Below are 56,093 nucleotides of genomic sequence, written 5' to 3'. Positions count from 1 at the left end.
TTATTCACGCGTTCCCACCTTCGGACCATAGGTCCCGCGATCGTCGCGCCGTGGACGATTCCCTGGGCCAACAGTTGTCTCGTCAAGGCAGCCTCGCCGCTTATCAGGCCCGCGTGGCAGGGACCGTCACCCGGTCCCGCGACCTTACCCTGCGGGAGGTCTACGCCCATCATTTCGGCCTGTCCGTCCGGTCGATCCTGCAGGCCGATCGGGACTTGCTCGATTCGCAGCTCGTCGATCCGTTGAAGGCCCCGGCAGAGGCTTGGCTGGCGCGCAAGCTGGGACCGCAGGTATGCCTGCGCGCCCGGATCCTGCCGTGGCGAAGGATCGGGGGCGTCACGATCGTCCTTGCCCCCGACGCCGCGACCTTCGAACGACATCGCGCGGCACTTGCGCAGACCTTCGGCCCGGTCCGGCTTGCGCTTTCGGCCACCGACCAGATCACGGGGGCCCTGGCGCGGGATCACGGTCCCGCATTGGCCCGTGCCGCCGAATGCCGCCTGCCCGCAGCCGACAGCAGCCGGGACTGGTCGGCCGCCACGGCGACCCGCTTGGGGCTTGCCCTGCTGGCGCTGATGGGGGGCCTGTTCACCCTCTTTCCGGCGGCCACCTTCACCGTCCTTTGCATGGCGGCCGTCCTGATTCTGGTCCTGAACGCCGCCCTCAAGGCCGCCGCCGTGATCGCCATGGCCGCCCGCGGCCGGACGGCACCGCCCGACCCGGTCGATCTGCCCGACCGGCTGCCCGTCATCACCCTGCTCGTGCCGCTCTACCGCGAACGGGAGATCGCCACGGAGCTTCTGTCCCGGCTGGAGCGATTGAACTATCCCCGCGCCTGCCTGGATGTCTGCCTCGTTCTCGAAGACAACGATTCCACCACGCGGGAGGCGCTGACCCGCACGCGGCTGATGTCCTGGATCCGGGCGATCACGGTGCCCGAGGGGACCTTGCGGACCAAGCCCCGCGCGCTGAACTACGCGCTCGATTTCGCGCGCGGCAGCATCGTGGGGGTCTACGACGCGGAGGACGCGCCCGATCCGGATCAATTGCGGGTGGTGGCCGCCCGGTTCGCCCGCGCCGCACCGGAGGTGGCCTGCCTGCAAGGTATTCTCGATTACTACAACAGCACCGCGAACTGGCTGACCCGCTGCTTCACCATCGAATACGCCGGCTGGTTCCGCGTGATCCTGCCCGGTATCGCCCGCCTGGGCTTTGTGGTGCCGCTGGGCGGGACGACGCTGTTTCTGCGCCGCGACGTGCTCGAGAAGATCGGCGCCTGGGACGCGCATAACGTGACCGAGGACGCGGACCTGGGCATCCGTCTCGCCCGGCGCGGCTACCGGACCGAATTCATTCCCACCGTCACCCTCGAAGAAGCGAACGGCAGCTACCTGCCCTGGATCAAGCAACGCTCGCGCTGGCTGAAAGGCTACGCGATCACATACGCCGTCCACATGCGCAGGCCGCTTCGGTTGTGGCGCGACCTCGGACCGTTGCGATTCGCAGGCGTTCAGCTGGTCTTCCTCGGCACGCTCGCGCAATTCACGCTCGCGCCGCTGCTGTGGTCGTTCTGGCTGATCCTGCTGGGGCTGCCGCATCCGATGGCCGGGATCCTGACACCCGCCCTGACGCTGACGCTCACAACCTTTTTCGTGGCCAGCGAGGGGATCAACTTTCTCGTGGCCGCCCTGGGCTTGCGCCGCGCCGGCAAGCTGCGGCTCTTGCCCTGGGCCGTGACGTTGCAGGCCTATTTTCCGCTCGGCTCCTTCGCGGTCTACAAGGGCCTGCTGGAACTGGGGTGGAAACCCTTCTGGTGGGACAAGACCGCGCACGGCATCCTGCGCCCCACGCGCCCGGCTACTCCACCCGGGCGGCGTCCAGCGTCAGGCGGGTGACGTAGGCCCGGCTGAGATGCGCGCGCAGGGCCGCATCCGCAGCACCGCCGTCGCCGCCCGCGATGGCGGCCACGATGGCCTCGTGTTCGTCGAGCGTATCCGGACCCCGGCCCTGCGCCTCGATCGAACTCCGCGCGAGAAGCGCCATCGAGCGGTAGACGAGGTCCAGCTGCCGCACCAGGAACCGGTTGTGAGAGGCCAGGTGGATCTGCTTGTGAAACCGCCGGTTCGCCCGGGCAAGAGCGTGGGCATCGTCGACCAGGGCGCGATCCTCCACCAGCATCCGCTGCAACACCTGAACCTCTTCGGGGGTCGCGTGACGCGCAGCCAGCCGCGCGGCCAGGCCTTCAAGCTCGGCCCGCACCGTGTAAAGCTCCGCCACCTCGTTGTGGTCGAGCGAGGCCACGATCAGCGACCGCCCGTCCCGGGTCAGCAGGCTCTGCGTCTCGAGCCGCTGAAGCGCCTCGCGCACGGGGGTGCGGCTGACGCCGAAGCGCTCGGCCAGTTCGGATTCCACCAACCGGTCGCCGGGGCGATAGACATGCCCGTCGATCGCGTCGAGGATCAGCGCATAGGCATCCTTTGGCGTCTCGGCACGGTCGGTCATGGCAGGCTCCTTCGCGCCGGACCCTAACCGCGCGCCCCGCGCCGGTCCATCGTGTCGCAGTACCTTTTCCCCGTGCCACTGGCACCCTATGTCTGCCCCATGACGCAGACCGATATCCTCATTTCCGGCGGGGGGGCCGCGGGACTGACCGCCGCCGCCGCCTTCGGCACGCTGGGGTTCGACGTGACCCTCGTGGACCCCGCGCCGCCAGTCACGGACGCGAAGGCCCCCGGCGCCGATCTGCGCACCACCGCCTTCCTCGCCCCTTCCGTCGAGGTCCTGCGCCGCGCCGGCGCCTGGGAGGCGCTGGCGCCGCATGCCACGCTCCTGTCCGTCATGCGGATCGTCGACGCGGGCCGGACGCCCCCCGTCAGCCGCGATTTTGCCAGCGCCGATATCACCGATGGCCCGTTCGGATACAATCTGCCCAACTGGCTCCTGCGCCGCGAACTCGTCGCCCGGCTCGAGGCCCTGCCAAACGTTTCGTTCCGCCCCGGCACGGGCTTTGCGTCCATGGTGGCCCGCTTGGATGCCGCCCTCGTGCGCTTGACCGACGGCAGCAACATCAAGGCCCGGCTTGTCGTCGGCGCCGACGGGCGCGCCTCTCCCGTGCGCGCCGCTGCGGGCATCGACACGACCACCACCCGTTACGGCCAGCGCGCCGTGGTCTTCGCCGTCACCCACGAGGCCCCGCACAACGGCGTCTCCACCGAGGTGCATCGCACCGGCGGACCCTTCACGCTCGTGCCTCTGCCAGATCACGACGGCAGGCCCTGTTCCTCGGTGGTATGGATGGACGACGGGCCCGCCATCGCGCGGCTGGACCAGCTCGACGATGCCGCCTTCGAGGCTGCCGCCAACGATCGCTCCACCGGGGTCATGGGACCCCTCACGGTGGTCGGTCCCCGCGCCACCTGGCCCATCGTCAGCCAGCGCGCCCTTGCGCTGACCGCACGCCGCACCGCCCTGATTGCCGAGGCTGTCCACGTCATGCCGCCCATCGGCGCGCAGGGGCTGAACACGTCGCTGAAGGATCTTTCGACCCTGCTGGACCTGGCCGAAACGCACCGGGACCGGCTTGGCGAGGACCCGATGCTCGACGCCTACGCAAGCGCCCGCCACGGCGACCTGGCCTTGCGGACGAAGGGCATCGACCTTCTCAATCGCAGCTCCATCGCCGCGACCCCGCTGCTGCAGGATCTGCGCGGCCTGGGGCTGCGCGCGATCCACGACATCACGCCGCTGCGCCGCCGGTTGATGCACCTCGGCTCTGGGATCTAGCCCAGCACGCGGTCCAGCACCGGGGCGAGGCGCGTCATCGTCGCATCCACGTCGTAAAGCTTGTCCAGACCGAACAAGCCCAGCCGGAATGTCATGAAGCCATCCGGCTCACCGACCTGCAGCGGCACGCCCGCCGCGATCTGCATGCCTTCGGCCGCGAAGGCCTTGCCCGATTTCACGTCCTGCTCTGCGGTGTAGCTCACGACGACACCGGGGGCCTGGAACCCGTCCGCCGCGACGGAGCGCACGCCCAATCCGTCCAGATGTGCGCGCACGCGGCCGCCAAGGTCCCACTGCGCCTCGCGCGCGCGGGCAAGCCCGAAATCGCGCGTCTCGACCATCGCGTCGCGGAACTCGACCAGCCCGTCGGTGGGCATCGTGGCGTGATAGGCATGGCCCCCCTCCTCGTAGGCCACCATGATCTGCCGCCATTTCCTAAGGTCGTTGGCGAAGCTGTTCGAGGTCGTGGCCTCCAGCCGGTCGGAGGCACGCTGCGACAGCATCACGAGCCCCGCGCAGGGCGTCGAGGACCACCCCTTCTGCGGGGCGGAGATCAGCACGTCCACGCCGGTCGCCTCCATGTCGACCCAGATGCAGCCCGAGGCGATGCAATCCAGCACGAAGATCGCACCTGCGTCATGCGCCGCCGCCGCGACCGCGCGCAGGTAGTCATCCGGCAGGATCATCCCCGCGCTTGTCTCCACGTGCGGGGCGAAGACCACATCGGGGCGGGCCTCGCGGATCGCGGCGCAGACCTCGTCCACCGGGACCGGCGCGAAGGGGGCCGGTCCTTCGTTGCCGGTCTGCTGCGCCATCTTCACCGTCGTCTGGCCCGCGAAACCGCCGGCCTCGAAGATCTGGCTCCACCGGTAGGAGAACCACCCGTTGCGGATGATGAAGCAATGCGCATCGCGCCCGAACTGCCGTGCGACGGCCTCCATCGCGTAGGTCCCGCCCCCGGGCACCAGTGCGACTGCATGGGCCGCGTAGGTGTCACGCAGCATGGCCGAGATGTCGCGCATGACCCCCTGGAATTTCTCGCTCATCGAGTTGAGGGACCGTTCGGTGAACACCACCGAGAATTCCATCAGCCCGTCGGGATCGACCGGGGATTTCGTCGTGTCGTCTGCCATCGCACTCTCCTGGGTTTGCGCCACGCTAAGCCCCGCCCGCGGTCTGCGCAATCAGATCGGCCCGGGCCTGCGCTCTTCGCTGAGCAGGACGTTCGCCTCCACGTCCCCGACCCCGGGCAGCGCCATGATCCGCCGCCGCAGCACGCGCTCGAAATCGGCCAAATCCCGTGCGACGACCCGCAGCCTGTAGTCGTAAAGCCCCAGCACATGCGCGACCGTCTGCACCTCCGGAATGGCGCTGACGGCGCGCTCGAAGTCTTCCAGGCTGACCCGGCCCTTGGTCGCCAGCTTGATGCCGAGGAACACCGTCACGCCGAACCCCACCGCATCCGCGTCCAGTTCCAGCCGCCGCCCCGCCAGGACCCCGGCTTCGCGCAGCCGCTTGATCCGCCGCCAGGTGGCGGGCTGGCTCAGGCCCAACTCCCGCCCCAGCGCCGCGGCAGGCCGCGCCGCGTCGGCCACCAGCGCGCGCAGGAGGGCGCGGTCCAGATCGTCCAGCGCGATCACAGCGGCAGCCCCCGTTCGTCGCGGACCGAGGCCACGTCCATCAGCGCCTCGATATCCGCGATATGCGGCAAGGACAGGATCCGCGCGCGGTAGACCTGCTGGTAATGCGCAAGATCGCGCGCCACGAGGCTCAGCCGCACGTCGACGCGGCCCAGGAACGTCTGGATTTCCAGCACCTCCGGCACCTCGCGCGCGGCGGCAAGGAAGGCGTCGAACCCGCCAGAAACCGTCTTGTCCAGCGTGATCCGCAAAGAGACTGCCAGCGGAAAGCCCAGCGCGGCCCAGTCGATCACCGCCGATTGACCCTTGATGACGCCATCCCGCGTCAAACGTTCGATCCGGCGCGCCACCTGCGCGCCCGACAGGCCCGTCATCTCGGCCAGTTCCGCCCCCGACAGGGACGGATCGGCCTGCAGGCGCCGCAGAATGGCCCTGTCGTGATCCTCAAGCATGAAATCCTCGCAAATATATTATTTCGCGCATGATCCCACGATCATCTGGCAAAATAAACTCGATCCTGCACTCGCGCGTCGCGCCAACTTCCCTATGGTGCACGCCATCAGACATCCCGAAAGGACAGACCCATGCGCGTTTACTACGACCGCGACTGCGACGTGAACCTCATCAAGGACAAGAAGGTCGCCATCCTCGGCTACGGCAGCCAGGGCCACGCCCACGCACTGAACCTGCGCGATTCCGGTGCCAAGAACCTCGTCGTCGCCCTGCGCGAAGGCTCGCCCAGCCGCGCCAAGGCCGAAGGCGAAGGCCTTCAGGTCATGGGGATCGAGGAAGCCGCCGCCTGGTGCGACCTGATCATGTTCACCATGCCCGACGAGCTGCAGGCCCAGGTCTACCGCGACCACGTGCACGACCACCTCAAGGACGGTGCCGCGATCGCCTTCGCGCACGGGCTGAACGTGCACTTCGGCCTGATCGAACCCAAGCCCGGCGTCGACGTCATCATGATGGCGCCCAAGGGCCCCGGCCACACGGTGCGCGGCGAATACACCAAGGGCGGCGGCGTGCCCTGCCTCGTGGCCGTCCACCAGGACGCCTCCGGCAAGGCGATGGAGATCGGGCTCAGCTATTGCTCGGCCATCGGCGGCGGGCGCTCCGGCATCATCGAGACGAACTTCCGCCAGGAATGCGAGACCGACCTCTTCGGCGAGCAGGCGGTGCTTTGCGGCGGCCTTGTGGAGCTCATCCGCATGGGCTTCGAGACGCTGGTCGAGGCCGGCTACGAGCCCGAAATGGCCTATTTCGAGTGCCTGCACGAGGTGAAGCTGATCGTGGACCTGATCTACGAGGGCGGCATCGCCAACATGAACTATTCGATCTCGAACACCGCCGAATACGGCGAATACGTCTCGGGCCCGCGGATCCTGCCCTACGACGAGACCAAGAAGCGCATGAAGGAGGTCCTCACGGACATCCAGTCCGGCCGGTTCGTTCGCGATTTCATGCAGGAGAACGCCGTCGGCCAGCCGATGTTCAAGGCGACCCGCCGCCTCACTGACGAGCACCAGATCGAACAGGTCGGCGAAAAGCTGCGCGGCATGATGCCCTGGATCAGCGAAGGCCGAATGGTCGACAAGTCCAAGAACTAAGTCGCGACGGGCCGGCGCGCGCAGCCGGCCCTTCGCTCGGTCCGGACCGTCAGGCGGATCCGGACCATGCGACCTCATCGCACGGGGCCGGAGCCGACCTTGGCCCCGGCCCCTTTTCAGTTGATCGACGCGGTCCATTGCCTTCCCGACCGGTTTCTGGCTGATGGACCCGAACCCGGTCCAGACAGCCGTGCACGCGTGAAGGCCGGGTCATTCACGATGTTGACCCGTTCCAGTGACGACCGAAGGTCCTGACACCCGATGCAGCCGATGGACAGACGCACCGCCCCCTCCGCACCGACCGCGACGAACTGGGCCAGCATCGGCTTGCTCGGCGTGATCTGGGGCGGCACCTTCATGGTCGTCGCGGTGGCGCTCCGGGGCTACGGGCCGCTCACCGTCTCGGCTGCACGGGTGACGCTGGGGGCCGCGGCCCTGCTGGGTCTCGCGGTGCTGCTGCGCCGTCCTTTCCCGGTGATGACGCGCCGTATGGCGAAGTACCTCGTCATCATCGGCGTCCTGAACACCGCCCTGCCCTTCACGCTGCTGTCCTGGGGGCAGCAATACGTGCCATCCGCCTTCGCGGGCATCTCGATGGCGGCCCTGCCGCTCTTCGTCCTGCCGCTGGCGCATGTCTTCTCGGACGAGCCGCTGTCGCTGCGCCGTCTCCTGGGCGTCACCTTGGGCTTTGCCGGGGCGGTCGTCCTGGTCGGCCCCGGCATCCTGGCGATCGGCGAGGGGATGGAGCCTCTGGGCCAGATCGCCTGCGTCGCCGCCGCGATCTCCTACGCCGTCGCCTCGATCATGACCCGCCGGGCGCCGCCCATCGATTCCATCGTCTTCGCGGCCCTGACGCTGGTGGTCGGCACGGCGTTCCTGCTGCCCGGCATGTTGATCGTCGAAGGGGTGCCGCGCTTCACGGCCACTCTTCCGGGTTTTGCGATCATAGGGCTCGGGCTGCTCCCCACCGCCCTGGCCGCGCTTCTGCGGGTCATGGTGATCCGCAGCGCGGGGTCGGTCTTCATGACGCTGGTGAACTACCAGGTCCCGCTCTGGGCGATGCTTCTCGGCGCGGTGCTGCTGGACGAGGATCTGCCGCTCCGCTTCTTCGTGGCCCTTGCGATGATCCTCGCGGGGCTCGCGGTCAGCCAGTGGAACAGCCTGAAGCGCCTGCTCTTGCGCTAGGGGCGAACCCAAGGGCGGCCCGACACCGTCACCCGGTCAGACGGGCCGCCGCATCACGCGGTGGCTTCGACCTCCGCCACGATGCCGTCGACGACGCGCGCCAGCAGGTCGGGATCCTCGGTTTCGGCCATCACCCGCACCAGCGGCTCGGTGCCGGACTTGCGGATCAGCAGGCGGCCCTTGCCCGACAGGTCCGCCTCGGCCGCGGCGATGGCCGATTTGACCGCCGGTTCCGAGAGCGGATCGGTTCCGGCCGCATAGCGCACGTTCTTGAGCATCTGCGGCACGGTCTCGAAACTGCGGGTGAGCGTGCTGGCCGATTGCCCCGTCTCGACCATCGTCGCAAGGAACTGCAAGCCCGCCAGAAGCCCGTCGCCGGTGGTGGCGTAATCGGTCATCACGATATGGCCCGATTGCTCGCCGCCCAGGTTGTGACCGCCCGCACGCATCGCCTCGACCACGTGGCGGTCGCCGACGGCGGTCCGCTCCAGCCTCAGGCCCTTGCCTTCCAGGAACCGCTCCAGCCCGAGGTTGCTCATCACCGTGGCGACCAGCGTGTTGTTGGCCAGCCGACCGGCCCTGGCCCAGCGCGCGGCGAAAAGCGCCATGATCTGGTCGCCATCCGCGACCGTTCCCGTCTCGTCCAGGATCATCACCCGGTCCGCGTCGCCGTCGAGGCAGATGCCCACGTCCGCGCCATGTTTGAGCACCGTCCGCGCCGCAAGATCCGTGGCGGTGGACCCGCAGCCGTCGTTGATGTTGGTGCCGTCCGGGGCAGTGCCGATCGGGATCACCTCGGCGCCCAGTTCCCACAGGACCTCGGGCGCGACGCGGTGGGCGGCCCCGTGAGCGCAATCGATCACGACCTTCAACCCATCCAGCCGCATGCCTTGCGGAAAGGTCGCCTTCAGACGCTCGGCGTAGCGGAAGCGGCCTTCGTCGACACGCTTGGCGCGCCCGATATTGGCAGCCTTCGCGGGTTCCACCCCGGCGTGCACGAGAGCCGTGATCTCTGCTTCGGCGGCGTCCGACAGCTTGAAGCCGTCGGGGCCGAAGAACTTGATCCCGTTGTCGTGGTGCGGGTTGTGGCTGGCCGAGATCATGATCCCCAGATCGGCCCGCATCGAAGTCGTAAGCAACCCGACCGCGGGCGTCGGCACCGGGCCGAGGAGCAGGACGTTCATGCCCGTGCTGGTCAGACCTGCGGTCAGCGCATTCTCGAACATGTAGCCCGACAGGCGCGTGTCCTTGCCGATCACCACCCGGTGGCCGTTGTTGCCGTCGTTACGGAAATAGCGACCGGCCGCGGCGCCGATGCGCAGCGCCATGTCGGCGGTCATCGGCCACAGGTTCGCCGTGCCGCGCACGCCGTCGGTGCCGAACAGGGGTTTGTCGCTCATGCCGTCTCTCCTTCGATGGCGCACCACATGGCCAGCGCCTCCTTCGTTTCGCGCACATCATGGACCCGCAGGATCCGCGCGCCAAGGCGGGCGCCGTGCAGCGCCACCGCAAGCGACCCCGCCAGCCGGTCCGCCGCGACCTCGACCCCCGTGATCGTGCCGATGAACCGCTTGCGCGAGGCCCCCAGCAGGATCGGCAGGCCCAAATCGCCAAAGCGGGCAAGCTCGCGCAGCAGTGCCAAATTGTGCTCTTGCGTCTTGCCGAAGCCGATGCCGGGATCGACCACGATCCGATCGCGCGCGATCCCCGCCGCCTCGGCCCGCGCGATCGCCGCGCGCAGATGCGCCAGCACTTCGGTCGTCACGTCGGCGTAGGCCGGCGCGTTCTGCATCGTCTCGGGGTCGCCCTTGGAATGCATCAGGCAAACCGGGCAACCAGCCTCGGCCACCACGGCGGCCATGTCGGCGTCGAACCGCAGCGCCGTCACGTCGTTGACCATGTCGGCCCCCGCCTCCAGCGCCGCCCGCGCCACGGCCGCCTTGCGCGTGTCGATCGAGATGGGCGCCGTCACCCCTGCCGCGCGCAACGCGCGGATGACCGGTGCCGTGCGCGAAATTTCCTCGTCCACCGGCACCAGGACCGCCCCGGGGCGCGTACTCTCGCCGCCGATGTCCAGGATGTCGGCCCCTTCGGCCACCATGGCCTGCCCGCGCGCCATCGCCGCGGCCACCCCGTCCAGCCGGCCCCCGTCCGAGAAGCTGTCCGGCGTCACGTTGAGGATCCCCATGATCCGCGGTCGGTCGAGGGTCAGCCCGCAGAGCGTCACGCCGGCACCTCGCGCACGGCGATCTTCGTCGCCGGGGCCGGCGCGCCCACCACGACCAGTTCCACCGCCTGCATCTGGGCCGCGAACCAGGCGGCCAGCGCCACCGCGTCGCGCGGGTCCGGGCCGGGCGCCTCCGCCGCGTCCAGCACGAGCTTCATCGGGGCCCAGACGCAGGTCTGCCCGTTGCGCATCGACCAGTCGAGTTCGGTCCGGCTGCCGATCACCGTCACCCGCTTCTCGCGCGCGGACAGCGCCCAGGCGTTCTGTTCGATCCCCAACAGGTCGATCCGGCGCTGCGCCTGTGGGTCCGCGGCCTGCGGGACGCCGCCCTCTGGCAGGCCTACGCACAGCAGCACCGGCGCGCCGCGCGCAAGCTCCGCATCCAGAAGCGGGGCCACGCCCTCCAGCGCGGCGTTGCCCAGGAAGATCACCCGCGGGCGTGGCGCATCCGATTGGGCCGCAGAGGGCGCGGTGTCGCGGGAGCGGACGATCTCGACGCCCAGCGCGAAGGGCCCCCGGTCCAGCTTCTCGATCCGCACGAAGACCCGGGCGGCCTGCGGCTCGCCCAGGATCCGGTCCGCCACGCGGGCAGCCAGCGTTTCGAGAAGGTTGATGCGGTCGGTCCCGATCTCGGCCTGGATCGCCTCGGTCACGCGGTCGTAGGACAGAATGCTGTCCACGTCGTCGTCCGACACCTGCCCGCCGGTCGGGTGGACTTCCACCACCACGTTGAACCGCAGCCGCTGCAGGTGGCCGCGTTCCTGGTGGAAGGCGCCGATCTCGACCTCGACGATGTAATCGCGCAGGGATATCCGGTCGAAGGGGCGATCGCTGCTGGCCGAGGCCCGTTCGGAGGGATGCGCGAAGGCCAACCTGATCTCGTCGCTCATGGATGGCCCTCCCCGCGTTCGCTCATGCCCCCGATACCCAGACCGAGGCGCGCGGGCAAGCGGTCGTCAGTTCGACGCGCTGCGGGTCGACTGCTTGTAGAAGTGATGCGACCCGATGGTGGCCATGCGCGGGAAACGCTGCGCCCAGGACGGGCTGACGGCCTTGGTGTGATAATGGGTCGAGCCTTGCGTCAGCGTGCGGGGCGACCCTTCGACCAGAAGCTGCGCCACCTTGCCGACCCGCGCATAGGCCGCACGGTTGCCGATCGCGTCCGAATGGCCGTCGCAGGTCCAGGTGAACTGGCAGGCATACTTACGCCCGGTTCCCTGATGGACGACACCGCAGACGCTGTTGGGGTAGCTGCCCGAATCGACGCGGTTCATGATGACCTCGCCCACGGCGAAGATGCCCTGCAGGGCCTCGCCGCGCGCCTCGTGATAGAGCGCCTGCGCCAGGCATTCCCACTCGGACCCGCCGCGCGGCGCGGACATCGTGGAAATGAAGGCCTCGGTCATCATGTCGTCGCCCTCGCCCACCGAAACGGGGTTGGTGCGGGCCGAGGCAGGAAGGGCCGTCAACGTCGACAGACGCGAGTCGGGAACAATATCGAGCGCCTGACGTTCCTGTCCCAGAAGCGCGCCCAGGCGGGCGGCCAATACACCGTCGGCAGAAGCCGGAAGGGCGAAGGTCGCTGCGGCTGCGAAGGCGGTCACGAGGCTAAGAAGTCGACGCGTCATTGATCTCTCCTGCAAGGGGCGCGAAGGCGCTGGACGAGCGGGTGCCTACGACACGCTTACCTGCCCGTAAACCAACGCCGACATCACAGGTCGCATTTCGGCATATTTTTGCTTCGAGGAAAAAATTCCGTATCGGATCAGCGACTTATGACCGGCGCCTTTGGTCGCGGTTCACCGCGGGCCCGGTCGTCGAGCGTCAGTTGCGCCGCCGTCAGACGCGCCACGGGCACCCGGAACGGCGAGCAGGAGACGTAATCGATTCCCTGCGCGCGACAGAACGCGATGGCGGCACGCGTGCCGCCGTGCTCTCCGCAGATCGACAGCGTGATGTCGGGCTGCGTCGCACGACCCCGGGCCGCACCGATGGACAAAAGCTCTCCCACCCCGTCGAGGTCGAGGGTATGGAACGGATCCTCCGGGTAGACGCCCTGCTGGACGTAGGACGACATGAAGCGCCCGGCATCGTCACGGCTGAGCCCGTAGGTCATCTGCGTCAGATCGTTCGTCCCGAAGGACAGGAAATCCGCCACCTCGGCGATGTCCCCGGCCCGCAGCGCGGCGCGCGGGGTCTCGACCATGACACCAAGCTCGAAGTCGAAGTCGCAGCCCGTCCGCGTGCGCACCTCCGAGGCGATGCGCTCCACGCCGATGCGGATCAGTTCGACCTCGCGCTTGGCGCTGATCAGCGGGATCATGATCTCCGGCCGGATCTTCCGTCCCTCCTGCGCGCATTGCGCCACCGCCTCGAAGATCGCGCGGATCTGCATCTCGTAGATCTCGGGCACCGCGATCCCCTGCCGCACGCCGCGCATCCCCAGCATCGGATTGTATTCGCTCAAGGATTGCATCCGGTCGATGACGGTCGACAAGGGCAGCGCCAGCTGCTCGGCCAGGTCGCGCTGGCCGGGCCGGTCGAAGGGCAGGAATTCGTGCAACGGCATGTCGAACAGCCGGATCATCACGGGGCGCCCCGCCATGATCGCGAACAGCGCCGCGAAATCGGCCCGTTGGATGGGCAGCAGGCGATCCAGCACGGCGCGCCGGTCGTCCGCCGTCTCGGCGAAGATCATCTCGCGCATGACGCCGATCCGGTCGTCGTCGAAGAACATGTGCTCCGTCCGGCACAGACCGATGCCTTCCGCCTCGAAGTTGCGCGCGGTCTGCGCGTCGTTCGGCGTATCGGCATTGGCCCGCACGCCGATGTCGCGCGCGTCGTCCGCCCAGGCCAGCAGCGTGCGGAACGAATCGTCCAGCGCCGCCTCCAGCATCGGGGGTGCACCGGCCAGCACCGTGCCGGTGGTACCGTCGACCGTGATCGTGTCACCCACCTGGAACCTGCGCCCGCCCGGGGCCGTGATCGTGCCCGTCTTGCGGTCGATCGCAAGATCGGAGGCGCCCACCACGCAAGGCACGCCAAGGCCCCGCCCGATGACCGCGGCATGGCTGGTGACCCCCCCGCGCATGGTCAGAACCGCCTGTGCCGCATGCATGCCGCGGATATCCTCGGGCGAGGTTTCGCGGCGCACCAGCACGCAAGGCTCGCCCCGCGCGGCGCTGGCCTGCGCTTCGCCGGCGGTCAGCACGATCCGTCCCGTCGCCGCCCCCGGAGAGGCGGGTATCCCGCGCACGATCAGATCGCGCGGGGCCGCCGGGTCGATCTGGCGGTGCAGCAGTTCCGACAGGCTGGAGGGCGGCACCCGCATCACCGCCTCGTCGTGCGGGATGATCCCGTCGTTCGCAAGATCCACCGCCACCCGCACCAGCGCCCGGCTGGACCGCGGCACCCGCACCGCGTCGAGGATATGCAGCTGGCTGTCCTCCACGGTGAACTCGATCTGCATCTCCTCGCGCAGACGCCTGCGGCTGATCTCTCCGAAGGCTTGCAACCGCGAGAAGACCTCCGGTGCGAGGTCTTCCAGCGCGCGCCCCCGTGCATCCTGGGTCAGGTAGATCGCCCCTTCCTGCGTCAGCGCCTCCCGGCCCTGGCTTTGCGCGCTGTAGCGCCCCGTGACCTGCGCAAGACCGGTGGCGGGGTCGATGAACTGGATGACGCCGCTGCCGCTGATCCCGGGCCCCACGCCCAGCGCCAGCTCCTGCACCACGAGGCCCAGACCCGCATCCGCAGGCGCCCCCTTGGCCTCGCGCAGCAGCCGCGCCGTGGTGCCGTCCCAGGCCCGCGCCATGGAGCGCAGGACCTCGGCCAGTTGCACGCGCACGTCTTGCGGAAAGGGTTCCTCGGCCTCCGTCTCGTAGGTCCGCAGCGCCGCGGCCAGCGCGTCGGTGCGGCTGAGGTTGGGGAAATCGAACACCTCGGGGTCCAGTCGCGCGACATGGACCGCGTATCTTTGCACGAACCGAAGGTAGAGGTAGGTCGCCGCCTCCTCCCCCACCCGGGCGCAGAGCTTGGGAAAGCAGGCGTCGTTCATGCCGATGTTCAGGATCGCCCCCGGGCCGCCCCAGTCCGGATCCTGGCTGGAGGGGCGCACCGACAACAGCGGGCAATCGCCGAAGGGTGCGAGGATCGCGTCGAGGTCCGGCAACTTGCCCTTGGCGCAGTCCAGCACCGCGTCGAAGGAGAGCGCCACGGTCGTCGGCACCGGCATGTCCAGCCGGATCAGCCGCTGCAGGCACTTCGCCCGGCCGCCGTAGACCTCCGCCGTCATCGCGGCGGTCGGCGTGATCAGCGTCACCGGGTCGAACTGGGTCATTTGCTGCACTGCGGCATCCTCCGTCCCCGCACCATATGGGGTCGGTGGATCGCCTGTAAACCTTGCCGTCGGGTTGACCTAACCGTCGAGCCGCGTCAGATCCGCCACCGACAGGCAGATCGTGCGGATCCGGCTCAGCAGGTTCAGCCGGTTGCGCCGCACCACGGTGCTCTCGGCATTGACCTGGACGTCCGTGAAGAACCGGTCGATCGGCCCGCGCAATTCGGCCATGGCGGTCATCGCGGTGCCGAAGTCCTGCTCTGCCATCGCCGGGTCGATCTCCGCCTGCGCCGCGTCCAGCGCGTCGAACAGCGCCACCTCGGCCCCCTCTTCCGCGAACTTGCGATCCGCCCCGAAGGAATACTCGACCCCGTCCTTCTCCTCGGCCTGCGTGAGAATGTTATTCGCCCGCTTGAACCCCTGGATGAGGTTCTCACCATCGTCCGTCTCCAACGTCGCTTGCAAGGCCTTCGCCCGCCGTACGAGAAGCGCCAGATCGTCGTTCCCCGGCATGGCGATGCACGCGTCGATCACGTCGTGCCGGATGCCCTGATCCCGGAGATAGACCTTGAGGCGGTCGTGGAAGAACGTCAGCAGACTTTCGGCTCGGACTGAGAAAACTTGTTTCTCGACGTCTCCGCTAGTGAGTTCGGTAACTTTCGGCTCTTCCTCGAACCAATTTCCACGACCCTCATTTAGCAGCCACCAAAATGAAGAATGAAAATATTCATTCAATGAGAGCTTCAGATCATTCTCCAGCACCAACCGAATGACCCCCAACGCCGCACGCCGCAGCGCGAAGGGGTCCTTCGACCCGGTCGGCTTCTCGTCGATCGCCCAGAACCCGGTCAGCGTGTCCAGCTTGTCCGCCAGCGCCACGGTCACCGAGACCGGCGAGGTGGGCACCGCATCCGACGGCCCGAGCGGCTGGTAATGCTCTTGCGCTGCGGCGGCGACGGCATCTGACTTGCCCGCCTCGGCGGCGTAATAGCGCCCCATAAGCCCCTGCAATTCGGGGAATTCATAGACCATTTCCGAGGACAGATCCGCCTTCGCCAACCGCGCGGCCTCTTCCGCCTCAATCGCATCGGCCCCCGTGACCGGGGCCAGCTCGCGCGCCAGCGCCGCGATCCGCTCGATGCGATCCCGCTGCGACCCCAGCTTGTTGTGGAACGTCACCTCCGAAAGGCTCTCCAGCCACGGCCCCATCCCTTCGCGGGCCACGCGCAGGTCGTTGTCCCAGAAGAACTTCGCATCCGCCAAGCGCGCCGACAGCACCTTCTGGTTGCCCCCCAGGATCGTCGCCCCGTCGTCCGCCGTCTCGATATTGGCGACCGTGACGAACCGCTCGATCCGCCCGGTCTTGGGATTGCGGACCGAGAAGAACTTCTGGTGCTCCTTCATGGAGGTCTGCAGCACCTCCGGCGGCAGGTCGAGGAACTGGTTGTCGATCCGGCCCAGCAGCACGACGGGCCATTCCACCAGACCCGCGACCTCGGCCAGAAGCCCCCGGTCCTCGACCACCTCGAGGCCCAGCGCGAAGGCCTGGTTGGTGGCCTCGTTCCAGATCATGTCGGCCCGCTCCTCGGCGCGCAGCATCACCTTCGCGCGCTTCAGCTTCGCCTCGTAATCCTCGAAGGAGTTTACCGAAAAAGCGTCCGGCGCCATGAAGCGATGGCCGCGCGTCTCGCGGCCCGCCGCGATCCCGTCGACCTCCAGCGGCACGGTGCGCGCGCCTTCCTCGTCGGTCAGCAGGCAAAGGATCGAATGCAGCGGCCGCACCCAGCGCAAGGACCCCGCGCCCCAGCGCATCGACTTGGGCCAGGGGAAGTTGCGGATGGTCGCCTCCAGCACCTCGGCCACGATCTCTTCCGCGGTGCGCCCGGGGCGCTCGATCACCGCGAAATAGACCTGGCCCTTCTTGTCGTCGCGCACCTCCAATGCCGAGACCTCGACCCCCGCGCCCCGCGCGAAGCCTTCGACCGCCTTGTCGGGCGCGCCCACCTTCGGGCCTTTGCGTTCCTCGCGCACGGCGCGGCTTTCGGCGGTCAGATCCTCCACCGACAGCGCCAGCCGTCGCGGCGTCGAGAAGGCTGCGGCGGAGGCATAGGTCAGCCCTGCCTCCACCAGCCCGTCGGTCACGCGCTTCTTGAGGTCCGCACAGGCCTGCGCCTGCATCCGGGCCGGAATCTCTTCCGAGAACAGTTCGATCAGCAAATCGGGCATCAGCGCAGGCTTTCGGGTGGGGGCGGGCAGGTGTCAGGGGCGGGATTGCCGTCGAAGACGACCTCTCCGCAGTCGTTGATCTGGTGCCAGGCGTAGGCGCGTCCGTCGTCGTAGACCGCGACGATCCGGTCGATGCCGTATTCGACGTTCTTCTGGCCGAGGAACCCGATCGCCGTCCCGTTTTCGAGGTCCGCGCCGATCCGGGCCGCGTCGAAGCAGTCGAACCAGCCCGGTCCCACACGCGGCTCCGCCTCGTCGGCGATCTCATAGGTTTCGGTCATCATCGCCAGGCTCACCGGCATCTCGTAGCAGGCGCGGTAGCGCAGCGGGCTGCTGTCCGCGTCGATGCCCATGAAGTTCTCGAAGGCCAGCGGCTCCGCCTCTCCGGACACGACCGAGACGAATTGCACATCCGCAAGCTCCGCCGGGACCTCTTCGTAGTAGGCGTAGGTCTGCAGGTAGTAGAGGCCGATGCCTGCGATCAATGCGAGTAGCAAGGTGGCTCCTATCAGGATGCGGATCATCATGCGGGGCTGTGGCCCCCGGCGGCGGTGCGCAAAAAGGCATCCGCGCAGGCCTTGGACAGGGCGCGCACCCGGCCGATGTAGGCCTGCCGCTCGGTGACAGAGATCACGCCCCGCGCGTCGAGCAGGTTGAACAGGTGGCTGGCCTTGATCGCCTGGTCGTAGGCGGGATGGGCCATCACGATATGCCGGTCCGTCTTGGGGTCGGTGTCGACCTGGTCGAGGATTCGGGCGCATTCCGCTTCCGCGTCCTTGAAGTGCTGCAGAAGCGTGTCGGTATCGGCCACGTCGAAGTTCCAGCGCGCGTATTCCTGCTCGGTCTGGCGGAAGACGTCGCCGTAGGTCAGCGCAATGGGTGCATCCGGATCGTTGAAGGGCATGTCCATGACGTGATCGACGCCCAGGACGTACATCGCCAGACGCTCCAGCCCGTATGTCAGCTCGCCGCTGACGGGGCGGCAGTCATGGCCGCCGACCTGCTGGAAGTAGGTGAACTGGCTGACCTCCATGCCATCGCACCAGACCTCCCAGCCCAGGCCCCAGGCGCCCAGCGTGGGGCTTTCCCAGTCGTCCTCGACGAAGCGGATGTCGTGGAGCGCCGCGTCGATCCCGATCGCGCGCAAGGAGCCGAGGTAGAGCTCCTGCAGGTCGGGCGGGCTGGGTTTGATGATGACCTGGTACTGGTAGTAATGCTGCAGCCGGTTCGGGTTCTCGCCGTAGCGCCCGTCGGTGGGCCGGCGCGATGGCTGGACGTAGGCCGCGGCCCAGGGGTTCGGGCCCAGCGCACGCAAGGTCGTGGCCGGATGGAAGGTGCCCGCGCCCACTTCCATGTCGTAGGGCTGCATCATCGCGCAGCCCTGCTCGGCCCAATAGCCCTGAAGCGCCAGGATGATCTGCTGGAAACTGCGCGGTTTGCCTGTCATGGGACCCTCTGGATTTCGCCCGTCAGGCAATAGGCGGCTGCGCGCACAGGGTCAATCGGGTCACAACCCGTGTCCTTTGGCCCGATCACACGCCGATTTGTGCTGCACGGGCGAAGCGAACTGCTAGACCCCTTGAAAGCCTCAAAGGCCGTTCACCAGGGATCCTTGTTCGATGACACGTACCACCCGTTCGCTCGCTCTGAGCCTGTCGCTTTCTGCCGGGCCCGCGCTCGCCCAGGAGGCCACCTGGATCCAGCTCGAAGCGCAACCCAGCGTCGAGGCCGCCATCACCCGCGCCCAGGTCTACGACCGCAGCCAGGACGATATCGCCGGTTTCTCCACCGGTGGGCGCTGGAACGCTGTGGTCGTGGGCCCGTTCTCCAGCCGGGCCGAGGCGGATGCCGCCCTGCGCGCCCTGCGCCAGTCCGGTGTCGCGCCGGGGGACGCCTTCCTGACCGACGGCGTCCGGTTCGACACCCAGATCTACCCCGATGCCGACGCCCGGGCCGCGGACGACGGCGCCACCGGCGCGACCCCCGTCTCCGAGCTTGACGCCGCCCCGCCCGAGGGCGACAGCCCCGCGCGCGTCACCATCGACACGCCCGCGGAGCTACCGGACGAAACCGTGCAGGAGGCCCGCGTCTCCGAACAGGCGCTGAGCGGCGAGGACAAGCGCGCCTTGCAGACGGCGCTCAGGTGGGCCGGGGTCTATGACGCGGGGATCGACGGCGCCTTCGGGCGCGGCACCCGTGCCGCGATGGAGGCCTGGCAGCTGCAGCAAGGGATGGAGCCCACCGGCGTGCTGACCACTCGCCAGCGCACCGCGCTGATCGAGGCCTACAACGCGGTGCTCGACGGCATGAACCTGCAACGCGTGCGCGACAGCGCCGCCGGGATCGAGATGCTTATTCCCACCGGGGCCGTGGAGTTCGTCGAATACGAACCGCCCTTCGCCCGCTTCGGTCCGCGTGGCGACGACCTCGAGGCGCAGATCCTGCTGATCAGCCAGGAGGGCGACCAGAACCGGCTTTTCGGCCTCTACGAGATCCTGCAGACCCTCGCCATCGTGCCCACCGAAGGCGAGCGGTCGCGCCGCGACGACGGGTTCACCATCACCGGCAGCAACGACCGTTACGAAACCTTCGTGACCGCCGCGCTGGAGGACGGCCAAATCAAGGGCTTCGCGCTGGTCTGGCCCGCGAACGACAGCGCCCGGTTCGCCCGCATCCGCGAGGAGATGCAGGCCAGCTTCACCCCCGTCGAAGGGGTGCTCGACCCCGCCCTCGCCCGCCCGGGAGAGGACCAGGCCGTCGACCTCGTGGCAGGCCTGCAGGTGCGCCAGCCGCAAGCCACCAACGCGGGCTTCTACATCGACGGCACGGGCTCGGTCCTGACCGCGCTCGCCGCGCTGGGATCCTGCGAGGAGATCACCCTCGACGGCGACACCGTCGCCACGATCCGCGCCCGGGACGAGGCGCTGGGCCTCGCGGTGCTGACCCCTGACGCCGAACTGGCCCCCCTGTCGCACGCCACCTTCCAGACCCAGGTGCCGCGCCTGCAATCAGAGATCGCGGTCGCGGGCTATCCTTACGGCGGGGTGCTGCCCGCGCCCACGCTGACCTTCGGGCGGCTTGCGGACATCCGCGGGCTGGAGGGCGAGGAGACCCTCAAGCGGCTGTCGCTGCCCGCCCGCCCCGGCGACGCGGGCGGCCCGGTCTACGACAACTCCGGCTCGGTGCTGGGGATGCTTCTGCCGCGCGCGGCGGATGCGGCCCAGGTCCTGCCGCAGGACGTCAGCTTCGCGGTCGACACCGAAAGCATCCTCGCCTTCCTGGCGGCCACGGGGATCGAGACCGCGACGACCGACACCCTCGCCTTCATGCCGCCGGAAGAAATCACGCTTCTCGCCGCCGACAGCACCGTCCTGGTCAGCTGCTGGTAGCCAAGGCGCCGCGCGCGGCGTCCGGCCCGGGCGCCGCCCGCGCGGGAGTGCGGGTCAGGCGCGCCAGAACCGGCGGCTGAGCAGCACCAGCACGACGATGATCTCCAGCCGGCCGATGAACATCGCGGTGGTCAACAGCCACTTGGCCGCCGGGTTCAGGCCCGCGAAACTGCCGGCAGGCCCGATCTCGGCGCCGAGGCCGGGGCCCACGTTGGCCAGCGCCGTCGCCGCCCCCGAAACGGAGGTGATGAAGTCCAACCCCGTCAGCCCCAGCAGGACCGAGAACAGCCCCAGCAGCAAGATGAACGCCACGAAGAACGCCATGACCGAGTTCATGACATCCTCTCCCACGGGCTTGCCGTCATAGCGCGGCACGAAGATCGCGTGGGGGCTGTGGATCTGCCGGATCTGCGTCTTGATCGAGGCGAAGAGCAGTTGGTAGCGGAACACCTTGATCGAACAGGCCGTCGAGCCCGCGCAACCGCCGATCAGCCCGATGAAGAAGAACATCACCACGGGCAAGGTCCCCCAGCGCATGTAATCCGCGCTGGCGTAGCCGGTCCCGGTGATGATCGAGGTCACGTTGAAGAGCGCCTCGCGGAAGGCAATTTCCGAGGCCGTCCCCTCGCGGTTCCAGACCCAGATCGTGATGACGCTCACGCAGACCGCGATGATGATCGCGAAGGTACGGATCTGGCTGTCGGTGAAAAGCGGCCGGTGCGCGCCGCCCAGCAACTGGACGTAGCGCACGAAGGGCAGGGCCGCCGCGAACATGAAGAACACCGCGACGTAGTGGATCGCCCCGCCGTAGGCCCCGAAGGAGGCGTCGCTGTTGGCCATGCCGCCGGTGGACACCGTGGTCATCGCATGGGTCGCGGCATCCAGCGGCGGCATCCCCAGCGCGTAGTAGATGATCCCGCAGGACAGCGTGATCGAGGCGTAGAGGCCCGAGATCCCCGAGGCGATCTGACCCGCCCGGGGCAGGATCTTGCCCATCGTATCGAAGGCCTCCGAGCGGAAGATCTGCATGCCGCCGACCTTCAGCTCCGGCAGGAACACCATCGCCACCACGATGATCCCGATGCCGCCCAGCCACTGCAGGATCCCGCGCCACAGCTTCAGGCCCGCGGGGAGCGCCTCGATGTTGCCCAGCACCGTGGCACCGGTGGTGGTCAGACCCGACATCGCCTCGAACAGCGCATCGGTGGGGCTGGACTGGGTTGCGCCGATCACGAAGGGGATCGCGCCGAAGGCTGGCAGGGTCAGCCAGACGAGAGAGGTGAGCAGAAACGTCTGCCGCAAGGTCAAGCCCGCCGAAACGCCGTTCTGGCAGGCCCCCGCCATCAACCCGCCGGTCAGCAGGCAGACGATCGCGGATTCCGCGAAGACGGGCCAATGCCCGTTGTCCGCGATCAGGTCCGCCGCCAGCGGGAACAGCATCGCCACGCCCAGCGTGGCGACGAGCAATCCGATCACGTATCCGACGGGGCGCAGGTCGATCATCGCAATGTCGTGGCGTCGGACCCCGGTCCTGTCAAGGCCCGCCCCCGCGCCGGTAATCGTGCCGCGCGGATGCGCGGTAACGGCGGTGCGGCAGGGCCTTCGATCGACCAACCCACGGGGATGCGCGGCGCGAAAGGGGGCTCCGCCCCCGTCGCGTGCCGCGCATCCCCCGGAGTACTTGGTGAAAAAGCGAGGATCAGGCCCCGTGGGCCAAGGTGGCGAAGGTGCGCGGGTCGAGCGAGACGGCCGCGAAGGTCGGCCCCTCGGTCAGGACCGAGACCGCGTCATGGCTGTGCAGGCTTTCCTGATGGCTGGCCATGACCCGGAAGTCTCCGATGCGGGGATCGGCGCGCAGCTGTTCGGTGAAGAGGCGCGCGGCGTCCTCGACGAAGATCGGGTTCGCGGCGTTGAGTTCGGCGAAGGCCTGTTCGTCCTCGCGCTTGACCATGACTTGCGTTTCCGTCGGCACGGCGGCGCGGGCCAATTCGATCAGGTCCTCGAACCACAGGACCGGCTGGTCCGGCGCGATGACCGCCGACAGGCGCGCCACGGACCGCTGGCTGTGCGGCGTGGCCAGTTGCCCCCGCGTCCGGCGCGCGTGTTCGGACAGTTCCAGCGAGCACGGGCAGGTCGAGGAATAGACGTAGTCGAGGTGCACGATCCGAAGCCGCTCACCCCCGCGGTCGACGACCTCCAGCGCGATATCGTAATACTGGTAGCCCGCCAGCCCCGAGCGCAGGCTCTCGACCTTCATCGGGTAGGACAGGCGCATCTGCAGCCGCGCGTCCACGCTGTCCAGATCGCCGAGGTAGCTGTCCAGCGTGCGCGCCATCACGTCGAAGCTGAAGGTCTCCTCGGCGTAGTCGTAGAAGGTGCGCATGATGCGGCTCATGTTGATGCCCTTCTTCTCGGCCTCAAGGCTCACGGTGCCCGTGACGGAGGTTTCCAGCGTCCGCTCGCCCCCCGCCCGCGCGAGGTAGCGGATCGGCAGCCGGAAGTTCGAGATGCCCACGTGCTGGATCGCCGTGCGGGCGCCGCGGATCAGGCTGGTGGGGCCGTTCTGCAGATCGGGCAGACCCGCACGATAGGCCGCGTCGATCTTGAAATCCTCCGGGTAGGCATGTGCCAGCACCGGGTAGTCGGAGGCACGCGGCGCCTCCACCAGGTCCGCCAGCTCCGGGTCGAGCGGGATCGCCTCGCCGGGGGCCGCCCGCGCAGCCCAGTCGCGCAGAAGCTGCAAGGCTTCCTCGGCCTGCGCCCGGGTCGGTCCGGGCGCGTCGCGTGTGATCTTGTTCATGGCCGTCCCCCGCCCTTCGTCCACCCCATTAGATAGGAATTCACGCCCCGACGCCAAGACACCAAACCAGGTTCAGGTCCCGATCGCGTCGAGCGCCGCCGAAAGGTCGGCGATCAGATCGTCCGCATCCTCCAACCCCACCGACAGGCGGATCAGCCCGTCCGAGATGCCCAGGGTATCCTTCTGCTCCTGCGGCAGGCGTTGGTGGGTCGTCGTCGCGGGATGGGTGGCGATCGACTTGGCGTCCGCGAAGTTGTTGGAAATCGTGAACAGTTCGAGTGCATTGAGCATCTGGAAACACGGCCCCTTGCCGCCCTTCACCTCGAAAGCGAGCACCGTCCCGCCCGAAGACGCCTGCCGCTGTGCCAGCGCCTGCTGGGGGTGGTCGGGATGGGTGGGATAGCGCATCTTTCCCACATGCCGGTGGTCCGCCAGGAAGGCCGCGATCCGCTCGGCGCTGGCCGCCTGCGCGCGCACGCGCAGATCCAGCGTCTCGAGACCCTTGAGGTGCGTCCAGGCGGTAAACGGGTTCATCGCCCCGCCGGTGTGCTTCATGTAGGTCTCGACCGGGCCGCGGATCAGCTCGCGCGACCCGCAGATCGCCCCGCCCAGCATCCGCCCCTGCCCGTCCACGTGCTTCGTGGTCGAGACGATGGCGATATCGACCCCGGCCTCGGCCGCGCAGGAAAAGACCGGTGTCGCCATCGCGTCGTCCGCAAGCACCAGAGCGCCCTTGGCATGGGCCATCTCCACCACGGCGGCCATGTCCACCACTTCCAGCGTGGGGTTCGAGATGCTCTCGAAGAACACCAACCGGGTGTCGTCGCGGATCGCCGCGGCCCAGGCGTCCAGATCCGTGCCGTCGATCAGCGTGATCTCCACCCCGAACCGGCCCAGGACCTCTTCGAGCACGTAAAGACAGGACCCGAAGAGCGCCCGCGCCGCCACCACGTGATCGCCCGCCTTCAAGAGCGCCGTCAGCGCGCCATTCACCGCCGCCATGCCGGAGGTGCAGGCAAAGCAGTCCTCGTAGCCCATCGCCGCGGCCATCCGGTCCTCGAACATCCGCACCGTGGGATTGCCGTAGCGGGCATAGATGAACTCGTCGGGGCCCGCGCCCTCGAAGCGCGCCTGGGCGGCTTCGGCGGTGGGATAGACGAAGCCCTGCGTCAGGAACATCGCCTCGCTCACCTCTCCCCAGCCCGACCGCCGGGTGCCGTGGTGGATCGCTTGCGTGCGCTTGGAATATGTCGTCATGTCAGGCCCCTTCCGGGCAAAGAAAAACCCCGACGCCGCAGGCATCGGGGCTGGCCCCTCACCCTTTTAGCGGCATGTTTAACGTGGTCCGCAATCCGGCATCAAATCCCCACGCAGCCCCGGTTACGCCCCCGTCGACCGCGCGTCAAGCATCCCCGCTTGCCCCCCGGGGCGCACCGGCGCATCTTCATCTGGCCCAAATAAACTCCCGCCGGAGGCGTCCTCCCTCCGCAGCACGCGAAGGATCCCGATCATGCAAGACCCCATCGCGCTTTACTACTGGCCCACGCCCAACGGCTGGAAGATCTCGATCGCACTCGAGGAGTTCACCCTGCCCTACACCACGCATCTCGTCGACATCACCGCGGGCGATCAGCACGGGGCGGCGTTCCGCGCGGTCAGCCCGAACGGGCGCATTCCGGCGATCACCGATCCAGATGGTCCCGACGGCGCCCCCATCTCGATCTTCGAATCGGGCGCGATCCTGCAATACCTGGCCCGCAAGACCGGCCGGTTCGGCGGCGCGAACGAACGCGCACGCATCGCCGTCGACCAATGGCTCATGTGGCAGATGGGGGGCCTCGGCCCGATGGCGGGCCAGGCGCACCATTTCCTGAAATTCGCTCCGAACAAGGGGCACGAGATCCCCTACGCCCAGGACCGCTACCGCTCCGAGGTCGCCCGGCTCTACACCGTGATGGACACTCAACTGGCGCAGACCCGCTACCTCGCGGGGCCGGACTATACCATCGCCGACATGGCCTGCTGGGGCTGGGCCTCGCTTTGGGAAGGCCAGCAGCAAACCCTGGACGACAAGCCGCACTTCTCCCGCTGGCTGGAAGAGGTCGGTGCCCGTCCGGCGGTCCGTGCCGGCCAGGCGCTGCACCTCGACCTGCGGCCGTCGTAACCGGGGCTTTACCCGACCCCGTTAAGCCCACGCGGAACACACTGCGGGGTCCGCCCATGAACGAACGATTTCGGCCCAGACGATCTCCGACGGACTACCCGGTCAAGGTCCACCGCGGCATTGGCGTCCAGCAGGGGATCATTCAGGACGTGAACCCGAACGGTGCACGTCTTGCGGGGCTCACCGGCCTCGGGCGCTCCGACGCGGTCACGGTCGAGGTATTGAGCCTTCGCTTCCGCGCCACCGTGCGCTGGTGTCGCGGCGACCGGGCGGGGCTGAGCTTTCCCGTGCCCCTGCCCCCACGCATCGTCGAGACCATCCGGCGGTCCACCGGCAGCCCCCGTGCGGGGCGCCACAGCTCCACCGGTCTGCAGGAACTGCGATGACAGAGCTTCAGGTCGCGGCGTCGTCGTCCTTGATCATGTAGGGCTCCAGCGCGGTGATCTGCCACACGAGGAAGACCATCATCAAAGCGGGAAAGCCGAAGGTTTCCACCTTGACCCAGAGGTCGGTGGACTGAGTCCGCCACAGGACCTCGTTGAACACCGCGAGGAAGACGAAGAAGGCCGCGATCCGGCGCGTCAGCCGCATCCAGCCCTCGTGGCGCATCGGAATGAGCTCTCCCATCACCCACTCCAGGTAGGATCGCCCGCGCCATAGCCCCAGCCCCAGGATCGCCGCAAGGCAGCCGTAGACGATGGAGGTCTTCATCTTGAAGAACCGCTCGTCGTTGAACCAGGCCGTCAGCCCGCCGAAGAAGATCACCATGAAGGCGGTGAAGACCTGGATCCGGCTCAGCTTGCCGGTGAGCGCCCAGAGGATGCCCATCGCCACCAGCAGCACCGGCACGAAGATCAGGGTCGCCACGATGAACCCCGAATACTCGGTCCCGCCGATCAAGAACTGGCGTTCGTCGATGCGGGTGTAGACGATGAAGAAGATCACCGTCGGACCAAGGTCCAGCACCTGCTTGAGTACACCGTTGATCTTGCGTTCCGCCATATCGTCTCTCCTGAAGCCTTGTTTGGCGCCGTGCGCCTAGTCCCGGTCCAGCCCCACCAGCGCCGCGGCGAAATCCTGCGGGTCGAAGGCGTCCAGATCGTCGATCTGCTCGCCCACGCCGATGGCGTGGATCGGCATGCCGAACTTGTCCGCCAGCGCCACCAGCACGCCGCCCTTGGCGGTCCCGTCGAGCTTGGTCATCACCAGGCCCGAGACATCGGCGAGCTCCTGGAACACCTTCACCTGTTGCAGCGCGTTCTGCCCCGTCGTCGCGTCCAGCACCAGCAGCGTGTTGTGCGGCGCGTCGGGGTCCTTCTTGCGGATCACGCGGACGATCTTGGACAGCTCCTCCATCAGGTCGGCGCGGTTCTGCAACCGTCCCGCCGTGTCGATCATCAACAGGTCCGCCCCGTCGGCCTGCGCCTTGGTCATCGCGTCCCAGGCAAGCGACGCGGGGTCAGAGCCATGGGCCGCCGTCATCACTGGCACGCCCGCACGCTCGCCCCAAACCTGCAGCTGTTCGACCGCCGCGGCCCGGAAGGTGTCGCCCGCGGCGATCACCACGGACTTTCCGGCGGCCCGGAACTGGCTGGCGAGCTTGCCGATGGTCGTGGTCTTGCCCGACCCGTTCACGCCGACCACCAGCACCACCTGCGGGCGGTGCGCGTAAAGCGGCATGGGGCGGGCGACCGGTTCCATGATGCGGGCCACCTCGTCGGCCAGCAACTGCTTGATCTCCTGCGTGGAAACGCGCCGCCCAAGCCGTCCTTCGGCCATGTTCGCGGTGACGCGCAGGGCGGTATCCACGCCCATGTCGGCGGCGATCAGCACCTCTTCGAGCTGCTCCACCATCTCGTCGTCGAGCACCCGGCGCACGACGGGTGCAGCGGCCTGCGGCTTGCGGAACAGCCCGCCCAGCAGGCCGGACGGCCTGGCGGGCTCCCCGGCCGAAGCGGGCACCTCCAACGGCACCGGATCGCGCGGAGCGCTGTCGCGCGGTGCCGTCTCGCGCGCCGACGCCGGCGGCGCGGGGGGGGCGGAGGGCGGCGGCGTCTCTGACGCGGCGGGCGGCGCGGCGGGCGCTTCGGTTGCGGCAGGCGTCTCGTCGGGGGCGGGCGTCGAGGGGATCGGCGCCGGAGAAGCCTGCGGCGGGCGCTCCGGCGCGGGCCGCGGGTGCGGGACCTCCTCGACCGGCGCGGGCGCCTCGACCGGTTCTTCCGTGCCGCCATCCTGCACCACGGCGTCCAGCCCTTCGTCGATCTTCGAGGATGACCGGAACATCCGGTCCTTCAGTTTCTTGAAAAATGCCATCGCGTCCGACCTGACCTGCAGTTCCCCCCTAGCTAGTCGCAACCCCGGTCAAAGAAAAGGGAGCCGCGCGCCGGGGCGGTTGACGCCTGGCGTCCCAGCCCCTCTAACTCGGCCATGCTGCGCCTGATCGCCTTCCTTCTGCTGCTCGCCGGACCTGCCGCCGCACAGACCCCGATCGGGGCCGAGGACGGGCCCCATCGCCAGTGCAGCAGCGGGCGTTTCGGTCCGGTCCAGTGCATCCGCGCGGCGCATTTCGCCTACGACACCTGCCAGGCGATCCAGGTCTTCGCGGATCAGGGCGCCCTTCCCCGCGGCTTCTTCGCCCGGCTGATCTGGCAGGAAAGCCGGTTCGATCCCAACGCGCTGTCGCCCGCCGACGCCCGCGGCATCGCGCAGTTCATCGATTCCACCGCCCAGCTGCGCGGGCTGCGCGACAGCCTGAACCCCGCCGAAGCGCTCGAATTCTCCGCTCAGTACCTGGCCGAGATGACGCGGAAATACGGCAACGTCGGCCTTGCCGCCGTGGGCTACAACGGCGGCGAGCGCCGGGCCGAGGGGCTGATCGCCCGCACCGGCGGCCTGATGCCCGAGACCATCGACTACGTCCAGATCATCACCGGCCTCACCGCCGAGACCTGGCGCGACGCCCCGCCGGAGGACCACGACTTCCAACTGCAAGGCGACATGCCCTTCATGGAGGCCTGCCTCGACCTCGCACAGAACCGCCGTTTCACCGCCTATCCGCCGCCCAAGCAGGTCGTGAAGCCCTGGGGCGCGCAACTGGCCTTCGGGCGCAGCCCGGCGCAGGCGCGGGCCTCCTACGACCGGCGCACGCGGGCCTGCGGTTTCGACCGGGGCGCGGCACCGCTCGACATCGTCTTCGTGCGCAATCGGGTCTCGGGGCAACAAGGGTATCACATGGCGCGCGTCGGCGCGGACGACAGCCGCTCCGCCAACGCCATCTGCATAGAAGCCCGCCGCCGCGGCTGCGCCTGCGCGGTCTACGCGAACTGATCCGCAGCCCCCCGCCCCGGACCCGATCCGGTAGCCCGCGCCATTGAGCGCGCGCCCGGCCTCCCTCCGCTCAGATCTCGTCGGGGAAATGTGCCATCGTCAGCCGGATCGGGTTGGGTGCGGCCTGACCCAGCCCGCAGATCGAGGCATCGACCATGACCTGGCTCAGATCCTCCAGCAAGTCGCGGTCCCAGCGGTCGGCCTGCATCAGCTTCACCGCCTTCTCGCAGCCGACCCGGCAGGGGGTGCACTGCCCGCAGGATTCATCGGCGAAGAACTCCAGCATGTTCAGCGCCGCCGCCCGCGCGCTGTCCCGGTCCGACAGCACCACCACGGCGCCCGAGCCGATGAAGGTCCCGTGCGGCTGCAGCGTGTCGAAATCCAGCGGCACGTCGTCAAGCGACGCGGGCAGCAGCCCCGAGGACGGCCCCCCCGGCTGATAGGCCTTGAAGGCATGCCCCTCGGCCATGCCGCCCGCCGCCGCGATCACGTCGCGGATCGTAGAGCCCGCGGGCAGCAGATAGACCCCGGGCTGCGCCACCCGTCCAGAGACCGAGTAATTCCGCAAGCCGCGCCGCCCGTTCTTCTCGACCCCCGACAGCACCTCCGGCCCCTCGCGCATCACGCGGGCGACCCAGATCAGCGTCTCGACGTTGTGCACCAGCGTCGGTCGGTCGAAGACACCCTTCTGCGCCACGTAGGGCGGTCGGTGGCGCGGGATGCCACGCTTGCCTTCGATGCTTTCGATCATCGCGGATTCCTCGCCGCAGATGTAAGCCCCCGCCCCGCGGCGCAGGTCGATGTAGCCCGCCTCGACGATTCCGGCCTCGACCAGTTTCGCGATCTCGTCGCGCAAAATGCGGATCGCGGCGGGATATTCGTCGCGCATGTATAGGAACACGCGCGAGGCCTCGACCGCCCAGGCGGCGATCAGCATCCCTTCGAGAAAGAGATGCGGTGTCCGTTCCAGATACCAGCGGTCCTTGAAGGTCCCCGGCTCGCCCTCGTCGCCGTTCACGGCCATGTAGCGCGGCCCCGGCTCGGCCCGCACGAAGCCCCACTTCCGGCCCGACGGGAACCCCGCGCCGCCCAGCCCCCGAAGGCCGGACTCCGCCACCCGGGCCTGCACCGCCTCCCAGTCCCCGCTTTCGCGGCAGCGCAGCAGCGCGTCGTAGCCGCCCTGCGCGCGGTAGGCGTCGAGCGCTTCGTAAACGGGGATCTCCGCGTGGGTCTTCTCTGCCTCGACCGCCGCACGGACCTTGTCCACGGTGGCGTGGTCGACCGAGTAATGGCCCAGGTGCAGCGCGGGTGCCGTATCGCAGCGCCCCATGCAGGGTGCGCGCACCACCCGCACCCGATCGGCGGGCAGGTCGTCCTGCAGCGCCTGTTTCAGCGCCTGCGCGCCGGCCAGTTCGCACGACAGCGACTCGCAGATCCGGATCGTCAGCGCGGGCGGCGGCGTCTCCCCCTCCTTCACCACGTCGAAATGGGCGTAGAACGTGGCCACCTCGTAGACCTCCGCCTGGCTCAGGCGCATCTCGTGGGCCAGCGCGCGCAGGTGTGCGGCGGACAAACAGCCGTAGGTGTCCTGGATCAGGTGCAGATGCTCGATCAGAAGATCGGCGCGGCGCGGGCGGTCGCCCAGCAGCTCGCGCACCTCCTCCCAGGCCTGGTCCTCGATCTGGCGGCCCTTGGGGGTCTTGCGCCCCTTGCCCTTGCCACCCTTCCAGACACCCTTGTCCGCTGCCATGATGCACCTTTCGTTCGCCTGGGCGCACCCTAACCTCCTGCCCCTGCCGTCACCATGCAAAAGCGACGCATCGCGCACCGCGACAGTCCCCTGACGCGCTTTGTCGCGCCCGCGCATTCGCCCGCGACAAGCGACGCCTGCGTCTGTTACACGATCCCATGCGCGCAATGCTCCTCTTCACGTTTGCGACACTGATCCCGGTGCCGCTTCTGGCCACAGCCGCCCTTTCGGGCGGGGCCTGGATCGTGGCGGTCCTGGTCTACATGACCGGCCTGACCTACCTGCTCGACCAACTCGTGCGGATCGTCACCCCTCCTTGGGAGGGGGTGGAGTTCCCCGCCGCCGACAGCCTGTCGGTCGTGCTGGCGCTGTCGCATTTCGCCCTTCTGGGGCTGGTCGTGCGCGCCGTGGGTCACGGGGACCTCGGGCTTGCGGGATCCCTGGGACTGATCGTGGCGACGGGGCTCTACTTCGGGCAGGTCAGCAATTCCAACGCGCACGAGCTCATCCATCGCGGCGCGCGGCCGCTGCACCTTCTGGGCCGCTGGGTCTTCATCTCGATGCTCTACGGGCATCACTCCTCGGCGCATGTGCTGATCCACCACCGGGCCGTGGCGACCGAGGACGATCCCGCCACCGCGCGACTGGGCGAAGGTTTCTGGTCCTACGTGCCTCGCGCCTGGGGCGGCGCCTTCCGCGCGGGCCTGCGGGCCGAGCGTGCCAGGCTCGACCGGATCGGGCGCAGCCGCTGGCACAATCCTTATGTCCAGTATGTCGCCGGCAGCCTTGCCTTCTGCCTTGCCGCCCTCGCCCTCGGGGGACCGGCGGGCTTCGCCGCCTATCTTGCGATCGCGGCCTACGCGCAGGTGCAGCTGATGCTGTCCGACTACGTCCAGCACTACGGTTTGACCCGCAAGATCCGCGAAAGCGGCAAGCCGGAGCCGGTCGGCGCCGCGCATAGCTGGAACGCGCCGCAGTGGTTCTCGGGCGCCCTGATGCTCAACGCGCCGCGCCATTCCGACCACCACGCCCATCCCGCGCGCCCTTACCCCGAACTCACGATCGAGGACGGCGCGCCGGTTCTGCCCCGCAGCCTGCCCGCCATGGCGACGCTGGCGATGATCCCGCCGCTCTGGCGCCGGGTGATGGACAAGCGCGTCCGCGCCCTGACATGAGGCTTGCCGCCCTTCTCTTGCTCGCGGCCTTGCCCGCCCGGGCCGACCCCGTCACGGCAGAGGCTTTCGCCGCCCACGTCACGGGCCGCACGCTCGCCTTCACCGGCCCGGATGGAGAGATCTTCGGCGTCGAACGCTACGGGCCCGACCGACAGGTCCTGTGGTCCGCCACGCCCGGCACCTGCCAGACCGGCACATGGTTCGCCCGCGACGACGAGATCTGCTTTACCTACGACACCGACCCATGGCCCAAATGCTGGGACGTCGCGCTGACCGACGACGGTTTGCGCGTGACCTCGACGCTCACCGGCCTCACGCTGGTCGAGGCGCAGGACACCGCACCCCTGGTCTGCGACGACCCGCTGCTGTTATCGCGTTTCTAGAACAGACGCCCCTGGGGATCGCCCTGGATCTCGATCCGGTCGTCGCCCGCGAACTCGATCTCGACCCGTTGCGCATCGCGGACCCCGTCGGAAGAGACGACCACGCGTCCGTCCGCCCGCACCACCGCGTAGCCGCGCTTCAACGTCTCCTTGTAGCCCACCGATTCACGCACCCGGTCGAGCGCCGTCAGCCGGTCCCGCCGCCGCTCCAGATCGCGCCGTGCGAGGTCCGACAGCCGCTTCGAGAGCGACTCCAGCCGCACGCCGGACGGTCCCAGGTCGGGCAAGGGCAGACGGCGCTGCGTCAGCTCCCGCCGGGCGCTGTCCAGCCGCCGCCGCAGCGCCGGGTCCAGCCGTGCCGCCCAGCCGTCCAGCCGTCGCCGCTCCTCGAACAGGCCGCGGGACAACAGGCCCGGCTTCAGCCCCGCCTCCGCCAGGCGCACCCGCTTCTTCGACGCCGCCGCGCGCAGCGCCCCCGGCAGGCGTTCGGCCAGGAAATCCAGCCGCTGCCGTGGTCCCTGCAACAGCGCATCGGGCTGCGGCAGGACCCGGCCGAGGTCGCGCAACCGCTGCGCGCGCAGATCGAGCCCCGCCGCCACCGCCCGGCTGATCCGCGCACCGCTTTGATCCAGCATCGCGCGCAACTCGCTGCGCACCGGCACCGCGATCTCCGCCGCGGCCGTGGGCGTGGGCGCCCGCCGGTCCGAGACGAAGTCGATCAGCGTCGTGTCGGTCTCGTGCCCCACCGCGCTGATCAGCGGAATCTCGGAGGCCGCCGCCGCCCGCGCGACCACTTCCTCGTTGAACCCCCACAGATCCTCGATCGATCCGCCGCCCCGCGCCACGATCAGCAGATCGGGCCGGGGGAGCGCCCCGCCCGGCGTCATCGCGTTGAATCCGGCAATCGCCGCCGCCACCTCCGGCGCGCATTTCGCGCCCTGCACGGCGACGGGCCAGACCAGCACCTTGCGCGGGAACCGGTCCTGCAGGCGGTGCAGGATGTCGCGGATCACGGCCCCCGAGGGCGATGTGACAACGCCGATGATCTCCGGCAAATAGGGCAACGGCCGCTTGCGCTCCGCGGCAAACAGCCCCTCGGCGGCCAACGCCGCCTTGCGCTTCTCCAGCATCGCCATCAGCGCCCCGGCCCCGGCGGGGGCGATGTCCTCGATGATGATCTGGTACTTCGACTGGCCGGGGAAGGTCGTCAGCTTGCCGGTGGCTACGACTTCCATCCCCTCCTCGGGCTGCTGCGGCAGGGCCTGGGCGCGGCCTTTCCAGATGATTCCCGACAGCACCGACCGGTCGTCCTTGAGGTCCAGGTACACATGCCCCGACCGGGGCCGCGACACGCGTCCCACCTCGCCGCGCACGCGCACGTGGCCGAAGCCGCCCTCGATCGCCTTCTTCACCGCCCCCGAAATCTCGGAGACCGAGAATTCCGGCACGTTGTCCGCGCTCGCGTCCTCGAACAGATCCATGTCGATGCCTTGTGATAGACTGCGCCGCACCCTAGAACGCGCGGGACCGAAGGCCAACAGGGGGCGGCCCATGAACATCCTGATCCTCGGCTCCGGCGGGCGCGAACACGCCCTCGCCTGGGCGATCAAGCAGAACCCCAAGTGCGACCGGCTGATCGTGGCCCCCGGGAACGCCGGCATCGCGGACCTCGCCGAAACCGCGGCCCTCGATCCTTGCGACGGCGCGCAGGTGACCGCCTTCGCCGCCGACAACGCCATCGACCTCGTGGTGATCGGACCGGAGGCGCCGCTCGTCGCGGGGATCGTCGACGAGTTGCGCGCCGCCGGGTTCGCCGTCTTCGGACCCTCCGCCGCCGCGGCACGGCTGGAATCGTCCAAGGCTTTCACGAAGGCGATCTGCGACGCCTGCGATGCCCCCACCGCCGCCTACGCCCATTTCACCGATCCGCAGGCCGCAAAGGCCTACGTCCGCGACCGCCCCACCCCGATCGTCGTCAAGGCCGACGGTCTGGCCGCCGGCAAGGGCGTCGTCGTGGCCGAAACCACCGACGCGGCGCTGTCTGCCATCGACGACATGATGGGCGGCCAGTTCGGCACCGCCGGGGCCGAGGTGGTGATCGAGGATTTCCTGCGCGGCGAGGAGGCCTCCTTCTTCGTGCTCTGCGACGGAGAGACGGTCCTGCCGCTCGGCACCGCGCAGGACCACAAGCGCGTGGGCGACGGCGACACCGGCCCCAACACCGGCGGCATGGGCGCCTATTCCCCCGCCCCGGTGATGACCGACGCCGTGACCGAGGCGACCCTCGCCCGCATCGTGCGCCCCTGCGTGGCGGAGATGGCCCGCCGGGGCACGCCCTTCACCGGTGTGCTCTTCGTCGGCCTGATGATCGAGGACGGCGCCCCCAGCCTCGTGGAATTCAACGTCCGCCTCGGCGACCCCGAATGCCAGTGCCTGATGATGCGGCTGGGTGGCCAGGTGCTCGACCTGATCCAGGCCTGCGCGGAAGGCCGCCTCGACGGCCAGCAGGTGCACTGGGCCGACGACCACGCGATGACGGTGGTCATGGCCGCGAACGGCTATCCCGGCGCTTACGAGAAGGGCACCCAAATCAAGGGGTTGGAAGACCTCCCCGAGGACAGTTTCCACATGGCCTTCCACGCCGGCACCACCCGCAGCGAGGAGCACGTCCTCGCCACCGGCGGCCGCGTGCTTGCCCTCACCGCCCGGGGCGACACGCTGGCCCGGGCCCACGAGCGCGCCTACGCGTTGGTCGACGCCCTCGACTGGCCGGAGGGCTTTTGCCGCCGGGACATCGGCTGGCGCGCGCTCTGAACAGCGCGCGCCCTTCATCTGGCCAGATAAACTCCCGCCGGAGGCTCCCCCGGCCGCCGCGCGCACCACGCGCCGCCCCGAAGCGCCGGCCTCCTCGCTTTTTGCCAAATTCTCACGCCGGAGGCATCCGCACTCTCACCCCGCGCCACGGCCTGCCCCCGAGGCCCAAAGCCGAAGAGGCCCGAAGGCGCCCCTGCCATCCCCCGCACGCAAATGAAAAGGCCGCGTCCTCCCAAACGCGGCCTTCCCCCTCCCTGGTCGGACGGGCCTTGCTCAGGCCGCGCGCCCCACCAGAACCGAATCGATCTCTTCCGCGGCGGCCTTCTCGTCGTTGCCGGCCACGGCCGCAATCTCGCGCGTCAGCCGTTCGAGCGCTGCCTCGTAAAGCTGCCGCTCGGAATAGCTCTGCTCGCGCTGGTCGTCCGCGCGGTGCAGGTCGCGCACCACCTCCGCGATGGCGATCAGGTCGCCCGAGTTGATCTTCTGCTCGTATTCCTGCGCCCGGCGCGACCACATGGCCTTCTTCACCTTGGCCTTGCCGCGCAGCGTCTTCATCGCGTTGCTCACGACCTCGGGCGAGGACAGGGGGCGCATGCCCACGTCGGTCGCCTTGTGGGTCGGGACCCGCAACGTCATCTTGTCCTTCTCGAAGGACACGACGAAGAGCTCCAGCTCGAATCCGGCGACTTCCTGCGTTTCGACGGACACGATCTTGCCCACGCCATGCGCGGGGTAGACCACGAAGTCGTTGGGCTGAAAGTCTTTCTTCTTCTTGCTCATGGCGATCCTTTCCATGACCCGGACCGCAGAAGACCCCGCAGGACGAATCCCACGAGGGTCAGGGCAGCAATTGTCGGGTCAAATCAGCAGCATTGTGACAGTCATATCACAAAACGGGGCGCCGCGAAAGCCCCGTCATGGATCGCTGCGTGCTCAGCCGCCTTCGCCTGCCGCTTCCGAGAAGAGCTCCATCTTCCCGTCCTTGCCGTCCATCTCGTCGGCATTGGGCAGCGGGTCCTTCTTGGTGATGATGACCGGCCAGATTTCCGAGTACTTGCGGTTGAACTCGACCCATTTTTCCATGTCCGGCTCGGTGTCCGGGCGGATCGCGTCGGCGGGGCATTCGGGCTCGCAGACGCCGCAATCGATGCATTCGTCGGGATGGATCACCAGCATGTTCTCGCCCTCGTAGAAGCAGTCCACGGGACAGACTTCGACGCAGTCGGTGTATTTGCACGCGATGCAATTGTCGTTGACGATATAGGTCATGCGGAGATTCCGTCGGTCAATGTCGGCGCCGGGATAGGCCAAGCGCGCGGGTCATTCAAGCGGCAAGGCCCCCTTGGACGGCATGTCGCGGCGATCCTTGCCGGTGGGGCGTCCGCCCTTGTCGTAGCGCGGCGCGCCGGGGCGGGCGATGGGCTCGGGCGACATGTCCTCGTAGAGCGCCTGCGCCTCTGGCGCCGGTCCGCGCCGGGTGCCGCAGGCCAGGATCCTGACCACTCGCACCTGCTCCGCCTGAGGAAACGTCAGCACGCATCCGGGCTTCACGACCCGGGCGGGTTTGCTGACGGGCGTGCCGTCCACGCGCACCTTTCCGGCCGAGACGACCCCCGCCGCCAGGCTGCGCGACTTGAAGAACCGCGCCTGCCACAGCCACTTGTCGAGCCGGATGGTCTCTTCGCTCACTCGGGCTTGAAACCCGACAGGGCGGCGGCGAAGGGGTTGTCGGGGTCGATCCGCTTCTCGGGCCGCTTGGGCTTGGCAGCGAAGGTCTGCGGCTTCTCGCCCTTGCTTTTCTGCGGCTTGCCACGGCCCTGCCCGGTCGGTTTCGCGCCCTTCGCGGGGCGCTGCTTTCCTGCTGCGGGGGCGCGGTCCTTGCGCGCCGCACGGCCGCCCCAGGTGAAGGTGTAGAAGCTTTCCATCTCCTGCGCGGTCTCGTCGGTCGTGCCCTGTTCGACCATGCCGGTCGCGGCATCGCCGATGGCGGCCCCGGGGCCTGCCTCGGACTCCTCGGTGCTGGCAGAGGCGGCCTGCGTGCTCACGGCGTCCTCGCCTTCCACCATGCCGGTCGCCACGTCCCCGATCGCCGCCCCGGCGGTGGGGTTCGCGGGCGGCACGTCGGTGGGCGCATCGCCCGGCACCTTCGTGGGCTTTTCCGGCACCGGCGCGGGATCGGGCTCGTCGTCCTTTTGCGGAATGGGCTTTTCGTCCGGCGTCGCCGCCTTCGCGGGCTTCACCTTCGGACGCTGCCCCGGTTCGGCCTTGTAGCCCAGGCCGGTCATCAGGTCCGCGAATTGTTCCAGCGTCATGCCCGTGATCGAGAGCATGTCCGGCGTCGCCTCGAACCCAGCCCGCGAATCGCGGTCGCGCAGAAGGTCCGCCAGGCGTTCCAGCATGTCGATGCGGATCGCCCGTGCGCCCGCCGCGCGGTAACCCGCCATCGTGTAGTAGCCCTGCGGCACGCCCGATTCCGCCGGCACCGTCACCAGGCCGGGCGGCGGGCTTTCGGGAAACGTATCGAGGCCGCGGTCGAGCGACCACAGCACCAGTCGAAGCCGCGTCGGCGCGGGCTTGAGCAGGAGCGGCATGAAGATCGTGAACTGACCGAAACGGATCCCGTGCTTGCGCAGGGTGCCCCGCGCCTCCTGGTCGAGCGCCTTCACCTCGTCGGCGACCTCGCCCCGGGTGATGATGCCGAAATGCTCGACCATGCGGAACGCGAAGCCCTTGGCGCTGCCGGTCAGCGTCTCGTCGGACTTGAGCGCCAGAAGCGGCTCCATCGCGGCGGCGATCTTGCGGTCGATGAAGTGCTGCAGGCGGCGCTGCACCTTCTGGGCCACGTCCGGGCCCGCCTCGTCGTCGACGAAGACCGTCACCGCGGGCTTGAGGGGATCGCCCCCCTTCACCAGCTTGCCCACCGCCTGCTCGCCCCACATCAACCCGCCTTGCTCGGTGAAGTCGATCTCGGTGTCGGGGGCGTTGTAGAACCGGTCCGCACGCAGATGGAACTGGGGCACCAGGGCCGCCACGCTGGCCTGCCGGAGCGTCTTCGCCTCGTCCGGCGAGGCCGCCTTGTCCATGCGGAACCGGAAGCCCTCGATCCGGCCGATGAATTCACCCTCGACGGTCACTTCGCCCTTGTCGTTCACGTCAGCCACAAGGCTCTCCTTCTGCTTGAGCCGGCGCAGCAGAACGCTGGTGCGCCGGTCCACGAATCGTTGGGTCAGCGCACCGTGAAGCGCGTCCGACAGTCGGTCTTCTACAGCGCGGGTCACGTCGCGCCAGTGCAAATCGTCGCGCAGCCAGCCCTTGCGCTGGGCCACGTAGGTCCAGGTGCGGATATAGGCGAGACGTTTCGACAATGTGTCGATGTCGCCGTCGTCGCGGTCGATCCGCTTGACCTGCAGCGCGAACCACGTCTCGTCGATGTGGCCCCACTGGTGCAGGTCCTGATAGATACGCGTGAGCAGGCTCGCATGTTCCCCCCGGCTGATGCCGCGGAAGTCGGGGATCCGGCAGACGTCCCACAACAGCCGCACCGACGGCCCGTCGTGCGCCCGCGCGGTGATCAGCGGATCCTGGGAGAGAGCGCGGAGGGCCGCCAGGTCGTCGCTTTCGCGTACCCGCGTCAGCCAGTCGTTCTCGGTCCGGCTCTCCAGCGTCTGCAACAGGCGCTTCACCGACCCGAACTGCAGATCCGCATTGCGCCACATCAGCTTCTTCACCGGCTGGAACCGGTGGGTCACGATCTGCTCGACCGTGCCTTCGTCCAGCTCCTGCGCCTCGCCGGTGACGCCGAAAGTGCCCGACGCCGTATGCCGCCCCGCGCGCCCCGCGATCTGCGCAAGCTCCTCGGGGCGCAACTCCCGCATGCGCGTCCCGTCGAACTTCGCCGTGGCCGAGAAGGCCACGTGCTTCACGTCCAGGTTCAGCCCCATCCCGATCGCATCCGTGGCCACCAGGTAGTCGACGTCGCCGTTCTGGTACATCTCCACCTGCGCATTGCGCGTGCGGGGGGAGAGCGCGCCCATCACCACCGCCGCCCCGCCCTTCTGACGGCGCAGAAGCTCGGCGATGGCGTAGACGTTCTCGACCGAGAATCCCACGATCGCCGAGCGCGCGGGCATCCGGCTCAGCTTCTTGGAGCCCGTGTGCGTGAGCGTGCTGAACCGTTCGCGGTGGACGAACTGCACCCCGGGCACCAGCGCGTTGATCGCCCCCCGGATCGTCTCCGCCCCCATGAAGAGCGTCTCCTTCAGCCCCCGCGCATGCAGCAGACGGTCGGTGAAGACGTGCCCCCGCTCGGGATCGGCACAAAGCTGGATCTCGTCCACGGCCAGGAAATCGCAGCCCATGCCGGTGGGCATCGCCTCGACCGTGCAGACCCAGTAAGCCGCCCGCGGCGGCACGATGCGCTCCTCGCCGGTGACCAGTGCGACGACACCGGGCCCCCGCGCCTTCACCAGCCGGTCGTAGACCTCCCGCGCGAGCAGGCGCAGCGGCAGGCCGATGACGCCGGTGCGGTGGCCCAGCATCCGGTCGATCGCCAGATGCGTCTTGCCGGTGTTGGTGGGGCCCAGAACGGCCGTGATGACAGAGGGTTGCATGCGCGCGGTCCCCGCGGGCCGGACGCCCTACAGCGCCGTGCCGTCCAGTTCGACCGAAAGTCGTCCGATCTCCGTCTCGACCCGGTCGAGATGAGGGGCAATCTGGTCGACTTGGCGATAAACCTCAAGCGCCTCTTCGGTCTGGCCAAGTTCGGACAGGATCACCGCCAGGCCGGTCATCGCGTTGAAGTGCCGGGGGTTGAGCTCGAGCGTGCGGCGCAGATCCGCCAGCGCCTGGCCCAGCCGGCCTTGCGCGAAAAGCACCGTGGCGCGCCCGTGGTAGCCTTCGGCGAACCCGGGCGCATGGTCGATCAGCGCGCTGAAATGGGCCACCGCCGTGTCCGGATCGCCCACCTCCATCGCGTCCTCCGCCCGCCGCAGCAGCAGGTCCATCGCGGGCGACCCGCTCTGGCTCCAGCGGGACTGGATCTGCCCGCGCAGCCCTTCCGCCTCCACCGCGTCGGCTTGGGCGAGCCGGTCGTAGAGCGCGTCCAGCTCGTCGGTCTGGGCCTGTGCCGTCGCGGCCCACAGAAATGTCGCAACGGCAGCATTGAGAATCTGGGTATAAATCGACATATCTCTAAGCTAAGCGAACCTGATCGCCATTCCCAGAGCCGCCTGTCTCGTGCGGCAGATCCAAAGGACACAATTCCATGAGCGACACGATCAACAAGGCCGTCTCCGAGCTGAACGCCAAGCTGGACGGCGAGGGCATCGACGGCACCGCCAAGTTCATCATCGAAGGCGAAGGGGCCATCATGATCGCCGGCGCCACCGCCGCCCCCTGCGACGAGGACGCGGAGGCCGACGTGACCCTGACCGCCAGCCAGGAGACCTTCGAAGGCATCCTGTCGGGCGACGAGAACCCCACCGCCGCCTTCATGACCGGCAAGCTCTCGGTCGACGGCGACATGGGCAAGGCGATGGCCCTGGCGGGCGCGCTGTCCTAACGATGCGCTATGCGCCGCTTCATAGCGACCTGGCAGAAGGTCCGGACGCCGGGGCGGCGCATTGGCTCAGAACCACCGACAACCGCCAGATCCGGGTGGGTCACTGGGTGTCGGACGCCGACCGGGGCACGGTCCTGCTGTTCCCCGGCCGCACCGAGTATATCGAAAAATACGGCCGCGCAGCAGCGGATTTCCGCGCCCGCGGCTACGCCACGATCGCCGTGGACTGGCGCGGGCAAGGCCTGGCCGAGCGCCTGCTGCCCGCCCGCGCCACCGGTCACGTCGGAACCTTCGCGGACTACCAGAAGGACGTGGCGGCCATGCTGACCCACGCCCGCGACCTGGGCCTCCCGAAACCCTTCTACCTCGTGGCGCATTCCATGGGCGGCGCCATCGGGTTGCGCGCCCTGATCGAGGGGCTGCCGGTGCGCGCCGCCATGTTCAGCGCGCCGATGTGGGGCATCCAGATGAGCGCCACGCTCCGGCCCGCCGCCTGGGCGCTGGCGACGCTCGCGCGCAAGGTCGGCCTCGATACCGGCATGGCCCCCGGACAGAAGGTCGAAAGCTACGTCAACCGCATGACGCTGGAGACCAACGAGCTCACCTCCGATCCGGAGATGTACGACTACATGATCCGCCAGCTGACCAAGGCCCCCGACCTCGGCCTCGGCGGCCCGTCCTTGCGCTGGCTTTACGAGGCGATGGCCGAATCCCGCCACCTCGCCCGGCTCACCTCGCCGCGCACGCCCTGCGTGACCCACCTCGGCACCGCCGAGACGATCGTCGACACCGACCGCGTCCGCGCCCGCATGGACCGCTGGACCGGCGGCACGCTGGAAGAGATCGAGGGTGCCAAGCACGAGGTGATGATGGAATCCCCCCAGATCCGCGCCCGCGTCTTCGACACCACCTGCGCGCTCTTCGACGCGCACCCCTGACGCGCCCCGCCCCCGCCCGGGCCGGTCGTCGCTCCCCTTTCGACAAACTCCATCCCCGACCTGATCCGGGTCCCCGCCGCCTCATCGCGCCCGGCCTCGCCGGCGAAGACGCCGCTCGCTGCACGCCCGCCAAAGGGCGCACCCCCTCCCCTTCATCTGGCCCGACAAACTCCCGCCGGAGGCTCCCGCATCCTCCACCGCCCCCTCGGCCCGATCCCCGGGGCCCCTCGTTGCACGTCCGGCTCAAGGCGCACCTCCTCCCCTTCATCTGGCCCGATAAACTCCCGCCGGAGGCTCCCGCACTCTCCATCCGCTCACCCCCTGATCACGATTCACCACTTCTCGCTTTTTCCCAAAATACTCCCGCCGGAGGCGGCCCGTATCCTCCACCCACCCCGCGGCCTGATCCCCGGCGCGCCCCTCGCCACACCACCGCCCCGCCCTACATCCCCGCCATGGCCGACGTGCTCACCTTCACCGACCGGGGCATCTACTGCCCCGCGGGCGATTTCTACATCGACCCCTGGCGTCCCGTGGACCGGGCGCTCATCACCCACGGCCACGCGGATCACTCCCGCTGGGGCATGCGGTCCTACCTCGCGACCGAGGCCGCCGCCCCCGTCATCCGCCACCGCCTGGGCGACATCACCCTCGACACGATTGCCTACGGGAAGACCCGCCGCATCGGCAGCGCCACGGTCTCGTTCCACCCCGCGGGCCACGTCCCCGGCTCCGCCCAGATCCGCGTCGAGGTGGGCGGCGAGGTCTGGGTCGCCTCCGGTGACTACAAGACCACCGCGGACGGCCTGTCGGAACCCTTCGAGCCGGTGCGCTGCCACGCTTTCATCACCGAATGCACCTTCGGCCTGCCGGTCTTCAAATGGACCGCGGAAGAGACGCTCAAGGCCCAGATGAACAGCTGGTGGGCCGCCAACGCAGCCGAAGGGCGCACCTCGATCCTGGGGGCTTACGCGCTTGGCAAGGCGCAGCGGCTGCTGACCTCCATCGACGCCTCCATCGGTCCGATCCTGACCCACGGAGCGGTCGAGAACACCAACGCGGTCCTCCGTGCCCAGGGAATCACGCTGCCCGACACGATCCGCGTTACGCCGGAGACGAAGATCGCCGACCACCCCGGGGCGCTCGTCCTCGCCACGCCCAGCGCGATGCGCGGCCCCTGGGCGCGGCGTTTCGGCACCTCCTCCAGCGCTTTCGCGTCGGGCTGGATGGCGCTGCGCGGCGTCCGCCGCCGCCGGGCGGGGGACCGGGGCTTCGTCGTGTCGGACCACGCCGACTGGGCGGGCCTCAATGCCGCGATCCGCGAAACCGGGGCGACGAAGATCTTCGCCACCCACGGCTACACCTCCTCCTTCCAGCGCTGGCTCGCCGCGGAAGGCTATGACGCGCACATCGTCTCCACCGAATACGAAGGCGAGTCGCTCGACGACAGCGATGAGCCGTTGGCGGAGGACGCATGAAGGACTTCGCCGCCCTCTTCACCCGCGTGGACGAGACCACCAAGACCACCGTCAAGGTCGCGGCCCTCGCCGATTACTTCCGCACCGCCCCCGACGACGACAAGCTCTGGACGATCGCGCTCTTCTCGGGCCGCCGGCCGAAGCGCCTGATCACCGCGTCGCGCCTGCGCGAATGGGCGGCGGAGCGCGCGGGCCTGCCGCTCTGGCTCTTCGAGGAAAGCTATTCCATCGTCGGCGACCTGGCAGAGACCATCGCCCTGATCCTGCCCGACCCCGCCACCACCACCGATCGCTCCCTCACCCACTGGATCGAGGAGATCGCCCGTCTCTCGACCCTGGACGACGCGGCCCGGAAGGCCGGCATCCTCGCCGCCTGGGACAGCCTGCCCACGACCCAGCGCTTCCTCTTCACCAAGCTGCTGACGGGCGGCTTCCGCATCGGCGTCAGCCAGAAGCTGATGACCCGCGCCCTCGCCCAAGCCACCGAGCAGGACGAGGCCGAACTCACTCACAAGCTCATGGGCAACTGGACGCCGCAGACCACCACCTGGGCCTCCCTCATCGAGGCGCACGACCCCGCCGCGGACCTCAGCCGCCCCTATCCCTTCTACCTTGCCTACGGGCTGGAGGATCTGAACGCCCTCGGCCCCGCCACCGACTGGTCGGCGGAATGGAAATGGGACGGCATCCGCGGCCAGTTCATCGCGCGCGCGGGCGACCATCACCTGTGGTCCCGGGGGGAGGATTTGATGACCGACCGCTTCCCTGAACTCGCCCAACTCAAGGACTTCCTGCCAGACGGCACCGTCATCGACGGCGAAGTCCTCGCCTTCCGCGACGAGACGCCTCTCAGCTTCAACGCCCTGCAATCGCGCATCGGCCGCAAGACGGTCCCGAAGAAGCTGCTGACAGAGGCCCCCGTCGTCCTCATGGCCTACGACCTGCTGGAGGACGAAGGCCGCGACATCCGCCAGGCCCCCTTCGCGGACCGTCGCGCGCGCCTGAAAGACCTCATCGCGGGCGTCCCCGACGAGGCCCCCCTGCGCCTTTCCCCATCCGTCGACTTCACCGGTTGGGACACCCTCGCCGAACTGCGCGAGACCAGCCGCGACCGCAACGCCGAGGGCTTCATGCTCAAGCGCCTCGATTCGCCCTACCTCTCGGGCCGCAAGAAAGGCGACTGGTGGAAGTGGAAGGTCGATCCCCTGACCATCGACGCAGTGATGATCTACGCGCAGGCAGGCTCCGGCCGCCGCGCCAACCTCTTCACCGATTACACCTTCGCGGTCTGGAAAGGTGACGACCTCGTCCCCTTCACCAAGGCCTACTCCGGCCTGACCGACGCCGAGTTCCGGAAGGTCACCGCCTGGGTCCGCAAGAACACCCTCCAGAAATTCGGCCCCGTGCGTCAGGTCAAGCCCGTTCACGTCTTTGAGCTTGGGTTCGAGGGCATCCAGCCCTCCCCCCGGCACAAGTCGGGCGTGGCCCTGCGGTTTCCCCGGATGCTGCGCTGGCGCCACGACAAGCCCCCGTCCGAGGCCAATACCCTCGACGATCTCAACGCCCTGCTCGACCAATACGGATGATGTCATGCGCAACGCCCTGATCCGGCTCTTCGGGACCGTGACCCTCTTGCTCGCCGCCGCCACCGCCCTGTCCGAGCTGCGGGTCGACATCTGGCTTGTGCGCTTCCTCGATTTCCCCCGCCTGCAGATCGCGGCCGGTCTGGTGGTGACGCTGATCCTCTACGTGGCGCTCCGCCGCCGTCCGGGCCTCGGCACGCTGATCACCTTGGCGGGTCTGGCGGCACTGGGACAGCAGGCGCGCGTGCTCTGGCCCTACCAGCCGCTCGCCACCGAAATGGCATCGAACGTCCTGCGCTGCGAGCCTGGGGACGAGTTGCGCATCCTCGTCACCAACGTCCAGCAAACCAACCGCCAAGACGCGGCGGTCATCGAGATGGCGCGCACCCACGCCCCCGATATCTTCATCGTGATGGAAACCTCCGCCTGGTGGGACGAGGCCCTGGCGGACCTGCAGGGGGACTTCGCCCACAGCACGCAGGTGGTCGAACGCGCGCCGGAGTATTACGGGATGCAGGTCTACTCGCAGTTCCCCTTCGACGACGCCCGGTTCGACTATCCCATGAACGCCGAGACCCCGATGTTCGACGGCCGGATCGCCCATCCCTCCCGCCCCCTGCACCTTCTGGGCGTGCACCCGCGTCCCCCGCTCCAGACGAACGGCGGCCAGCCCTCGACCATGCGCGATGCCACCGTGCTGGACGCCGCCTTGCGGGCGCGCGAAAGCGATGCGGTCACGCTCGTGGCCGGCGACTTCAACGCGACACCCTGGAACGACACCGCCCGGCAGGCCATGCGGATCGGCGGCCTGCTGGACCCTCGCGTCGGACGCGGGCCGATGAACAGCTACAAGGCGGGCAGCGACGTGATGCGCTGGCCACTGGACCAGGTGCTCTGGCAGGCGGGGCCGGGCTTGCTGGACATGCAGATCCTTCCTTCCGTCGGCAGCGACCATCAGCCGGTGCGGGTCGACCTGTGCCTCTCGCCAGACATCGCGGCCCGGACGATCCCCCTGCGCGACGGCGACCTCGAACGCGCCGAAGACACGCTGGAGGCCGCCCGCGCCCTGCAACAGGCCGAGGGTTGAGGCCCAGCCGCCCCCGCCTTATCTCATCCCCGAGCAATTGACAGGACATCCCATGACCCGCACCTTCGACGCCGCGACCGACACCGGCGGACAGCCCTTCGGCGACCTGCCCGAATGGGACCTCACCGACCTCTACCCCGCCCCCGACAGCGCCGAGATCAAGCGCGACCTCGACTGGCTGGAAGAAGCCTGCGCCCGCTTCGCCGCCGACTACGAGGGCGAGCTGGCCAACCTCGACGCGGCCGAGCTGCTGGAAGCCGTCAAGCGCGACGAGAAGATCTCGGAGGTCGCGGGCCGCATCATGTCCTACGCAGGGCTGCGCCACTACCAGATCACCACCGACAACGACCGGGCCAAGTTCATGGCCGACATGCAGGACCGGCTGACCGCCTTCACCACGCCGCTGGTGTTCTACACGCTGGAATTCAACCGCCTGCCGGACGACCACCTGGAGTTCCTGCTGGCCCAGAACGAGGAACTGCGCCGCTACAAGCCCGTCTTCGACCGCATGCGCGCGATGAAGCCGCACCAGCTCTCCGACGAGCTGGAGAAGTTTCTCCACGACCAGTCCACCGTGGGCGCCGCCGCCTGGAACCGCCTCTTCGACGAAACCATGGCCGCGCTCGAATTCGACGTGGACGGAGAGATCATGGGCCTCGAATCCACCCTCAACCTGCTCACCGACACCGACCGCGCCAAGCGCGAGGCCGCCTCCATGGCCCTCTCGCGCGTCTTCGCCGAGAACGTCAAGCTCTTCGCCCGCGTCCACAACACGCTGGCCAAGGAGAAGGAGATCGAGGACCGCTGGCGCAAGATGCCCACCCCGCAGACCGCGCGCCACCTCGCCAACCACGTCGAACCCGAAGTGGTCGAGGCGCTGCGCAACGCCGTCGTCGCCGCCTACCCGCGCCTCTCGCACCGCTACTACGCACTCAAGGCCAAGTGGCTGGGCCTCGACCGGATGCAGACCTGGGACCGCAACGCGCCGCTCCCGCGCGAGGACGACCGCCTCGTCGGCTGGGAGGAGGCGCGCGACACCGTGCTCGACGCCTACGCGGGCTTCGATCCGCAGATGGCCGAGCTCGCCAGGCCCTTCTTCACCGACGGCTGGATCGACGCTGGCGTCAAGCCCGGCAAGGCCCCCGGCGCCTTCGCCCACCCCACCGTCACCTCCGCCCACCCTTACGTGATGCTGAACTACCTCGGCAAACCGCGCGACGTGATGACGCTGGCCCACGAACTTGGCCACGGCGTCCACCAGCGCCTCGCGGCGGGCCAGGGCGAACTGCTGGCCTCCACCCCGCTCACGCTGGCCGAAACCGCGTCCGTCTTCGGAGAGATGCTGACCTTCCGCAAGCTGCTCGACGCGGCGGAAACGCCCGAACAGCGCAAGATCCTCCTCGCCGGCAAGGTCGAGGACATGATCAACACGGTCGTGCGCCAGATCGCCTTCTACGACTTCGAGTGCAAGCTGCACGAAGCCCGCGCCCACGGCGAGCTGACCCCCGACGACATCAACGAATTGTGGATGTCGGTGCAGGCCGAATCCCTGGGCCCCGTCTTCGACTTCCACGACGGATACGAGACCTTCTGGTCCTACATCCCCCACTTCGTTCACTCGCCGTTCTACGTCTACGCCTACGCCTTCGGCGACGGGCTGGTGAACGCGCTCTACGCGGTCTACGAGGAAGGCGATCCCGACTTCCAGTCGAAGTATTTCGACATGCTCAAGGCGGGCGGCTCCAAGCACCACAAGGACCTGCTGGAACCCTTCGGCCTCGACGCCTCCGACCCGTCGTTCTGGGACAAGGGTCTGTCGATGATCGAAGGCTTCATCGACGAACTCGAGGCGCTCGAAGAGGCATGAGCGTCACCCTCGCGCCCTTCGCGCCCGCGCAGCGCGCGGCGCTTGCCGCCCTGCGCGTGGCCGACGCCCAGGTTCCCTTCAGCGGCCAGCCCGAGGAGTTCCTGGACGGCAACCCGCCCGGCATCGATCTGCACGTGATCTGGTCGGACGGGGTGCCCGTGGGCATGTTCCGCATCGACACCGACTTCTCGCGGGAGCATCGCTTCACCGCCCCCGGCACCCACGGGTTGCGCAGCGTGATCCTGGGCCAGCAGCACCAGGGGCGCGGCATCGGCTCGGCCACCATCCGCGCCCTGCCCGCCTTCATGGCGCAGCACTACCCGCAGGCGCGGATCCTGCTCCTGACCGTCAACCTGCGCAATCCCGGCGCCCGCAAAAGCTACCTCAACGGCGGTTTCACAGACACGCAGGCACATTACCTCGGCGGCGATCACGGCCCACAGCACATCCTCCGCCTGGACCTACCCCCCGCCTGACCGGTCAGGTAACGGTCGAAAAACCGCTCCTCCGCCCCGCCCGCCGCCTCGCATCGCGCGCAGCACCAGGATGCGGACCTTGGAGCACGGCGCAGCGAACGGCGGGGATGAGCCCAATTTGCGGGATGCTGCACCACGCACGAATGTCTGCAATTTTCGGAAACGCGGTTGTTTGTTCAATGAATGGCACCATCCTCACAATCCAACCCAGGAGGTATGGATATGGGCGCGGGCCACAATTCCCACGACGGTCATTCTCATGGACCAACTTTGTCACACGATGCTCCTAAAGAGGAACGCCGGTCCAGAGAGCGAGCGATTGCCATTACGGCGATCCTGACCGGCGGATTCATGGGCGCAGAGGTCGTCGGCGGTTTGATTTCTGGAAGCCTGGCACTTCTGGCAGATGCCGGGCACATGTTGACTGACTTCGCATCGCTTATCCTTGCGTGGCTTGCATTCCGCCTTGCCCGGCGACCGGCAGATTGGAAGCGCACCTACGGCTTTGACCGCCTCTCGGTTCTTGCTGCGTTCGTCAATGGTCTAAGCCTGTTTGCCATCGCGATCTGGATCCTCTTTGAGGCGGTGCACAGACTGCGAGACCCTTCCGAAGTTCTGGGCGGACTTATGCTTTGGGTCGCCGTCGGTGGCCTCGTGGTCAACATCCTGGCTTTCTGGGTCTTGTCGCGCGCCGAAGGGGATAACCTGAATGTTCGCGCGGCCGCGCTTCATGTGTTGGGAGACCTGTTGGGGTCGGTCGCAGCCATCGTTGCGTCCCTGGTGATCCTGTGGACGGGATGGACGCCCATCGATCCCATTCTATCGGTTCTTGTCGTCGTTCTGATATTGCGGTCGGCGTGGGCAGTCGTGCGGGAAAGCGGGCATATTCTGCTGGAGGGAGCGCCTCGCGGGTTTGACGCGCGCGCGATCGCCTCCGACCTCGAGCAGAACGTACCCGGCGTCCTGCGCGCCCACCACATCCATGCTTGGTCGATCACGCAGGAACGGCCGATGGCAACGGTAGAGATCGATCTTGAAGCGGGCGCGGATGCTCAGGTTGTCCGCCGCGCAGTGAAAGATCGCTTCCAAGAGCTTTCGCATGTCGAGCACGTAACTGTGGAAATTTCGGATAGTCACCTAGCACACGATGCGCCTGGGGGCAGACATCTGGTAAATTAGACGGAATATCAGCTTCGTCCCGCTCACCCGACCTCACTTCGGCGCGCGACGAACGTCCGGCCTGAGCCGCAAACGCCTGCCACCAGCATCCCGCGGGCTTGGCATGGCGTCACTCGGTAATCCGGAAATCCTTCGGTCGAACCGCTGGCGCAGGGCGCTCGACACGCCCTCCACCCGCATGAGACATCTTGCCGCGGTTTCGCGGTGCGGGTAAATGGACGGGACCGCGGCGGGTCAACGCCCGGTTTCACACATCATCGGAGACGACATGACTCGTCCGCTTCTCGCCCTTGCGGCGTTCGAGCAGGAATTGAAGTGGCTGGCGCTTGCGCTCGGGCTGGCCTCCACCATCGCCATCGTTCAGGACTGGCAGCCCTGGCCCATGATCCTCGGCCTGCCCTTCTGCCTGATCTGGATCTACTGCGGCTGGCTCCATACGGAACGGCAGCTGAAATGGATCAACATCCTCTTCAGCGCGCTCTACGTCTACGGCTTGCTGCGCTGGGCCTTGGGCACCTAGCCCAGGAACTCCTTCGCCACCGCCTCGATCGAGGTCGTATCCGGATCCTCCGCCCGGGCCAGGGCGGGGGTCTGGCGGATCCAGATCCCCTCCTCCACGCAGGCCAGCATCAACTGGGCCACGTCGGCCATCCGGGCGCGTATCAGGTCCTGCGGGATCACGTCGGGGGTCACGACGTAATCGTCCGTGGGCGGGCCGTCCATCATCCAGCCGGGCCGGACGGCCGTCCATTCGGTGTCCGAGGCGCGCAGAAGCGCCTCCATCTCGGCCATCTGCTCGATCACGTTGTGCAGGGCCGCCATCGCGGGCACCCGGAAGTGCAGCGGCCCCCGGTCGCGCGCCGCGACGAAGGTGGCCGAGATCACGACCACGCGCGACACGCCCGCCTTGTGCATGCCCGCCAGGATGTTCGAGGTGCCGCGGGTGTAAAGCGGCGGCGGATCCAGCAAGGTCCCCACCGCGTTGCCGACGCCCAGGCAGGACAGCACCGCATCGCACCCTTCGAGGTGCGGCCCGATGTCGTCCTTCAGCACGTCACAGGTCTGCGGGGTCACGCCCGCGGGCGGTTCGGCGTCGTCCCAAGTGGGCTCCAGCGCCACGATCTCGTGCCCCTTGGCCAGGGCCTGGTCGATCAGCTTGCGGCCAACCGCGCCCTTCGCTCCGAATACCGCCAGTTTCATGCCTGTCCTCGCTTGCCTCGTCGCGGCCCAACCCGCGCCCCGCGGCCCGGTTCCGCACTGCGGCGATCAACTCTGCCGCGCCGCCGCGAAGGTCATGTCGATCATCTCCTGCGTGCCGCGGCTGAACTCCAACGGGCAGGCATAATCGCCGCCCGCCGCGGCGGCCTCGAAGGCCTCGACCTGCGCGACGTACTGGTTGACCGTGGGCCAACGCTCCTGCGTTCGCACGCCGCCCGCCTGTTCCAGCGTCAGCGCGGCCACGTCGTAGACGTTGGCGTTGAAGGGGGCCGTCAGGGTCAGGTGCCCTTCGTCCCCGTGGAACGCGATGTACTGCCGCGGATGCATCCGCATCGACACCACGGCGCCGTAGGTGAACCCCGGGAACTCGGCCGAGACCTGCGCGAAGACGTCGACCTCGTTCTCGAAATCGATCCGCGCATGGGTCACGCGCTGACAGTCCTCACCGGTGACGAACCGCGCCGCCCCGAAGGCATAGACCCCGATGTCCGGCAACCCGCCGCCCCCCGTCTCGGGCTTGTTGCGGATGTTGTCGGTTGCCCCGGCGTTGTTGTAGGTGAAGACGCAGTCCACGTGGCGCAACGTGCCGATCGCGCCATTCTGCACCAGTTCGCGCGCGCGGGTGAACTGCGGATGATGCACGATCATAAAGGCCTCCGCCGCCAGCTTTCCGCCCGCGTCGCGCGCCGCGATCACCCGGTCGATCTCGCTGGCCTGCAGCGCGATCGGCTTCTCGCACAGCACGTGCTTGCCCGCTTCCAGCGCCTTGATGGTCCATTCGACGTGCAGGTGGTTGGGCAGGGGAATGTAGACCGCCTCGATCTGGGGATCGGCCAGCAGCGCGTCGTAATCGTCCATGACCCGCAGCCCCGGCGCAAAGGCCCGGAACCCCTCTGCCTTGGCCGGATCCGAGGTTGCCAGCGCCGCAAGCTCGGCACCTTTCGCGGCGTGGATCGCCGGTGCCATCTGCTGACGCGCGAAATTCGCAGCCCCCAGGATTCCCCACTTCATGTCGCTCTCCTCGTTGTGTCGCGCCACAATGACGGGCCTCGCCTGAAACGCAAGACGGTGCGGAGCCTGCGCCCCGCACCGTCGTCATCCGGCAAGGTGAACGCGCGCCAAAGGCAGTGCGCATCCTGCGGTCAGGCGTCTTCCATCAAGCCGCGCTCTTCCGCCAGCTCGCGCATGCGCGCCTGGATCTTCTCGAAGGCGCGCACCTCGATCTGGCGGATGCGTTCGCGGCTGACGTCGTATTGCCCCGACAGATCCTCCAGCGTGATCGTCTCGTCGTTCAGGCGCCGCTGCATCAGGATGTCCCGCTCGCGCTCGTTGAGCACGTCCATCGCCTCCGCCAGCATCTCGCGCCGCGTCTCGAGTTCGTCGCGTTCCTCGTAATCGCCGGCCTGGTCGGCGTCTTCATCCGCCAGCCAGTCCTGCCACTGCATCGTGCCTTCGCCTTCGGACCCGACCGTGGCGTTGAGCGAGGCATCGCCCCCCGACATCCGCCGGTTCATCGAGACGACCTCGGCCTCCGTCACGCCAAGATCGGTCGCGATCCGCTTCACGTTCTCGGGCCGCAGGTCGCCGTCCTCCAGCGCGCCGATCCGGCTCTTGGCCTTGCGCAGGTTGAAGAACAGCTTCTTCTGCGCGCTGGTGGTGCCGAGCTTCACCATCGACCAGGACCGCAGCACGTATTCCTGGATCGCCGCCCGGATCCACCACATCGCGTAGGTCGCAAGCCGGAACCCCTTCTCGGGGTCGAACTTCTTGACCGCCTGCATCAGGCCCACGTTCGCTTCCGAGATCACCTCCGCCTGCGGCAAACCGTAGCCGCGATAGCCCATGGCGATCTTCGCCGCGAGCCGCAGGTGGCTCGTCACCATCTTGTGCGCGGCCTCGGTGTCCTCGTTCTCGACCCACCGCTTGGCGAGCATGTATTCCTCTTCCGGTTCCAGCATCGGGAACTTGCGGATTTCCTGCATGTACCGGTTCAGGCCCTGTTCCGGGCTCGGCGCCGGTAGGTTTTTGTATTCGCTCATCTTTTCCCCTGTCCGACCAATGTATCAGGCCTTAACATGAATATGGGTATGCAGTGCGATCGTTTCAACGACCTTGCAATCACGGTGTAAACCAATCGTAAACGACACGGTTCCGCTTCACACCTCGCGTTGACGCACACGTCAGATGCGCGTGTGCAGCGCTTCGACAAGATCGCGCATATCCCCGGGCAGATCCGCCTCGAACGACATCTCGGCCCCCGTTACCGGATGCACGAAACCCAGCGTCGCCGCATGCAGCGCCTGCCGCGGAAAGGCCCGCGCCGCGGCGACCCCGTCCTCGCCCACCGACTTGGCCGACAGCTTCTGCCGCCCACCGTAGACCGGGTCGCCGATCAGCCCGTGCCCGCAATGCGCCAGGTGCACCCGGATCTGGTGCGTGCGTCCCGTCTCCAGCCAGCATTCGATCAGCGCGGCCGCGGCCGGACGGCCCAGTGACTCCAGGATCCGCGCCCGCGTGACCGCATGCCGCCCTTCTCGGAACGACACCGCCTGCTTTTGCCGATCGGTCCGGTGACGGCCCAGGAACGTCTGCACCTTCAGGATATTGCCCGGCTCGAAGCTTGTCCCCTTTACCCCCCGCAACCGCGGATCGGCGGCATCGGGCACCCCGAAGCAGACCGCAAGATACCGCCGCGCCACCGAATGGTCGGCGAACTGCGCGGCCAGCCCTTGATGCGCCGCATCGGACTTCGCCACGACCAGCAGACCGCTCGTCTCCTTGTCGATCCGGTGCACGATGCCGGGGCGTTTCATCCCGCCCACGCCGGACAGATCCGCGCCGCAATGATGGATGAGCGCGTTGACCAGCGTGCCGTCCGGACTGCCCGGGGCGGGATGCACCACCATGCCCGCGGGCTTGTTCACCACGATCAGGTCGGCGTCCTCGTGCACGATATCAAGCGCGATGGCCTGGCCGCCGATATGGCTCTCCTCGGCCTGCGGCACCTCGATCTCGACCTGCGCGCCCGCCATGATTCGCGCACGCGCATCCTGCACCACGACCCCGTCGATGCGCACCGCGCCCTGGCTCAGCAAAGCCCCCAGCCGCGACCGGCTCAGCCCCGCCGCCTCCGGCACGTCGCGCGCCAGCGCCTTGTCCAGCCGGGCGGGCGGATCCTCGGCGATCTGGAAGCTGATACGCGTCATCCCGCGCCTTTCACATCTGCCAAAAGGGGGGAGTGGTACCACCTCCTGGTCTCGAACCAGGGACCTCTTGATCCACAATCAAGCGCTCTAACCAACTGAGCTAAGGCGGCACTGCGGGCGATTTAGCCAAACCCCCGCCCGATTGCAAGACCCGCGACGCCCCGACCGGACGCTTGCCAACACCGCCCCCCTGCCTTACCTCCCCGGCATCGAAAAGGAGTGCTCCATGGGTATCAACGACGAACGCGACGTCGAGGCGAACATCCAGATCGGCCCGACCGACCTCGGTATGGTCCGCCTGTTCATCACCGCCGGCCCGACAGAGATCCCGATGGACTTCGACCCCGAGGAAGCCGACGAGATCGCCGAGGAACTCCGCGCCGCGGCCCAGGCCGCCCGCGCCGTCAAATCCCGCTGAGCGCGACGGCGCAGCGCCGCACAACCCCGGGTCGCCCTAGGCGTCAACGTTCCGACCCGCGCGGCTTCCCTGCTTCTTCTGGCCAAAAATATCCGCCCCGCCGGCAAGGCGTCCCGCACTTTCCGCATGCACCGCGGCCTGTCTGAAAGCATGACCGGTCTTAAACCCGTCCGAACACCGGCACGAAGCCCGGATCCCGCACCGCCTGCGCCCGGATCGCGGCGTGGCGGGCGAACTTCTGGATCACCCCCTTGCGCCGGGCGGGGGCGAGCTTCGTCTCGGGACCCATCCGCAGGATCTCCGCGTCGTAGGCGTCGGCGATGATCAGCCCGGTCCCTTCCGGCAGCAGGTCGGTGTCGAAATCGGGCCCCACGGCCCAGAAGAACCGGTCGCACCACTCCAGGTAGCCCTGCCACTTGGCGTCGGCGCGGAAATCCGCGCGGCTCGACTTGCACTCGACCACCCAGATCTCTCCCTTGGGGCCAAGCGCCATGACGTCGACCCGCAACCCGGGCGCGGGCACCAGCTCCTCGACCGACACGAAGTCGAGACTGCGCATGTGCCGCGACACGCCGCGCGCCAGCATCTGGCCGGGCATGAGGGTGGGTTGCTGAAGATCATCGGGCATGGGGGTAAATATGAACAAACCGTAAACATGCGTCAACCGAAAGCCGATCCACACCGCCCCCCTTGTCCCGCGGCACGGCGCATCCTAGCTAGCGGTCAGGCGGGTTTCTGCTCTTCCCGTGCGCATGGGGGCTACATTCCAGTGGCCTTAAGCAAATCCGAGGGCGCTGGCTCTGTCCGGACCCTGGTTCGGTTAACCGGTACCCACCTGTAGTAACAGGTCCTCGGGAATAAGCCCTCGCACGGTCGCTGCGGTTCCCGCCACAAAAAGCCCCGACTTTTTGTGGCCGTGCGCAAGGCTGTCTTGCGCAGCAAGATCAGCAGCGCACCCAGTCGCAACTGCGCAAGATCAACACAAAAAGCCCCGACTTTTTGTGGCGCGTGCGCAAGGCTGTCGTGCGCAGCAAGATCAGCAGCGCACCCAGTCGCAACTGTGCGGGATCAATACAAAACCCCCGGCGTTTCGCAGCGTGCGCAAAGTCCGTTCTGCAAAGCAAAATCGCCATCTCACGCCCTCTCCTACACGCCACCGATGCCGGCACTTCCGGTGCCACCAGGCCTTCTGCACCAAGGGCCATTCGCGCACGAAACCAGCCCGACGCATCTCAAGCTGCCCAAGGCTCCATATACGCAGGACCGCAGGCATCCCCCTTCATCTGGCCAGACAAACTCCGGGGTCCGGGGCGGAGCCCCGAAAGGGGTGGGTGGGCGGGCAACCGCCCCCACCCCGATATCAGAACCCGCCGGGGATCATCTCGTGCGCCATGTGATCGAGCACGGCGTTGGTGAAACGCGGCTCCTTCGTCTCTGGAAAGAAGGCGCCGGCCACGTCGACGAACTCCTTGATGACCACCCGGGGCGGCGTGTCGGCGATCAGAAGCTCCGCGCCCGCGGCCCGGAAGAGCGCGCGCAAGGTGGGGTCGATCCGGCCCAGCGGCCACTTGGCCACCAGCGCCCGGTCCGTCAGTTGGTCGATGCGGACCTGGTCCTCGACCGCGCGCTCGATCAGCGCGCGGAAGAGGTCCACGTCCCCCTCCATCATCTCGATATCGTCGCGGATCTCGCCGAAGCGGTGATCCTCGAACTCGGTGCGGACCCTGTCGACGGATTGATCGGCGGATTCCATCTGGAAGAGCGCCTGCACCGCGTAAAGCCGGGAGGCCGCCTTCATCTTGCGCCGCTGGTTGTTCGACAGGGTCATACGGTCTCTCCCCCCTTGGCCTGGCGCGCGAAGCCCACACCGCCTTCGGGCCGCGCGAGGCTGCGGGTCATCGCGATGAGGTGGAGCGCCGCCGCCGCGGCCCCGCCGCCCTTGTTCTGGCCCGCCGCGTCCGCGCGCACCGCGGCCTGCTCGTAGGTCTCGACCGTCAGGATGCCGTTGCCGATGCACAGCCCCTGCAGGCCCAGCAAGGTCAGGCCCCGGCTGGAATCGTTGCAGACCGTCTCGTAATGCGTGGTTTCGCCCCGGATCACGCAGCCCAGCGCCACGTAGCCGTCGAACGTCGCCAACCGCTCGGCGATGCCGATGGCCGTGGGGATCTCCAGCGCGCCGGGCACGTCGCGCACCTCCAGCGTCGCACCCGCCTCTTCCGCCACGGCCCGGGCGCCGGCGATCTGCTGGTCGTAGATGTCCTTGTAGTAGGGCGAGGC

52 protein-coding genes, 1 tRNA gene, 1 pseudogene and 1 riboswitch (1 of these 55 running past the window's edge) are annotated in these 56,093 nt (G+C 68.2%); of the genes and pseudogenes, 21 read left to right on the top strand and 33 right to left on the bottom strand.

Annotation, left to right across the window (positions count from 1 at the left end; genetic code table 11):
- Positions 1-113 precede the first annotated feature (113 nt).
- The gene (locus EU805_RS11185; protein ID WP_165351932.1) at positions 114-1,895 is read left to right on the top strand and encodes a glycosyltransferase family 2 protein; all 1,782 of its coding nucleotides are present in this window, start codon (positions 114-116) and stop codon (positions 1,893-1,895) included.
- Here EU805_RS11185 and EU805_RS11180 read toward each other — a convergent pair.
- A complete protein-coding gene (locus EU805_RS11180; RefSeq protein ID WP_129764057.1) occupies positions 1,858-2,502 on the bottom strand; it encodes a GntR family transcriptional regulator in 645 nt (214 codons plus the stop codon). The two genes, EU805_RS11185 and EU805_RS11180, sit on opposite strands and share 38 nt — an antisense overlap.
- A 99-nt stretch (positions 2,503-2,601) precedes the next feature.
- Here EU805_RS11180 and EU805_RS11175 point away from each other — a divergent pair, with 99 nt between their 5' ends.
- Positions 2,602-3,783 carry an FAD-dependent monooxygenase gene (locus EU805_RS11175; protein ID WP_129764056.1) on the top strand — a complete coding sequence of 394 codons (1,182 nt, stop codon included), beginning with the start codon at positions 2,602-2,604 and terminating at the stop codon, positions 3,781-3,783.
- Here the strand turns inward: EU805_RS11175 and EU805_RS11170 are convergent.
- The 3 genes from EU805_RS11170 to EU805_RS11160 are packed head-to-tail and all read right to left on the bottom strand — an operon-like array spanning position 3,780 to position 5,875.
- A complete protein-coding gene (locus EU805_RS11170; RefSeq protein WP_129764055.1) occupies positions 3,780-4,916 on the bottom strand; it encodes an aminotransferase class V-fold PLP-dependent enzyme in 1,137 nt (378 codons plus the stop codon). The two genes, EU805_RS11175 and EU805_RS11170, sit on opposite strands and share 4 nt — an antisense overlap.
- A gap of 51 nt (positions 4,917-4,967) precedes the next feature.
- The gene (locus tag EU805_RS11165) at positions 4,968-5,423 is read right to left on the bottom strand and encodes an Lrp/AsnC family transcriptional regulator (RefSeq protein WP_129764054.1); all 456 of its coding nucleotides are present in this window, start codon (positions 5,421-5,423) and stop codon (positions 4,968-4,970) included.
- Positions 5,420-5,875 carry an Lrp/AsnC family transcriptional regulator gene (locus EU805_RS11160; RefSeq protein ID WP_129764053.1) on the bottom strand — a complete coding sequence of 152 codons (456 nt, stop codon included), beginning with the start codon at positions 5,873-5,875 and terminating at the stop codon, positions 5,420-5,422. The genes EU805_RS11165 and EU805_RS11160 overlap by 4 nt, the downstream gene beginning before the upstream one ends.
- 99 nt (positions 5,876-5,974) lie before the next feature.
- On the opposite strand from EU805_RS11160, the pseudogene ilvC reads away from it, so the two are divergent.
- Positions 5,975-7,030 (top strand): annotated as a pseudogene (ilvC, locus tag EU805_RS11155) (ketol-acid reductoisomerase); the annotation flags it as partial.
- Positions 7,031-7,300: 270 nt separating this feature from the next.
- On the top strand, positions 7,301-8,215 hold the full coding sequence (locus tag EU805_RS11150; RefSeq protein WP_129764051.1) for a DMT family transporter: 915 nt from the start codon (positions 7,301-7,303) through the stop codon (positions 8,213-8,215).
- A gap of 53 nt (positions 8,216-8,268) precedes the next feature.
- Here EU805_RS11150 and glmM read toward each other — a convergent pair whose 3' ends face one another.
- From glmM to EU805_RS11110, 8 genes are all read right to left on the bottom strand, one after another.
- Positions 8,269-9,615, bottom strand: a complete 1,347-nt coding sequence (gene glmM / locus EU805_RS11145; protein WP_129764050.1) for a phosphoglucosamine mutase — start codon at positions 9,613-9,615, stop codon at positions 8,269-8,271.
- The gene (folP, locus tag EU805_RS11140; RefSeq protein ID WP_129764098.1) at positions 9,612-10,403 is read right to left on the bottom strand and encodes a dihydropteroate synthase; all 792 of its coding nucleotides are present in this window, start codon (positions 10,401-10,403) and stop codon (positions 9,612-9,614) included. Before folP ends, glmM begins: the two co-directional genes overlap by 4 nt.
- Before the next feature lie 35 nt (positions 10,404-10,438).
- Positions 10,439-11,332 carry a dihydroneopterin aldolase gene (locus EU805_RS11135; protein ID WP_129764049.1) on the bottom strand — a complete coding sequence of 298 codons (894 nt, stop codon included), beginning with the start codon at positions 11,330-11,332 and terminating at the stop codon, positions 10,439-10,441.
- 66 nt (positions 11,333-11,398) lie between these two features.
- The gene (locus EU805_RS11130; protein WP_129764048.1) at positions 11,399-12,070 is read right to left on the bottom strand and encodes a cell wall hydrolase; all 672 of its coding nucleotides are present in this window, start codon (positions 12,068-12,070) and stop codon (positions 11,399-11,401) included.
- Between the two features lie 137 nt (positions 12,071-12,207).
- Positions 12,208-14,778: a putative PEP-binding protein gene (locus tag EU805_RS11125; RefSeq protein ID WP_242494130.1), complete on the bottom strand. Its 2,571-nt coding sequence runs from the start codon at positions 14,776-14,778 to the stop codon at positions 12,208-12,210.
- Positions 14,779-14,856: 78 nt separating this feature from the next.
- On the bottom strand, positions 14,857-17,004 hold the full coding sequence (gene glyS / locus EU805_RS11120; protein WP_129764047.1) for a glycine--tRNA ligase subunit beta: 2,148 nt from the start codon (positions 17,002-17,004) through the stop codon (positions 14,857-14,859).
- The gene (locus EU805_RS11115; protein ID WP_129764046.1) at positions 17,004-17,528 is read right to left on the bottom strand and encodes a DUF6446 family protein; all 525 of its coding nucleotides are present in this window, start codon (positions 17,526-17,528) and stop codon (positions 17,004-17,006) included. The genes glyS and EU805_RS11115 overlap by 1 nt, the downstream gene beginning before the upstream one ends.
- A complete protein-coding gene (locus EU805_RS11110; protein ID WP_129764045.1) occupies positions 17,528-18,451 on the bottom strand; it encodes a glycine--tRNA ligase subunit alpha in 924 nt (307 codons plus the stop codon). The genes EU805_RS11115 and EU805_RS11110 overlap by 1 nt, the downstream gene beginning before the upstream one ends.
- Before the next feature lie 172 nt (positions 18,452-18,623).
- Here EU805_RS11110 and EU805_RS11105 point away from each other — a divergent pair, with 172 nt between their 5' ends.
- Positions 18,624-20,393, top strand: a complete 1,770-nt coding sequence (locus tag EU805_RS11105) for a trypsin-like peptidase domain-containing protein (protein WP_129764044.1) — start codon at positions 18,624-18,626, stop codon at positions 20,391-20,393.
- A gap of 54 nt (positions 20,394-20,447) precedes the next feature.
- Here EU805_RS11105 and EU805_RS11100 read toward each other — a convergent pair whose 3' ends face one another.
- The 3 genes from EU805_RS11100 to EU805_RS11090 all read right to left on the bottom strand — a co-directional run bounded on the left by EU805_RS11100 (position 20,448) and on the right by EU805_RS11090 (position 24,450).
- Positions 20,448-21,896 (bottom strand): TrkH family potassium uptake protein, encoded by a 1,449-nt coding sequence (locus EU805_RS11100; protein WP_129764043.1) that lies wholly within the window; start codon positions 21,894-21,896, stop codon positions 20,448-20,450.
- A gap of 196 nt (positions 21,897-22,092) precedes the next feature.
- Positions 22,093-23,193, bottom strand: a complete 1,101-nt coding sequence (gene folE2 / locus EU805_RS11095; protein WP_129764042.1) for a GTP cyclohydrolase FolE2 — start codon at positions 23,191-23,193, stop codon at positions 22,093-22,095.
- 72 nt (positions 23,194-23,265) lie between these two features.
- A complete protein-coding gene (locus EU805_RS11090; protein ID WP_129764041.1) occupies positions 23,266-24,450 on the bottom strand; it encodes an aminotransferase class V-fold PLP-dependent enzyme in 1,185 nt (394 codons plus the stop codon).
- A gap of 45 nt (positions 24,451-24,495) precedes the next feature.
- A riboswitch (SAM riboswitch) is annotated at positions 24,496-24,573 on the bottom strand.
- Positions 24,574-24,703: 130 nt separating this feature from the next.
- On the opposite strand from EU805_RS11090, the gene EU805_RS11085 reads away from it, so the two are divergent.
- Together EU805_RS11085 and EU805_RS11080 are read left to right on the top strand one after the other, a co-directional pair.
- On the top strand, positions 24,704-25,357 hold the full coding sequence (locus EU805_RS11085; RefSeq protein WP_129764040.1) for a glutathione S-transferase family protein: 654 nt from the start codon (positions 24,704-24,706) through the stop codon (positions 25,355-25,357).
- A 56-nt stretch (positions 25,358-25,413) separates the two neighbouring features.
- On the top strand, positions 25,414-25,743 hold the full coding sequence (locus EU805_RS11080) for a PilZ domain-containing protein (protein ID WP_129764039.1): 330 nt from the start codon (positions 25,414-25,416) through the stop codon (positions 25,741-25,743).
- A 7-nt stretch (positions 25,744-25,750) separates the two neighbouring features.
- Here EU805_RS11080 and EU805_RS11075 read toward each other — a convergent pair whose 3' ends face one another.
- Together EU805_RS11075 and ftsY are read right to left on the bottom strand one after the other, a co-directional pair.
- Positions 25,751-26,359 (bottom strand): inner membrane-spanning protein YciB, encoded by a 609-nt coding sequence (locus EU805_RS11075; RefSeq protein WP_129764038.1) that lies wholly within the window; start codon positions 26,357-26,359, stop codon positions 25,751-25,753.
- A gap of 36 nt (positions 26,360-26,395) precedes the next feature.
- Positions 26,396-27,670, bottom strand: a complete 1,275-nt coding sequence (ftsY, locus tag EU805_RS11070) for a signal recognition particle-docking protein FtsY (RefSeq protein ID WP_129764037.1) — start codon at positions 27,668-27,670, stop codon at positions 26,396-26,398.
- 114 nt (positions 27,671-27,784) lie between these two features.
- Between ftsY and EU805_RS11065 the strand changes: the two genes are divergently transcribed.
- A complete protein-coding gene (locus tag EU805_RS11065) occupies positions 27,785-28,684 on the top strand; it encodes a lytic transglycosylase domain-containing protein (RefSeq protein ID WP_129764036.1) in 900 nt (299 codons plus the stop codon).
- 70 nt (positions 28,685-28,754) lie between these two features.
- On the opposite strand, the gene EU805_RS11060 is transcribed toward EU805_RS11065, so the two are convergent.
- Positions 28,755-30,434 carry an NAD(P)H-dependent oxidoreductase subunit E gene (locus tag EU805_RS11060; protein ID WP_129764035.1) on the bottom strand — a complete coding sequence of 560 codons (1,680 nt, stop codon included), beginning with the start codon at positions 30,432-30,434 and terminating at the stop codon, positions 28,755-28,757.
- 158 nt (positions 30,435-30,592) lie between these two features.
- Between EU805_RS11060 and EU805_RS11055 the strand changes: the two genes are divergently transcribed.
- Both EU805_RS11055 and EU805_RS11050 read left to right on the top strand, forming a co-directional pair.
- Entirely contained in the window at positions 30,593-31,609 is a 1,017-nt protein-coding gene (locus EU805_RS11055; protein ID WP_129764034.1) for an alkane 1-monooxygenase, read from the top strand.
- Positions 31,606-31,992, top strand: a complete 387-nt coding sequence (locus EU805_RS11050; RefSeq protein WP_129764033.1) for a hypothetical protein — start codon at positions 31,606-31,608, stop codon at positions 31,990-31,992. Before EU805_RS11055 ends, EU805_RS11050 begins: the two co-directional genes overlap by 4 nt.
- Here the strand turns inward: EU805_RS11050 and xseA are convergent.
- Positions 31,989-33,473, bottom strand: coding sequence for an exodeoxyribonuclease VII large subunit (gene xseA, locus EU805_RS11045; RefSeq protein WP_129764032.1), 1,485 nt, complete (start codon positions 33,471-33,473; stop codon positions 31,989-31,991). The genes EU805_RS11050 and xseA overlap by 4 nt on opposite strands.
- Positions 33,474-33,543: 70 nt before the next feature.
- Here xseA and purD point away from each other — a divergent pair, with 70 nt between their 5' ends.
- Entirely contained in the window at positions 33,544-34,806 is a 1,263-nt protein-coding gene (gene purD, locus EU805_RS11040; protein ID WP_129764031.1) for a phosphoribosylamine--glycine ligase, read from the top strand.
- A 273-nt stretch (positions 34,807-35,079) separates the two neighbouring features.
- Here the strand turns inward: purD and EU805_RS11035 are convergent, their stop codons facing one another.
- From EU805_RS11035 to EU805_RS11015, 5 genes are all read right to left on the bottom strand, one after another.
- Positions 35,080-35,586, bottom strand: a complete 507-nt coding sequence (locus EU805_RS11035) for a CarD family transcriptional regulator (protein WP_129764030.1) — start codon at positions 35,584-35,586, stop codon at positions 35,080-35,082.
- A gap of 153 nt (positions 35,587-35,739) precedes the next feature.
- Positions 35,740-36,075, bottom strand: a complete 336-nt coding sequence (gene fdxA / locus EU805_RS11030) for a ferredoxin FdxA (protein WP_129764029.1) — start codon at positions 36,073-36,075, stop codon at positions 35,740-35,742.
- 51 nt (positions 36,076-36,126) lie between these two features.
- Complete coding sequence (locus EU805_RS11025) at positions 36,127-36,495, bottom strand: RNA-binding S4 domain-containing protein (protein ID WP_129764028.1); 369 nt, start codon at positions 36,493-36,495, stop codon at positions 36,127-36,129.
- Complete coding sequence (locus tag EU805_RS11020) at positions 36,492-39,416, bottom strand: helicase-related protein (protein WP_129764027.1); 2,925 nt, start codon at positions 39,414-39,416, stop codon at positions 36,492-36,494. Before EU805_RS11020 ends, EU805_RS11025 begins: the two co-directional genes overlap by 4 nt.
- A gap of 27 nt (positions 39,417-39,443) precedes the next feature.
- Entirely contained in the window at positions 39,444-39,992 is a 549-nt protein-coding gene (locus tag EU805_RS11015; protein ID WP_129764026.1) for a tetratricopeptide repeat protein, read from the bottom strand.
- Between the two features lie 77 nt (positions 39,993-40,069).
- Between EU805_RS11015 and EU805_RS11010 the strand changes: the two genes are divergently transcribed.
- The 9 genes from EU805_RS11010 to EU805_RS10970 all read left to right on the top strand — a co-directional run bounded on the left by EU805_RS11010 (position 40,070) and on the right by EU805_RS10970 (position 49,494).
- Complete coding sequence (locus EU805_RS11010; RefSeq protein WP_129764025.1) at positions 40,070-40,366, top strand: SCP2 sterol-binding domain-containing protein; 297 nt, start codon at positions 40,070-40,072, stop codon at positions 40,364-40,366.
- Between the two features lie 2 nt (positions 40,367-40,368).
- On the top strand, positions 40,369-41,304 hold the full coding sequence (locus EU805_RS11005) for an alpha/beta fold hydrolase (protein ID WP_129764024.1): 936 nt from the start codon (positions 40,369-40,371) through the stop codon (positions 41,302-41,304).
- Between the two features lie 455 nt (positions 41,305-41,759).
- Positions 41,760-42,782, top strand: a complete 1,023-nt coding sequence (locus tag EU805_RS11000) for a ligase-associated DNA damage response exonuclease (RefSeq protein ID WP_129764023.1) — start codon at positions 41,760-41,762, stop codon at positions 42,780-42,782.
- On the top strand, positions 42,779-44,368 hold the full coding sequence (locus EU805_RS10995) for an ATP-dependent DNA ligase (protein WP_129764022.1): 1,590 nt from the start codon (positions 42,779-42,781) through the stop codon (positions 44,366-44,368). Before EU805_RS11000 ends, EU805_RS10995 begins: the two co-directional genes overlap by 4 nt.
- Before the next feature lie 4 nt (positions 44,369-44,372).
- Positions 44,373-45,452 (top strand): endonuclease/exonuclease/phosphatase family protein, encoded by a 1,080-nt coding sequence (locus EU805_RS10990; protein ID WP_129764021.1) that lies wholly within the window; start codon positions 44,373-44,375, stop codon positions 45,450-45,452.
- Positions 45,453-45,504: 52 nt separating this feature from the next.
- Positions 45,505-47,319: a M3 family oligoendopeptidase gene (locus EU805_RS10985; RefSeq protein ID WP_129764020.1), complete on the top strand. Its 1,815-nt coding sequence runs from the start codon at positions 45,505-45,507 to the stop codon at positions 47,317-47,319.
- On the top strand, positions 47,316-47,795 hold the full coding sequence (locus tag EU805_RS10980) for a GNAT family N-acetyltransferase (RefSeq protein ID WP_129764019.1): 480 nt from the start codon (positions 47,316-47,318) through the stop codon (positions 47,793-47,795). The genes EU805_RS10985 and EU805_RS10980 overlap by 4 nt, the downstream gene beginning before the upstream one ends.
- Positions 47,796-48,065: 270 nt before the next feature.
- A complete protein-coding gene (locus EU805_RS10975; RefSeq protein WP_242494126.1) occupies positions 48,066-48,974 on the top strand; it encodes a cation diffusion facilitator family transporter in 909 nt (302 codons plus the stop codon).
- Positions 48,975-49,242: 268 nt separating this feature from the next.
- The gene (locus EU805_RS10970) at positions 49,243-49,494 is read left to right on the top strand and encodes a peptidase (RefSeq protein WP_129764017.1); all 252 of its coding nucleotides are present in this window, start codon (positions 49,243-49,245) and stop codon (positions 49,492-49,494) included.
- Here EU805_RS10970 and EU805_RS10965 read toward each other — a convergent pair.
- The 5 genes from EU805_RS10965 to EU805_RS10945 form a co-directional block, all read right to left on the bottom strand.
- Positions 49,491-50,174 carry an NAD(P)-dependent oxidoreductase gene (locus tag EU805_RS10965; protein WP_129764016.1) on the bottom strand — a complete coding sequence of 228 codons (684 nt, stop codon included), beginning with the start codon at positions 50,172-50,174 and terminating at the stop codon, positions 49,491-49,493. The genes EU805_RS10970 and EU805_RS10965 overlap by 4 nt on opposite strands.
- A 66-nt stretch (positions 50,175-50,240) precedes the next feature.
- Complete coding sequence (locus EU805_RS10960) at positions 50,241-51,203, bottom strand: Gfo/Idh/MocA family protein (RefSeq protein ID WP_129764015.1); 963 nt, start codon at positions 51,201-51,203, stop codon at positions 50,241-50,243.
- A 131-nt stretch (positions 51,204-51,334) separates the two neighbouring features.
- On the bottom strand, positions 51,335-52,231 hold the full coding sequence (gene rpoH / locus EU805_RS10955) for an RNA polymerase sigma factor RpoH (RefSeq protein ID WP_129764014.1): 897 nt from the start codon (positions 52,229-52,231) through the stop codon (positions 51,335-51,337).
- Between the two features lie 141 nt (positions 52,232-52,372).
- Positions 52,373-53,398, bottom strand: coding sequence for an RluA family pseudouridine synthase (locus EU805_RS10950; protein WP_129764013.1), 1,026 nt, complete (start codon positions 53,396-53,398; stop codon positions 52,373-52,375).
- Positions 53,399-53,431: 33 nt separating this feature from the next.
- Positions 53,432-53,508: transfer RNA gene (locus tag EU805_RS10945), tRNA-His, on the bottom strand.
- Between the two features lie 116 nt (positions 53,509-53,624).
- On the opposite strand from EU805_RS10945, the gene EU805_RS10940 reads away from it, so the two are divergent.
- Complete coding sequence (locus EU805_RS10940; RefSeq protein ID WP_129764012.1) at positions 53,625-53,816, top strand: DUF6324 family protein; 192 nt, start codon at positions 53,625-53,627, stop codon at positions 53,814-53,816.
- 160 nt (positions 53,817-53,976) lie between these two features.
- On the opposite strand, the gene EU805_RS10935 is transcribed toward EU805_RS10940, so the two are convergent.
- From EU805_RS10935 to EU805_RS10920, 4 genes are all read right to left on the bottom strand, one after another.
- Positions 53,977-54,444, bottom strand: a complete 468-nt coding sequence (locus tag EU805_RS10935) for an MmcB family DNA repair protein (protein ID WP_129764011.1) — start codon at positions 54,442-54,444, stop codon at positions 53,977-53,979.
- Between the two features lie 316 nt (positions 54,445-54,760).
- The gene (locus tag EU805_RS10930; protein ID WP_129764010.1) at positions 54,761-54,949 is read right to left on the bottom strand and encodes a hypothetical protein; all 189 of its coding nucleotides are present in this window, start codon (positions 54,947-54,949) and stop codon (positions 54,761-54,763) included.
- Positions 54,950-55,176: 227 nt separating this feature from the next.
- Positions 55,177-55,644 carry a transcription antitermination factor NusB gene (gene nusB, locus EU805_RS10925; protein ID WP_129764009.1) on the bottom strand — a complete coding sequence of 156 codons (468 nt, stop codon included), beginning with the start codon at positions 55,642-55,644 and terminating at the stop codon, positions 55,177-55,179.
- A protein-coding gene (locus EU805_RS10920) for a 6,7-dimethyl-8-ribityllumazine synthase (protein ID WP_370318196.1) crosses the window boundary here: on the bottom strand, positions 55,641-56,093 show its 3' portion. The gene runs 72 nt beyond the window's last position; the window shows 453 of its 525 coding nt (coding positions 73-525); its start codon lies off the right edge, out of view; its stop codon occupies positions 55,641-55,643. The genes nusB and EU805_RS10920 overlap by 4 nt, the downstream gene beginning before the upstream one ends.

This window comes from Salipiger sp. IMCC34102, from assembly GCF_004145405.1.
Classification (GTDB): domain Bacteria; phylum Pseudomonadota; class Alphaproteobacteria; order Rhodobacterales; family Rhodobacteraceae; genus Loktanella.
Note: the sequence above shows the minus strand (reverse complement) of the source record. Positions and strands in the feature narration are given on the sequence as shown.

Bases quoted from the DNA above. Each gene is read 5' to 3' on its own strand.
- EU805_RS11130 (WP_129764048.1), bottom strand. From the start codon at position 12,070: ATGACGCGTCGACTTCTTAGCCTCGTGACCGCCTTCGCAGCCGCAGCG.
- EU805_RS10965 (WP_129764016.1), bottom strand. From the start codon at position 50,174: ATGAAACTGGCGGTATTCGGAGCGAAGGGCGCGGTTGGCCGCAAGCTG.
- EU805_RS11055 (WP_129764034.1), top strand. From the start codon at position 30,593: ATGCGCGCAATGCTCCTCTTCACGTTTGCGACACTGATCCCGGTGCCG.
- EU805_RS11085 (WP_129764040.1), top strand. From the start codon at position 24,704: ATGCAAGACCCCATCGCGCTTTACTACTGGCCCACGCCCAACGGCTGG.
- rpoH (WP_129764014.1), bottom strand. From the start codon at position 52,231: ATGAGCGAATACAAAAACCTACCGGCGCCGAGCCCGGAACAGGGCCTG.
- EU805_RS10930 (WP_129764010.1), bottom strand. From the start codon at position 54,949: ATGGCGATTTTGCTTTGCAGAACGGACTTTGCGCACGCTGCGAAACGC.
- EU805_RS10980 (WP_129764019.1), top strand. From the start codon at position 47,316: ATGAGCGTCACCCTCGCGCCCTTCGCGCCCGCGCAGCGCGCGGCGCTT.
- EU805_RS11000 (WP_129764023.1), top strand. From the start codon at position 41,760: ATGGCCGACGTGCTCACCTTCACCGACCGGGGCATCTACTGCCCCGCG.
- EU805_RS10970 (WP_129764017.1), top strand. From the start codon at position 49,243: ATGACTCGTCCGCTTCTCGCCCTTGCGGCGTTCGAGCAGGAATTGAAG.
- EU805_RS11015 (WP_129764026.1), bottom strand. From the start codon at position 39,992: ATGTCGATTTATACCCAGATTCTCAATGCTGCCGTTGCGACATTTCTG.
- EU805_RS11150 (WP_129764051.1), top strand. From the start codon at position 7,301: ATGGACAGACGCACCGCCCCCTCCGCACCGACCGCGACGAACTGGGCC.
- nusB (WP_129764009.1), bottom strand. From the start codon at position 55,644: ATGACCCTGTCGAACAACCAGCGGCGCAAGATGAAGGCGGCCTCCCGG.
- EU805_RS11170 (WP_129764055.1), bottom strand. From the start codon at position 4,916: ATGGCAGACGACACGACGAAATCCCCGGTCGATCCCGACGGGCTGATG.
- glmM (WP_129764050.1), bottom strand. From the start codon at position 9,615: ATGAGCGACAAACCCCTGTTCGGCACCGACGGCGTGCGCGGCACGGCG.
- EU805_RS10940 (WP_129764012.1), top strand. From the start codon at position 53,625: ATGGGTATCAACGACGAACGCGACGTCGAGGCGAACATCCAGATCGGC.
- EU805_RS11065 (WP_129764036.1), top strand. From the start codon at position 27,785: ATGCTGCGCCTGATCGCCTTCCTTCTGCTGCTCGCCGGACCTGCCGCC.
- EU805_RS11105 (WP_129764044.1), top strand. From the start codon at position 18,624: ATGACACGTACCACCCGTTCGCTCGCTCTGAGCCTGTCGCTTTCTGCC.
- EU805_RS11115 (WP_129764046.1), bottom strand. From the start codon at position 17,528: ATGATCCGCATCCTGATAGGAGCCACCTTGCTACTCGCATTGATCGCA.
- glyS (WP_129764047.1), bottom strand. From the start codon at position 17,004: ATGCCCGATTTGCTGATCGAACTGTTCTCGGAAGAGATTCCGGCCCGG.
- EU805_RS11180 (WP_129764057.1), bottom strand. From the start codon at position 2,502: ATGACCGACCGTGCCGAGACGCCAAAGGATGCCTATGCGCTGATCCTC.
- EU805_RS10960 (WP_129764015.1), bottom strand. From the start codon at position 51,203: ATGAAGTGGGGAATCCTGGGGGCTGCGAATTTCGCGCGTCAGCAGATG.
- folE2 (WP_129764042.1), bottom strand. From the start codon at position 23,193: ATGAACAAGATCACACGCGACGCGCCCGGACCGACCCGGGCGCAGGCC.
- EU805_RS10935 (WP_129764011.1), bottom strand. From the start codon at position 54,444: ATGCCCGATGATCTTCAGCAACCCACCCTCATGCCCGGCCAGATGCTG.
- EU805_RS10950 (WP_129764013.1), bottom strand. From the start codon at position 53,398: ATGACGCGTATCAGCTTCCAGATCGCCGAGGATCCGCCCGCCCGGCTG.
- EU805_RS11005 (WP_129764024.1), top strand. From the start codon at position 40,369: ATGCGCTATGCGCCGCTTCATAGCGACCTGGCAGAAGGTCCGGACGCC.
- EU805_RS11110 (WP_129764045.1), bottom strand. From the start codon at position 18,451: ATGACAGGCAAACCGCGCAGTTTCCAGCAGATCATCCTGGCGCTTCAG.
- EU805_RS10995 (WP_129764022.1), top strand. From the start codon at position 42,779: ATGAAGGACTTCGCCGCCCTCTTCACCCGCGTGGACGAGACCACCAAG.
- EU805_RS11100 (WP_129764043.1), bottom strand. From the start codon at position 21,896: ATGATCGACCTGCGCCCCGTCGGATACGTGATCGGATTGCTCGTCGCC.
- EU805_RS11035 (WP_129764030.1), bottom strand. From the start codon at position 35,586: ATGAGCAAGAAGAAGAAAGACTTTCAGCCCAACGACTTCGTGGTCTAC.
- EU805_RS11160 (WP_129764053.1), bottom strand. From the start codon at position 5,875: ATGCTTGAGGATCACGACAGGGCCATTCTGCGGCGCCTGCAGGCCGAT.
- EU805_RS11175 (WP_129764056.1), top strand. From the start codon at position 2,602: ATGACGCAGACCGATATCCTCATTTCCGGCGGGGGGGCCGCGGGACTG.
- EU805_RS11060 (WP_129764035.1), bottom strand. From the start codon at position 30,434: ATGGCAGCGGACAAGGGTGTCTGGAAGGGTGGCAAGGGCAAGGGGCGC.
- EU805_RS10990 (WP_129764021.1), top strand. From the start codon at position 44,373: ATGCGCAACGCCCTGATCCGGCTCTTCGGGACCGTGACCCTCTTGCTC.
- folP (WP_129764098.1), bottom strand. From the start codon at position 10,403: ATGGGGATCCTCAACGTGACGCCGGACAGCTTCTCGGACGGGGGCCGG.
- EU805_RS11125 (WP_242494130.1), bottom strand. From the start codon at position 14,778: ATGACCCAGTTCGACCCGGTGACGCTGATCACGCCGACCGCCGCGATG.
- ftsY (WP_129764037.1), bottom strand. From the start codon at position 27,670: ATGGCATTTTTCAAGAAACTGAAGGACCGGATGTTCCGGTCATCCTCG.
- EU805_RS11050 (WP_129764033.1), top strand. From the start codon at position 31,606: ATGAGGCTTGCCGCCCTTCTCTTGCTCGCGGCCTTGCCCGCCCGGGCC.
- EU805_RS11090 (WP_129764041.1), bottom strand. From the start codon at position 24,450: ATGACGACATATTCCAAGCGCACGCAAGCGATCCACCACGGCACCCGG.
- EU805_RS10985 (WP_129764020.1), top strand. From the start codon at position 45,505: ATGACCCGCACCTTCGACGCCGCGACCGACACCGGCGGACAGCCCTTC.
- xseA (WP_129764032.1), bottom strand. From the start codon at position 33,473: ATGGATCTGTTCGAGGACGCGAGCGCGGACAACGTGCCGGAATTCTCG.
- EU805_RS11135 (WP_129764049.1), bottom strand. From the start codon at position 11,332: ATGAGCGACGAGATCAGGTTGGCCTTCGCGCATCCCTCCGAACGGGCC.
- EU805_RS11075 (WP_129764038.1), bottom strand. From the start codon at position 26,359: ATGGCGGAACGCAAGATCAACGGTGTACTCAAGCAGGTGCTGGACCTT.
- purD (WP_129764031.1), top strand. From the start codon at position 33,544: ATGAACATCCTGATCCTCGGCTCCGGCGGGCGCGAACACGCCCTCGCC.
- EU805_RS11080 (WP_129764039.1), top strand. From the start codon at position 25,414: ATGAACGAACGATTTCGGCCCAGACGATCTCCGACGGACTACCCGGTC.
- fdxA (WP_129764029.1), bottom strand. From the start codon at position 36,075: ATGACCTATATCGTCAACGACAATTGCATCGCGTGCAAATACACCGAC.
- EU805_RS11020 (WP_129764027.1), bottom strand. From the start codon at position 39,416: ATGCAACCCTCTGTCATCACGGCCGTTCTGGGCCCCACCAACACCGGC.
- EU805_RS11010 (WP_129764025.1), top strand. From the start codon at position 40,070: ATGAGCGACACGATCAACAAGGCCGTCTCCGAGCTGAACGCCAAGCTG.